The following is a 57,671-nucleotide window of genomic DNA, read 5'->3' as shown; positions in this document are numbered from 1 at the left end:
ATTCATTGATTCTGATTAAATCAAGTGGATTTTTTAGACAAAATCAAACATTTTTCACACGTGAATTTCATTTGATAGTTTAAATTTATAATGTGTTTATTTTCTCGTTAAAAACAAATTCCGTATAACTTATTACGGAATTTGTTTTTTTAATAACGTTTAAATTCAGTTTTAGATTAAAATAAATCAAATATCATTTCAAAACTTAGAACATAAAAAGTATGTGTGTAATTCTCGAAAAATCTATACGACAAATGACCATTTTCTACATAGATTACCTTACAACTCAATTTTGCTTCAGAATATACTTTTTCTATAAACCTCTTTTTCTATCATATATGTGCAAAATGGGAATTCCCGGGACAAATGTTTTTCCACACAACCGAGAAATAATACCCGCCACATTTTCACGCCAATAATCGAAAAAGAGAAAGATGCTGCCTAAAAAGCAAACATCTTCCTCTTTTTCGACTACAGTCCCTATCTTATGTTTTGCAAACAGATAATCTAAATGTACATATCAATCAAATAATCTGCTTCATATGCATTTCTTTCATCGTAAATAAGCCCAATGGTACAAACGTCGTATTCCTGACCGCCTCGCATATAGTAAACCTTAAAACCAAATGCTTCTCCACCATTGCGTTCACAATCTAATTTTTCGCACCTCTCGCATTCGACTAAAAGTCCGTCAAATTCGCGCCATGGAATATACGCGTGTGTATAGGACTTATCACATGAAGAATTCATTTTTATAATCTCTTCATGCAATCTTTCTTTCATTTCGTTCTTAAGTAAATCGTTTGTAAAACTACTACTTATACTTCTCTCAGACAGATAATCGTTTCTAAAATTCTTTTTCATAAGCATTACTCCTTTCGTTCTTTCCGGTTTTCTAGTTGTTACTTTATTAAATAGTTTTTTACTGCTTTTCATGCATTTCACCTCCTTTCTTTCATATACAATAACATTTTTAGAATCTCCTATTTTTTCTCCAAAGGAAAAATAGCAGTGACGTCAATTTATATATAAGTTACATCTCATGAAACCAAAACTCTTCGTTATTCGTGTATACTTATAATACAAATTCAAAAACAAGAAGAATTCCCTTCTCTTCTTCATCAAATCAAAAATTCCATATTCATTAATGGAACCACTAAGACATGCACACATAGTGCTATCGTTTCATACATTTAGAAAAAATAGGGGAAAACAGATTATGAGTAAACCAACCTATTACCTCTGGCGGAATGATTTTTCGTCACAGGAAGAATTTGATGAGGCAAGGGTACAGTTTTTGAATTTGGGATTTCGAGTGGTTGTATTCCTTGATGGAAGCAGCAAGAAAAATATCCATGACGGATTGAAAGCACTAATTAAAAATCATATCTGAGCATCAGAGAAAGGAAGTGTACGAATGAACGCAGGCTATGTTCGACTCTCCAGAGACGATGACAAAAGAAACTACGTCTCGATAGAAAACCAGAAACTAATAATCAATCAATATGCTGCCGATCATGATACTGTCATTGATCGTTGGTATGAAGACGACGGAGTTTCTGGCTACATCTTTGACAGACCGGGCTTTCAGCAAATGATGGCGGATCTGGATAAAGAAATTGATACTGTATACGTCAAGGATTTTTCACGTTTAGGACGACATAATGCAAAGGTTCTTTTGCTTCTGGACGAATTCCAGGAACGGGGAAAGCATCTGATCGTCATCGACGATAATTACGATTCCATGGACTCCAGTGACGATACCATCGGTATAAAGACATGGTTCAATGAGCGTTATGTAAAGGATACCAGTAAAAAGATTAAACGTGCCATCGGTGCCCGGCAGAAAGAAGGCACTTTAATGACTCGACCACCCTTCGGCTACAAACGTAATCCAAAGGACAAAACAATACTGGAAATTGTTCCAAAAGAAGCAGAAGAAATCAAACGGATTTACGATCTTTATATTTCCGGATCCGGATACCGCAAAATTGCGAACTATTTGACCGATCAGGGAATACCCACGCCATCCATGGTGCAGCGGGAACGTGAGCTTGAAGAAGGACGGTTATCGAAACGTAAAGTTGTTTCAACTTGGACAGATGGAATGGTAAAAGAAATTCTGGATAATGATTTTTACATGGGCACATTTCGTCTAAGGAAGCGTGCAAGAAATACCGTGCACGGGAAAGATAAACGAGTTCCCAAAGAGGAGCAATGCATCTTTAAAAATCATCATCCGGCAATCATTGATCGGGCAACATTTTCACTCGTACAGGAATTAAAAGAAAAACGTAACAGAACAAATTACCGCGGCAGCCGTGGTGAGTGGATTGGATCTGAGATTCCAAATCCATTTGGAAGTTGTCTTTTTTGCAAAGACTGCGGGTGCCGCCTGACTCCGATCAAACGCCAGACTTCTGCCAGAGAGCGAAAATATTATATCTGCACTACCTACAACACAAAGGGAAGACGCTATTGTTCGAAAGCTCATTTGATTGAAGAAGCGGATCTGATGGAGGATGTTTTAGCCTATATCAAGCTGTGTCGGAATGCCTTATGTGAAGTAATCGCCAGCTATGACTTGAAGGATTTTGAATCAGAGAAGAAAACAATAGAAGAAAAGAAACTGGATCTTCAAGCAGACATCAACGAACGAAAAGATCAGCTCAAAGTGCTTCTTACTCAAAAAGTAAAAGATATGGCAATCTCTGCCGGAAATGAAGATCTGATTAAAGAAACTTACGATTCCTTGCAGAATGATTTATTATCACAAATCCGTGGATTGGAAAAAAAGTTAAGCGATCTGGATGCAACAGTTTTAGAAACTCCGGATGTGAAGGATAAACTTAGAAATGCTCTGGATGTTGTAGATAAGATCATCGCAGGAGGAAATCTTGACCGAAGAGATATTGAACTGCTCATTGAGCGTATTGAGGTAGATGAAAATGGCCTTCCGGAGATTACATTAAAATACGGCTTATCCAATCTGATTGATTACAGTCCTGCTATCGAGCTGAACCGCCGTGAGAATACGATCATTGCTGTTGTCATGAAACTGATTGCTGAGGAAGAACGGCATTTTACATCTGCGAAATATCTTGCGGAACACATAACAGCGCTTGGAATCAAGAAGACAAAGAAAAATATCATGCCCTATATCGAGCTGATGAAAGAGCAAGGAATCCTGGAAGCTACGGATAATTCATTGAAGCCATACAACATCGTAAAGACAAAGGAAGAAATCACAGCACTTGCCTGCAATTTTGTGTCTGATTTGCCTGCTGAAATGACCGCAAAGCAGTTATCAGACGATTATTTACATTGCTATGGAGGCAGCAGGTGGCATGCCGGAAATGGTATTCGAGTATATCCTCAAACAAAATGGAATTGATCCTTCCAAAGACCTGACCATCAATCAAAGCATCGATTTCGGTTCCACCGCCGCCGCATTTTCCGGCGGTCAGGGAGACTTCACGATCGAGTTCGAACCTGCAGCAACCACACTGGAACAGCAGAATGCCGGTTATGTCGTAGCATCACTCGGTGTAGATTCCGGTTACGTTCCCTACACAGCCTACAGTGCAAAAAGCAGCTATATGAAAGGAAACCCGGATGTGATCCAAAGTTTCACCAATGCGCTTCAAAAAGGTATGGATTACGTCCAGACACATACCCCGGAAGAAATCGCCGAAGTCATTGCTCCACAATTCAAGGAGAACGATCTTGAAACCATCACCGCCATCGTCAGACGTTATTATGAACAGGATACCTGGAAAGAGAATCTGATTTTTGAAAAAGAAAGCTTCGAACTTCTGCAGGATATCCTGCAAAGTGCCGGAGAGCTGGAAGAAAGAACACCATATGAAAAACTTGTTACAACAAAATATGCCAAGAATGCTGCAAAATAAAAAGTAAAAGGTGGCTGATGGGGACGTATCCCCCACCAGCCACCCTACCAGTCACTTATCGGATAAATCCCTGCTGATATGCTCTCATTTTATTAAATGAATACATCTCAGCAATCGTTGCCTGATAATACGGTTCTACATAAAGCACGGACAGAATTCCGCATGTAAATACAGATAAAATATTCCATCCGATGAAGGAAAGATCAAGCACAAATGCCTCCCATTTCTGGCCTTCCATCATCTGTTTGCTGATCAGGAATGCTTCTTTTCTGTCCATTCCCGGATTCTCGGCAAGGATGTACGGGACCATTTTATATTCGTAAGATTTCACGATTCCCGGTACCACGAGAAGAAGTGACCACAGGAACACATACAAGTCTCTAAGAAACATAGTCAGTACAACGTTGCCATAATGTCCTGATCTGAACGGATCGAGCATCGTCCCTACTCCCGGTCTTTCGGTCTGGTTCAATACGAAGAAACGTGATCCACCGACGATCAGTACGTTTTCCACCAGATACTGAAGCAACATTCCGACCAGTGCCATCACAAGCACGATCGATGTAGCAATTCCTGCAAACAACATTCCTTTCGGTGAACTCAGGAAGTCCTCAATCACATTTTGAGATGCTGAACCGGAATACTCGACTGTATCCGAATACTGAAGTCTTTCTGTGACATTTCCGCCTCCGAAGATCAGGGAAATAATTCCCATCAGAAGTGCAACCGCAACTGCTGCACCATAGTTGCGTTTAAACGCCATTTTCCCTCTCATTTTTAGTTCCTGTCTGTTCCACATAGCTGTTACCTCCTAAACTAAATCATTCTTTCGCTTCCTGTATGCGCTCATTCAGATCATTTAAATAGACCCAGCGCTCCATCTTCTCTTCTAATTCTGCTTCCACCCCTTCTTTCTCAGCTACAAGTTCACCAAGGCGAAGAGAGTTTGTTGCATTTTTCAGAATCTCTTCGTCCAGATTTTCAATTTTTGCTTCCAATCTGGCAATATCGTCATCAATCGTTTCGAATTCTTTCTGTTCTTTATAGGTAAATCTAAGTTTCTTCTCACGCTGTTTCCATGTGTCTTTGGCGGGTTGTTTCTGATTTTCCGTCGTTCCGGTGCCGTCTCTATTATTCTTGTTCGGAATGGCACCACGCCTGCCGTCTTCATCTTCCGAAATGGTCTCCAGCTCTTTCCGGATCAGATAATCCGAATATCCGCCTTCGGACTGCCGGATCACTCCGTCTCCTTCAAACGCAAAAATACGGTTCACCGTCCGATCCAGAAAATACCGGTCATGTGAGACGATAATGATAATTCCCGCAAAATGATCCAGATAATCCTCCAGAATCGTGAGCGTCTGAATATCCAGATCGTTAGTCGGCTCATCCAGAATCAGCACATTCGGTGCTCCCATCAGAATACGCAGCAAATACAACCTCCGCCTTTCTCCTCCTGAAAGCTTCTCGATCGGAGACCACTGCATCGCTCCGTCAAATAAAAAACGTTCCAGCATCTGTGAAGCTGTGATCTTACCGTCCGATGTGGTGATGTATTCTCCCACTTCTTTGATATAATCGATCACTTTAAGTGATGTATCCATATATTCATTTTCCTGGGAAAAATAACCCATGCGGATGGTCTGTCCCACTTCCACTGTTCCTCTGTCCGGCTTCGCGATCCCGTTAATGATCTTAAGCAATGTGGATTTACCACATCCGTTCGGTCCGATGATCCCAATCCGGTCATTGCGCAGAAAAATATAGGAATAATCCCGAATCAGGCATCTTTCCCCATATGACTTTGAAATTCCGGACAATTCAATTGTCTTATTTCCCATGCGGGATGCCGCCGAATCAAACTGAACCCGGCGTTCTGCCTGAATGTCCTTCATCTCCTGCATCGCTTTGATCCGGTCAATATGTGCTTTCTGCTTTGTACTGCGCGCTCTCGCGCCTCTATGCAGCCATTCCAGCTCCGTCCTGAGCAGACTTTTCCGCTTTCTCTCTGTCGCTAGTTCCATGCTTTCTCGTTCTTCTTTCAGGCGCACAAATTCCGAATAATTTCCCGGATAACTGTACAATTTCCCTTTATCCACCTCTACGATCCGGTTCACCACCCGGTCCAGAAAATAGCGGTCATGTGTCACCATCAAAATGGCGCCCCGAAAGCGTATCAGATACTCTTCCAACCATTCTGACATTGCATGATCCAGGTGGTTGGTCGGCTCATCCAGAATCAGGATGTCTGCCGGCGTCAGCAGTGCCTGAACCAGCGCAACCCGCTTCTTCTGTCCCCCCGACATATGCTCGATCTTTTCATTATAATCCGTGAATCCAAGCTGATTCAGCATCGATTTTGCTTCGGCCTCAATCGTCCATCGATTCATCTCATCAGTATTTTCCTCGACCGCTGCCCGAAGAATCGTCGTTCCTTCCGCAAAAACCGGTGTCTGGGGAAGGTAACAAATCTTCACATGATTCCCCATGCTGATTTTTCCCGAATCATATGGTTCTATCTGTGCCGCCACCTTCAAAAGTGTCGATTTCCCCATCCCGTTGATTCCAATCACACCGATTTTCTCATTTTCATTGATTCCAAATCCGACATCATTCAGCAGGATTCGATCTGTGTAGGATTTGGTTACATGTTCCATAGTCAGCAAATTCATAATCTATATTCCTTATGGCAATACCGGAAAAGGCACCGCCATTCTTCTCTTTGTCTCTTTCTCATTGCTAACTCATTATACTCACATTTCCCTGTTCGCGTCAACACCGGATTCCGTTTTCAATTTTTTCTCAGATTCACTTGCTTTATCCGCAATTTCGGCAAGTGTCATATCCTGAAGCAAGGCAATCACATCCTCATCAATCTGATCCCAAACCAGTTTTCTAATCGCTCTCTGGAGCGCGTCCAGTTCTTTCTCCTCTTTTTTTTCGACAATGCAGAATTTTCCCTCTACTGCAGCCAATATTTCTTCTACCGTGATTTCTTTCGGTTCTTTATCTAACGAATAACCTCCTTTTGGCCCTTTCATACTCTTCACGATCCCGGCTTTTCTCAATGCACCCAATACCTGTTCCAGATAATTCAGAGACATCTCCTGCCGCTTGGCAATCTCCACCAGAGGCACCGGGCATTCCTGAATGTGAACCGCCAGATCCACTAACGCTCTTAACCCATATCTTGCTTTTTTAGAGACTTTCATAACATACCTCTCTACGTTTCATTGTTCATTTTTTCCACTTCGTCAACAATATCCTGAAGTGTGACCTTCTCTGTAGTCTTCTGTATTCTCTCCCAGAGCTGCTGCCACACTTCCTGCACAGCACATGTGCCATTATTCCTGTCGCATTCCCCTTTCTCTCCGAGACAGGATACGGGAATCATTTCATCTTCCACTGCTGCCAACACATCATATGCTGTAATTTCTTCCGCATTTTTTGCAAGACAGTATCCGCCATACGCCCCGCGTACGCTGACAACGACCCCATTGTCTTTCAGTCCTTTCATAATACGTTCCAAATATTTTTCTGAAAGGTTTCGACGATTCGCAATATTTTTAAGGCTTTCCCAGGAATCCTCTGTCGAATGCATGGCAAGGTCTGCTACTATTTCTAATGCATATATTCCTTTCGTAGATATTCTCATACAAGATTCCCTCCAAATTTTCTTTCTTTTCTATCATTGTAAAGGATAATGCATTTTCACACAATGAAAAATCGCTAATTTTTTTTGCTTTTTGTTATAATCACATAGTTTTTTGCGCATTTATCATGCAACTATTGACGAATTTACAAATGCATGATAAAGTAGTATAGAATATATACACTTTGGTAACGGTTGATGATCGTTATCCACAAATCTATAATGGAGGTAGTACCGATGAACAAGGGCACCGTAAAATGGTTTAACAACCAAAAAGGCTATGGATTCATCTCTGACGAAGCCGGTAATGATATTTTCGTTCATTACAGCGGACTGAACATGGAAGGATACAAGAGCCTTGAAGAAGGTCAGGAAGTCGAATTTGAGATTTTCCAGGGCGAAAAGGGACCTCAGGCAGTGAACGTAACAAAGCTGTAATCAAAATTTGGTGTACCTTTTATATATGTAAATCGCAATTTTATTTAAATATTTAAAAGACATACATGAATTTAGATGAGGGAAAAAAGGAATCGTAAAATATACGATTCCTTTTTTATTTCGGGACAAGACAAGTACTCCAATATAGCTTATGTAAAGTCAAAAAGTGAAAGCTGATTGGTTTCCGGAAGATCTCCGAGAAGCCCCATCTCATCCATCAGATCAATGACTGTTTTGCTGACTTTCGTGCGCTGTCTGAAATCGTCTTTTGATAGATATGGGCCATTCTTGGAAGCAATCTCCACAGCTTCTGCAGCTTTATCCCCCATTCCTTCAATGGTGTTTAAAGGAGGCAGGAGCTTTCCGTCCACGATCTTGAATTTTGTTGCTGCTGATTCATAGATATCGATTGGCAAAAATTCGAAACCTCTCGCGTACATTTCCAATACATTTTTCATATCCTTCAGTGTATCCTGATCTTTTTTACTGAGCTGATTTAATTCCGCCCGGCGCTTATACTCTTTCATGTGATATAAAAGCTTATCTTTTCCCTGCCCCATCAGTTCATAAGAGAACGCAGACGCACGGATACCAAAATAAGCCGCATAATAGGCAAGCGGGTAATTCAATTTACAGTAGGCGATTCGGTACGCCATCATGACGTATGCCGCCGCATGTGCCTTCGGGAACATGTATTTGATTTTCTCACAGGACCAGATATACCATTCCGGCACATCATGCTCCAGCATATCTTTTTTAAACTCCGGCCATTCTTTACATTTTCCTTTCGCCACAGTCCCCTTACGCACACGTTCCATGATCGTAAAGGATTCCTCACTGTCCAATCCTTTATTGATCAGGTAGGTCATAATGTCGTCTCGGGTACAGATTGCCGTAGAAATCGTTGCTTTTCCTTCTTCGATCAGAGTCTGCGCGTTATTCAGCCACACGTCGGTTCCGTGTGAAAGTCCGGAAATACGGATCAGATCGGATAAGGTCTTGGGTTTGGTGTCCACGACCATCTGAATAACGAAATCCGTTCCGAACTCCGGAATCCCAAGGCATCCCACCGGACACCCGTCGATATCCTCCGGTTTGATTCCCAGTGCCTCAGTTCCCGCAAAAAGGGACATAACTCCCGGATCATCAAGCGGGATATCCGTCGCCTTAAAAATACGGTTCACTCCATCATAACCGGTGTCCATGGAATCGGAATTGATCAGCTCCTCCAGGGTCTTGATCATCGTCGGATCATCGTGTCCGAGAATATCCAATTTCAGCAGGTTGTGGTCAATGGAATGGTAATCAAAATGCGTCGTAATAATGTCCGTCGTCATATCATTTGCCGGATGCTGAATCGGGGTAAAAGAGTTGATATCCTCGCCGTGCGGAAGGACAACAATTCCTCCCGGATGCTGCCCGGTACTTCGCCGGATCCCCGTGCATCCCTGTACAATTCGGTCAATCTCACAATTCCGTTTGCGGTCGCCCCGCTCTTCATAATAATTTTTTACATACCCGTACGCCGTCTTATCAGCCAGGGCCGCGATCGTTCCTGCACGGAAGGTCTGACCCTGACCAAAAATAACTTCCGTGTATTTATGCGCTTTACTCTGATAATCCCCGGAGAAGTTCAAGTCGATATCCGGCTCTTTGTTTCCCTTAAATCCGAGGAAAGTCTCAAATGGAATGTCAAATCCGTCTTTGATCAGCTTTTCCCCACAGACCGGGCACAGCTTGTCCGGCATATCGTGCCCGCATCCTCCGGCATATTTTCGCACCTCATCCGAAGTGAAATCACTGTAATGACATTTCTGGCAATAGTAATGCGGGGACAGCGGATTCACCTCCGTAATTCCGGACATGGTCGCCACAAAAGAGGACCCTACGGAACCACGGGAACCAACCAGATATCCGTCTTCGTTTGATTTCCATACCAGTTTCTGTGCAATGATATACATAACGGCAAATCCATTGGAAATAATGGAATGCAGCTCCCTTTTCAATCGTTCTTCTACGATTTCCGGGAGCGGATTGCCATACATGGAGTACGCCTTAGTATAACAGATGTCCGTCAGAAGCTGATCGGAATTCTCAATGACCGGCGGGCATTTGTCCGGCCTCACCGGTGAGATCTTCTCAATCATATTGGCAATTTTATTCGTATTTGCAATTACCACTTCATATGCCTTCTCGGAGCCCAGATAGGCAAATTCTTCCAGCATTTCTTCCGTCGTCCGAAGATAGAGAGGTGCCTGCTGGTCCGCGTCTGAGAAACCTTTTCCCGCCATAATGATACGGCGGTAAACTTCATCGTCCGGATCCATGAAATGCACATCACAGGTTGCCACGACCGGCTTATGGAACTGTTCTCCCAGCCGAACGATCTTCCGGTTCATGTCCTTGACATCCTCCATGGAATTGATCGCACTGACCTTATCGCTATCGATCATAAATGCATTATTTCCCAACGGCTGAATCTCCAAATAATCATAGAAATCCACGATCTTCGCAATGGTCTCATCGGATTTTCCATTCAGGAGTGCCTGATAAAGCTCCCCGGCCTCGCAGGCACTGCCCACGATCAATCCTTCCCGGTATTGGTTTAGTACACTTTTGGGAATTCTCGGCCGTCTTCCGTAATAAGTCAGGTGGGACAGCGAAACAAGCGTGTATAAATTCACTCTTCCAAGATCGTTTTTGGCAAGAATGATGACATGATACGTCGGAAGCTTCCGGATCGCATCCGGATTCAGATTTCCAAAACGGTTCACACCTTTCAGTGTTGTGATGTCACGTTCTTTTAACATTTCAATAAATTTTACAAAGATCTCCGCCGTCGCACCTGCATCATCCACCGCACGATGATGATTTTCCAGAGAAATATCCAGCGCTTTTGCCACCACGTCCAGCTTATATTTGGACAGGGACGGCAAAAGGACACGCGCCAGTGCTACGGTATCGACCGACACAAAATGCGGTTCAATATCCTGATAACGACAGTTCTGTTCGATAAATCCCACATCGAATCCGGCATTATGCGCCACCAGAGGCGCGTCGCCCACGAATTCCAGGAACTGCGGAAGGATCACCTCAATGCCCGGATAATCCATGACCATCTCGTCCGTGATGCTGGTCAGCTCGGTAATCTTAAACGGAATCGGCCTTCCGGGATTGACAAAGGTACTGAATTTGTCCGTGATGACTCCGTGTTCCACCTTCACCGCACCGATTTCGATAATCCGGTCCAAGATTGCGGAGAAACCGGTCGTCTCAATATCAAACACGACATAGGTATCATCCAGGCTCTGACTTCCGGCTCCTTTGGCAATCTCGGTCAGATCATCCACCAGATATCCCTCCACACCGTAGATGACTTTGAAGGGATCGTCTTTATCCAGCCCCTCGATGAAATGGTTCGCATCCGGAAATGCCTGTACGACTCCGTGATCGGTGATTGCAATGGCCGGGTGTCCCCAGAAATGTGCTCTTTTCACCAGCGCTGTTGCCTCGGATACTCCATCCATATCACTCATTTTGGTATGGCAGTGCAGCTCCACCCGCTTCTCCGGGTATTTATCCTTTCTTCCAACACGGATGTCTGTTGCCTTACGGATTCCTGTTACAGAGCCAATCGTCAGTTCCCCGTCAAATTTATCGATCGTAGTAACCCCTTTTACCTTCAGGAACACACCCGTTTTGATCTCTGCAAGAAGCTCCGGAAGCTGATCGTTCCGGGTGAACATTTTGACCATGATCGTATCGGTAAAATCCGTCACCGCAAACATGATGATCGTCTTTTCATTCCGGATCTCGCGGGTATCAAAACTGATGACCTGTCCCCGGATCGTAATCTCTCCCATTTCCGATACGACCTGTTTTAATTCAATCGGCGTATCATCAAAATCACGCCCGTAGATCACATTCGGATCGTCTGAACGTTTCAGCGGATAATCCCGCTTCTGGAATGTTCCGACGCCTTTGCTGCCTTTGAATCCACCGGTCTTTCCGGCAAAATCCTGTTTTGGCTCCGGAGATTTTGCCTCGGTCTTTTCCTGCTTCTTCGTATCCTGCTTGCCTGCCTCGTTCTCTTTCTTCTTCCCGGTCTGCTGCTTCTTTTCAGACGAGCCGCCTCCGGATGCGTCTCCTGCATGTTCCTCCTTGCCGGCTGCGTGCTGTGCCTGAAGGGTGTGGTTCCGTTCCAGGATCGCATCCACTTCCTGCTGAAGCTGCATCTCATTGAACTTGCGGTATTTGCTCTCTTTGACTTTCTCATAATCCACCCGGATTTCCACCGGAACGTGAAATCTTTCTTCAAAAAGAGCTTTTAGATAAGCGGAGAGTGCATCTGTCCTTCCCTCGGCCACGATCGTATCCGCCAGCGTAAGGAGAATCACATTCTCACCTTCATATCCTATTTTCGCTTTCTGAAACATGTTTTTTTCCAGAACACTCCGCTGTTCCAGTTCAAAGAGAATGCTGTCCCGATACGCTTCCATCAGATTCTCCGGCGTATAAAGTCCCGACAGGCGATACTCTTCCAGAATCGTCACCGGAATCCCCATTCCCGAGAAGAGCTGCATCTCAATCTGACGCTCGATGTCATACACCGTTTTCTTCGGAATCAGATGCGTACTGAAAATATGTACCTTAATATGGTCTTTCGCAGAAGTAGAGGTGATTTTCGTCACCTCTACCTCCCGAAACAGCGCCTGGCTGTCACTATCCAGTTTTAATGTTGGAAATACATCAAAAAATAATTTCGTCATTCTTTATTCGCCCCAATGTACCAATTCGTCTCTAAGTGCGTCCAGAAGCTCTTCTTCTTTCACCTTTCTGATGATCTCGCCTTTTTTGATCAGAAGACCTTCTCCGATCCCCCCTGCAATTCCGATATCTGCTTCTTTTGCCTCACCCGGGCCATTTACTACACAGCCCATAACCGCAACCTTGATATCCAGCGGAAATTCCGCCACCATCGTCTCTACCTGATTCGCCAGAGAGATCAGATCAATCCGGGTCCTTCCGCAGGTCGGGCAAGACACCACTTCGATCCCGCCAGTACGAAGACCGAGTGTCTTAAGGATCAGCTTCGCACTCTTGATCTCTTCCAGCGGATCTCCGGTCAGAGATACCCGGATCGTGTCCCCGATTCCCTCATGGAGAATAATTCCAAGTCCGACAGAGGATTTGATATTGCCGGACATCAGCGTTCCGGATTCGGTAATCCCCACATGCAGCGGGTACGGACATTCCTTCGCAATCAGTTCATGTGCTTTCACACACATCATGACATCAGAAGATTTGATGCTGACCACCAGATTCTCATATCCCATCCGCTCAATCATATGAACTTTGTCCAATGCGCTTTCCACGATTCCTTCCGCAGTCACGCCTCCGTATTTTTCAACCAGCTCTTTTTCCAGAGAGCCGCTGTTTACGCCCACACGAATCGGCACATTGTATTCTTTGGCCTTTTCAACTACGGCTCTTACCCGGTCCTCGCTTCCAATATTTCCCGGATTGATCCGGATCTTATCTGCACCGTTCTCGATCGCCGCGATTGCAAGTCTGTAATCAAAATGAATATCCGCAACCAGCGGGATATGGATCTGTTTCTTGATCTCTTTTAAAGCCTCTGCCGCCTCCATTGTCGGAACCGCACAGCGTATAATATCACATCCTGCCCGTTCCAGTGCCAGAATCTGGCTCACTGTGGCATCCACATCCTCCGTCTTTGTATTCGTCATAGACTGAATCGCAACCGGATTCCCGCCTCCGATCCGGCAGTTGCCGATCCGGATTACTTTTGTATCGTTTCTCGTCATCTTCCGTCTTCCTTTCTCAAATCTATATACTCAAATCTTACGTTCAAACGTTCCAGATGCCGGTTATTTTCCTTTTGTAAAGAACATCTGATCCCCATAATCCCATTCTGTCAATGTCAGTTCCCTTCCGTCCACACTGTAATGGAATTTGGTCTGCATGGAACTGACGGCAGATTCAATGTCCTCGGCCGAGGCACCGCCATCCAGCTTCTTCGCAGCCGCTTCCAGAGCGTCCTGATGGATCTGGAAGGTGATCTCTTTGTTAGATTTATCCAGTGAATACTCCATATCCACAGTCAGTGTCTGATTCTCGATCAGATTATCCCATACAAGATTTGCCTGATTCTTTCCCCTGATTTCCAGAATCATATCACTGTCCTCCTGATTCCAGGTTCCTTCCAGCGGATTGCCAAAGAATCCTTTATATAAGAAAAACACTGCCACGATGAGTATCAGTATCGTCGCTCCCCTCATGGCATAATTCCATAATCTATTTCTCTTTTCTTCGTCATTTCCTGCAATAAGCATAGAATTATCATCCTCCTGTATATGACTTTCTTTGTTATCAATTATACGGGGTTTCAACTTTCATGTCAACGGTGCCGAAAACTCAAAAAAAGGTCCAGTGGACCTTTTTATAAATTATTCCGAAATATCACGGAAAAGTTCTTTGACTGCCGGATAAATTTTGCGGAATTTCTGATATTGTACTTCATATTTTCTGACCAGTTCTCTTTCCGGTTCAATGATCTTTTTCACTTTCACCAGTTTTTTTGCGGCCGTCTCTACATCCGGATATTCGCCGCAGCCGACCGCGGCAAGAATCGCTCCTCCAAGTGCAGGACCTTCTTCGCTTTCGATCACTTCCACCGTCAGGTTCATAATATTGGCAATCATCGCTCTCCACAGCGGACTTTTGGCTCCACCACCGCAGATTCTGGTGCATTCCGGGCGGATCCCGATACTTCTCGCCACTTCGAGGGAATCTCTGAGTGCAAATGCCACGCCCTCCAGAACGGCCTGTGTCATATCCGATCTGGAAGTATCCATCGTCATTCCGATGAAGGTCGCTCTTGCAAATGGGTCGTTATGCGGAGAGCGCTCTCCCATCAGATACGGCAGATAGTACACATGATTCTCTCCCAGCTTCGTGATCTGCTCCTGCTCCGCCACATAATCTGTCGTCCCCAGGATCTCTTCGGACCACCATTTATTGCAGGACGCAGCGCTGAGCATACATCCCATCAGGTGATACTTTCCGTCCGCATGAGCAAAGGAATGCAACGCATTCTGTTTATCTACACCGAATTTTCCGCTGGAAATGAAGATCGTTCCGGAAGTTCCGAGGGAAATATTACATTTTCCATCGCCTACGGTTCCCGTTCCGACTGCTGCCGCCGCATTGTCTCCGGCTCCTGCGATCACCTTCACCTGCTCGTGCAGCCCCAGTTCCCGGGCTGCTTCTGGTGTCAGATTTCCAACCACTTCATAACTCTCATAAAGCTTCGGGAGCTGTTCTTCTGTAATACCACAGATCTTCAACATTTCCTTAGACCAGCACTTGTTCTTCACATCCATGAGAAGCATTCCGGACGCATCGGAATAATCCGTGCAGAAGCTTCCGGAAAGCCGGTAAGCGAGATAGTCCTTCGGAAGCATGATTTTCCTGATTCTGGTAAAATTCTCCGGTTCCTTTTCTTTCACCCAGAGGATCTTCGGGGCAGTGAATCCGGTAAATGCAATATTGGCCGTGTATTCCGATAACTTGTCTTTTCCGATTACCTGGTTCAGATAATCTGTCTCTTTTGTCGTTCTTCCGTCATTCCACAAAATGGCAGGGCGGATGACCTCATCGTTCTCGTCCAGAATGACGAGACCATGCATCTGACCTCCAAAGCTGATGCCTGCAACCTGCTCTTTATCGAACCCGTCCACAAGTTCCCGGATTCCTTCCGCAGATCTCTCATACCAGTCCTCAGGATGCTGCTCAGACCATCCCGGATGCGGAAATTCCAGAGGATATTCCTTCGATACAATTCTTTTTATCTTACCTTTTTCGTCCATGAGCAGCAGCTTCACCGCTGACGTTCCCAAATCTACTCCAATATACAGCATGTTTATTCCTCCATTTACCTGCGGTTCCGAACGTTTCTTACGTCCATGGATTCTCGGTCGGATATCTTACCCCCTTCGGCTGGTTATATCCGATTTCCTCGACCGGCACACCGATGTATTTGAACACTTCGAACAGTGCTTTTCCGTAATGACCGAACGCAACGGCTCCGTGATGCGGGAAATTCTTCTCGATCAGTACATGACGGTAGAAACGTCCCATCTCCGGGATCGCGAAGATGCCGATGGAACCAAAGGAACGGGTCGCTACTGGAAGTACTTCGCCCTGTGCAATGTATGCGCGAAGAATGTTGTCGGCAGTGCTCTGCAGTCTGAAAAATGTAATGTCCCCCGGCACGATGTCGCCTTCCAGCGTTCCCTGTGTCACTTCTTCCGGAAGTGCTCTTGCCATGATCATCTGGTATTTCATTTCGCAGAAAGAAAGCTTGGAAGATGCGGTGTTGCCGCAGTGGAATCCCATAAATGTATCTTTCTGTGTATAGTCATATTTTCCTTTGATATCTTCTTCATAAAGATCAGCCGGTACGGAATTGTTGATATCAAGCAGGGTAACCGCATCCTGACTGATGACCGTTCCGATAAATTCGCTGAGCGCTCCGTAAATATCCACTTCACAGGATACCGGAATTCCCTGCGCCGTCAGACGGCTGTTCACATAGCATGGAACAAATCCGAACTGCGTCTGGAAAGCAGGCCAGCATTTTCCTGCGATCGCAACGTATTTTCTGTATCCTCTGTGTGCTTCCACCCAGTCCTTCAATGTCAGTTCATACTGTGCAAGTTTCTGCAGGATTTCCGGTTTTTTATTGCCGGTGCCGAGTTCTTCTTCCATCTCTTTCACAACAGCAGGGATCCTCTCATCACCTGCATGCTTGTTATATGCTTCAAATAAATCCAGTTCGGAGTTCTCTTCAATCTCAACTCCGATATTATAAAGCTGCTTGATCGGCGCATTGCATGCCAGGAAATTGAGCGGTCTCGGTCCGAAGCTGATGATCTTCAGGTCGTTCAGGCCGATGATTGCGCGTGCGATCGGTACAAACTCATGGATCATATCCGCACATTCCCCGGCAGTTCCCACCGGATATTCCGGGATATATGCCTTGATGTTACGGAGCTTCAGGTTGTAGCTTGCATTCAGCATACCGCAGTATGCATCCCCGCGTCCCTGAATCAGATTATTTCCAGTCTCTTCTGCCGCTGCCACGAACATCTTCGGTCCGTCAAAATGTTTTGCAAGGAGCGTCTCTGCAATCTCCGGTCCAAAGTTTCCAAGATAAACGACCAGCGCATTACATCCGGCCTTTTTGATGTCTTCCAGCGCCTGTACCATGTGGATCTCACTCTCCACGATACAGACCGGACATTCGTAAATATCGTTATCCCCGTACTTTGCTTTGTATGCATTTACAAGGGCTTCTCTTCTTGTTACGGAAAGGCTCTCCGGAAAACAGTCACGGCTGACTGCAACGATTCCGATTTTCACTTCTGGCATGTTGTTCATGATTCATTCCTCCTGTTCATTTCAACTATGTTGTTCCATTTTTTATCCCCATCGTATTTCTGGCTTCTCACTGTCCAGAATTCGTATCGTCAGCTATAGTATAGCATTTTCAGTGATTTTTCAACTACCGAAAACTTGTCTATTTAACTGCAATTTTTTGTCTTTTTATATTCACTTGGCAGCATTCCGTATTTCGTTTTAAAGGCTCTTGTAAATGCCCTTGCGTCCGTAAATCCATGATGCTCTGCTATTTCTCCTATGCTGTTTTCGCTATTTTCCAGTTCTCTGTATGCGTACTCCAGCCGGATGCTCTGCAGATAGGATTTATAATTCATATGTGCATATTTCCGGAACATCCGGGACAGATACGTCGGTGAATATCCAAACACCTCCGAAAGCTTTTCCAGTGAAATCTCAGAGGTATAATTCTCCTTAATATAACTGATGATCTCTGACAGACGCCCCAGATTTCTGCGGGATCTGACGATCTCCTCACTCACCTCAAGTTTACGGTAACGGGTGACCATAAGATAGATCAGCATATAATATAAGCTCTGCACTTTCAGTTCATAGCCCGTCTTTTTTTCCTGATATGTAACGAACATATCGCGGACAAGCTGCATGACAAATGCATCCTGGCCCCGGTCACTATGTGTAAAACAGATAAACTGCTCATCCGTATAATAGGCTTCGAATGTGCCAAGCGGCATCTGCAGTACCACAGTCTGATTCGGCTCTCTGGCCACGATAGAATGAATCTCATTGGAATTCACGATCACAAATTCTCCGGCGGCAAGAACCGTCTTTTTTTCATCAATATAGAATTCCAGATTTCCGTCAAACACCGCAAAGATCTCAACCGACCGGTGCCAGTGTTTATCCCGGAAATAATTCCCGTTTTTGCCCTCAAATAAAAACATTTTAAAGGGCAGGTCCTCATTCGGCACGATCAGTTCATGTGTCACTTCCATTTCTTCACCCCACACATTCTTCCAGCAGCTTCATCGCCGCATGGTATTTATCCACCGGCACACCTGCACAATTCATCATGATCGTACATTTTGACTCCCTGTTATCAGCAGGCACCGGTGAAAGAAGCAGCCCTTTCTCCTTCGCCTTTTCCGCAATTTCCCCGGCGGGTAATTTCGTATCAAGCTCCACATAGACATGGAAACCCGAGTCGCCGATCCTGACTTTTGCCTTCCTTCCGAGAACCTGTTCCACCGTAGCTGCCAGTTGTCCTGCCTTTGCCATATGTATTTTCCGGGATTTCCGGATCTGCCCGGCAAGATGCCCGTCGCGGATAAACTGTGTCAGTGCGATCTGTTCTGCCTTGGATGCCGTCTGGTTATAACGGTCCTTTCGTGCATCATAGCTTTCCAGAAGTTCCGGCGGAAGCACCATGAAACTCATTCGAATGGACGGAAGCAGCATTTTGGAAAAGGTCCCCAGATACACCACACCTCTTCCGCCTGCCAGTCCCTGAAGGGACGGAGTCGGCCTCTGGAAATAGCGGAACTCACTGTTATAATCATCTTCTATGATCAGCAGATCCCTCTCCTCAGCTTCCCCGATCAGCGCAAGCCGTTCGGAAACCGTCATCATACCTCCCCACTTCGTCATCTGTGACGGCGAAAGATAATATACTTTGCAGCCCTCTTCCTTGTAGTTTTCTGCAAATGTAAATCCGTAATCTTCAAAGATCGCGCGTCCCTGCACAAACTCCGGATTATAAAATGCAGCCGTCTTCCGCTCCCAGATCATCGGACAGAGAATATGCAAAAGGCTCTGCACACCTGCCCCGATCACAATCTGTTCCGGCGAACAGATCACTCCCCGCACCTTGTGAAGGTAAGAACTGAGCACTTCCCGGAATTCCTGCTCTCCCTGCGGTTCGCCATAAGTCAGAAGTTTTGTATCCTGACGCAGCGCGCTCTTCATATAACGTCTCCAGAGTTCAAACCGGAAACTCTCCCGATCCACGTTCGAGGTCACGAAATCGTACTGTATTTCCTGTTTCTTCCTGCTTTTTCGCACCTCTCCGATGTCCGACGGCTTTTTCTTCTGCACCGCAATGTCTGTGACATAATACCCACTCTGCGGTTTGGAGAGAATGTATCCCTCGGCGGCAAGGAGCAGATAAGCGTTCTCCAGCGTCGTGCGGCTGATCTGAAGCTGGATCGCCCCCTTCCGGATCGACGGAAGCTTCGTATCCGGTGCCAGCTTTCCGCTCAGGATCAGTTCTTTATAATAATGATACACGCGCAGATACCGCGGAATATCCTGGTTTTCCAGTGCTGTAGACATCTCTTCCACCTCCCGTGCTTTTATCAGAAATATATATAGCTGAAACAAAGAGGACTGCACCTGCAATCCTCTTTTTATCATACCATATCCTGACCAGGCGCTCAACGCCCGATTTAATACCGTTTAATTTTCTTAGAAGGCGTTTTCTCAAACTCCCGCTCTCTGACCTTCAGTTTGTACACTCTTTTATACGCCGGTGCTTCCTGATTATAAGCATCGATCACTTTCTGAAGTTCTTCTTCCACATTTTTGATCCGTTTCTTTTTCACATAATCCAGATCCGGGAATATCTCCGCCTCGATCACGCCTTCTTTTTCACGAACCAGATTTTCCTGTACAAGGCGGGCCTCACCAATCTTGTTCTCCAGTTCTTCCGGAGACACATTCTCTCCGTTTTTCGTAATGATCAGATTCTTCTTCCGACCGGTCAGATAGACAAAGCCGTCTTCATCTACATATCCCAGATCTCCGGTTCTGAGCCAGCCGTCCACCAGCGTCTCCTTTGTTTCTTCCGGCATATGATAGTATCCCTGCATCACACTGCTGCCGCGGACCCAGAGTTCTTTGTCTACCACCTTCGCCTCACAGTTCGGCAGAAGCTTTCCAACCGAATTTTTCCGGATATCCCAGCTCACATTCGTGCTGATGACCGGTGCACACTCCGTCATACCATATCCCTGCAGAATCGTGATCCCATAGGATTCAAACAGATCGATCATATCCGGCTGGAACAGACGGATATTCTTTGCCACACGAAGCAGCGAGTCATTGATACAAATGATACTGCCCAGTGAAATACCTTTGAGAATGTCCATACTGAGGCAATACGCATGATGAATCGGCAGAACAGAAAGGATCGTTGTACGGGGCGGGATCTTCATATCCAGGCAAGTCGCATTCTCCGCCAGATTCCGGTGGGTCAGCATGACACCTTTACTTTTTCCGGTCGTACCGGAGGTAAACATAATCGTACAAAGCTGATCCGGTTCCGGTTCATACGAATATCCAGCCTCCTGCTTTTCAAGAAGCTGCCAGAACGAATATGCCTGTTCATCCTGTTCCGTTTTCTGCATGGAAATCAGGGTTTTCAACTTCGGACATCTATCTTTTACAATTGCCGCCACATCTGCGCGGATCTCATCCAGCACCAGGACAGTCACATCTGCCCGATCGATCAGCTCACACATCGAACACGGAACAAAAGTATCCGCATCCCCGTGGATCAGCAACACAGGGATCTTCGCCTTTCCGACCTCACGCGCCGCATTGCAGTCATCCAGACCATATCCCGCCCGCTTCTGATTCACAAGACTGGCGATCTGAATCATCGGAAATGCCGGAAGATGGTACATGGTATGTAGCACATGGGTAAACACATATTTCGGTGAAGTAAATCCGCAGTCAGACACCAGCGCCTTTACCTGGGCCGGAAGTTCCAGTCCCGCAGTCATCAGGACGGTCGCTCCGCCCATGGAAATACCGTGGAGCAGAATTTCCACATCTTCGCCGCAGATTTCGATCACCTTTCTGATCCAGCCCATCGCATCGTGCCGGTCCAGACACCCAAATCCGATCTGTTCCCCTTCACTCATACCATGTGCTCTCTCATCAACCAGAAGCATTGCGAAACCATTTCTCAGATAATAATCCGACAGCCCGACGAAATCGTTCATCCCCTGACTGGTATATCCGTGGAAACAGATGACAATTTTCTTCGCATCCTGATTGGGAAACCAGGTGCCATGAAGTTTCAATCCGTCGTCAGATGTCAAATACAGATCCTGATGCGGATTCGCAACAAGTTTCTCTTTCCTGTCCTGAATGATATCCATGTACTGATTCCAGTCCGTGCCTGCCATCTTCATGGTTCTCTTCATGTCTGCATTATTTCTTATCATTGTTCTTCTGTAGAAATAGGCCGTTCCTCCTGCTTCTGCCAAAGTAAGTGTTCCTGTCAGAAGCGCAGCTGCTTTCCAAAATCTCATACTGTTCTTCTCCTTATTCAAATCCCAGAGCTTCCTTCTATTTTCTGCTGTCAATCAGCTGTTTGAAACAAAGCGCCTTGTCAATATTTCCTTCTACCTTCATTTTCTGAAGCGTCACGGCCATGATCGGATCCATCTTTCCGTCTGCAATCTTCATCAAAGTCTCTCCGCTGCAGGTAAACATGGCATCTCTGTCATAATATTCATATGGTTCTACAGACAGTTTCCCCTCTTTCACTTCCACATAAAATATACCGGATCCTTCACCAATGATATTAAACTGATAAGCCAGATGTTCCTGAATATCACTCACATCCGCTTCCATAAATCTTCTTTTTAATTCCGAAAAAATATCTGCATAAGTCATTTCCATATTCTCCCTCTGGGTTGATTTTCGACCATGAGTCGATTTATTTTTCATTCATCATACTATGCTTTTCGACCACGGGTCAATTCATGAATTGTCACAAAAAATCTGTCCTTCTTCCCGATTTCTGTGTGTTTTTTCGGTTGTAACCGGGACTTTATAATGTTATACTGAATAAAATTACTGTTCGCTATCGACAAAAAATCACAATTTTCGGAGGGAAACATGCGTAATTCCACAAAATATGACAAAATATTAGATGCTCTGCAGTCCCTTCTAGAGCACAAAACACTTCAGAACATATCTGTTAGTGAAATTGCACAGACGGCCGGAATCGGAAAAGGAAGCATCTACTATTATTTTCCATCCAAAGATGCCATACTGGACGCCCTCGTAAAACGCAATTACGAATCACCGATCCAGACTGCAAAGACACTCTCGCGCCAGACCGATATTTCTTCATTCACGCGTATGGCCATGATCTTCCAAGCATGCAGGAATTCTTCCTCAGCATTTCGCTACCATCCGTCCGGCACATTGGAGACGAATGCGAAGGGAGAATCCTTTCTCCATCATAAATATATAAAACACCTGATTTCCGAACTCAAACCGGAACTGACCGAGATCATCCGGCAGGGAATCGAAAACGGTGATATTCACTTTGACCAGCCGGCAGCTCTTGCAGAGATCGCCCTCATTGTCCTCACCGTCAAGTTGGATAATACCCTGGTTCCGTCCAGTGAGGAGGAAATTGAAGATACCATCCGCGGGCTCATCTCGCTTTTGGGAAAAGGGATGGAGACGCCGCCCGGCTCTTTGAATTTTCTTACTGTTTTCTAGAGATGCAGTTTCAGAAAGGAATGTTTGAGATATGGTTAAAAAAGTGGCAGTCATCCAGGATCTGTCCGGTCTTGGTAAATGTTCTCTGACCGCAGCGATTCCGGTCATCTCGGTGATGGGCATACAGGCATGCCCGGTGCCCACCGCTGTTCTGACGAATCAGACCGGATACGAAAGCTATTATTATGATGACTTTACGGACAAAATTGATTTTTTCACAGAAGAATGGCAGAAACGGGGCCTCACACTGGACGGAATTTATACCGGTTTTCTCGGAAGTGAAGCTCAGGTTGAGAAGATCCTGCATTTCAACGAAGTATTCCGCAAAGAGAATACCTTGCTTTTTGTGGACCCCGTCATGGGAGATATGGGAAAGGTTTTTGATATGTACACACCTGCACTCCGTGAACAGATGCGCAGGCTGGCACTCCATGCTGATGTCATTACTCCGAATCTGACTGAATGCTGTCTTCTTGCCGATGCCGATTATGATGCAATTTTCTCTCATACAGGAGAACCTGATTACCTGAGACGCATCGAAATGATGGCAAAACCGCTTTTAAAATCCCGGATAAGCACTGTAATCATCACTGGGATCATTCACAAAGCAGCAGAAGATTCTGCTCCGAAATACTACAACTTGATTGTCTCCTCCGACGGCTGCCAAAGTGTCTCCTCTGAGATTCACGGCGGAAGCTACTCTGGAACCGGCGATCTCCTCGCCTCCGTCGTCTGCGCCGATATGGTGCGCGGAAACAGCGCATACTGCGGGGTATCACGGGCCGTTCGTTTTCTGGAGGAAGCACTGACCGAGACGGCTGCGGAAGGCGTTCCGCGAAATGACGGAATCAATTTCGAACCATTTCTTCCGCTTTTGCTGGATCAATAGAACTTAAAAAGATGGCAGAGTCCCATTAACTTCAGGCTCTGCCATCTTATTTAATTATATTATATTCTATTCCATTTCTGTCAGAAATTCCGCGATCAGTTCGATGCATCCTTCTACATCTTTTTCATCCGCCACTTCCGCCGGTGTATGCATGTAACGCAGCGGAATCGATACAAGGACCATCGGCACGCCCTCATTTGAGAAATGAATCTTGTCCCCGTCTGTACAGGTAAGACGGCTCGCTGCTTCTCTTTGAACTGGAATCCCCGCCTTTTGGGCACACGCTTCCATTTTCTGATTCAGTTTTTTTACGACGATCGGACTGTTGCAGAGTACCGGTCCTTTTCCAAGTTCCACCGTACCCGTTTCGGCCGGATTCATTCCACTGTAATCACTACAGTAAGTCACATCCACCACAATGGCCAAATGCGGCTTGATACGTGCGCTGGTCCAATATGCACCGCTTTTCGTCGTCTCCTCCCCGACCGTAGATGCGGCATAGACCCCCGCTTTGCACCCTTTTTCTTTCGCTCTTTTCAGCGCTTCCATAATAATGAACACTCCAAGGCGGTCATCCAGTGCACGTGCCGTGAATCTTCCATTCATCATGGCGCGGATATGGGTATCCGGCACGACCGGTGCGCCGAGCGCAACCTTCTCAAGTGCTTCTTCTCTGGAATTTGCACCAATATCGATCAGAAAATCCGTCGCTTTCAGCTCACTGTTTTTGAAGAGCTCTCTTCTGCCCTCCACAACTCCGTATACATCTTGGTCCGGCATATGCACCTTGATCTGCTGCCCCGGATAGGTTCCGGCGATGATTCCTCCGCGGTCGACCACCTGAAGCCGTCCATTCTCTGTGATATTGGAAACCATCACGCCGATTTCGTCCGCATGGGCAGAAAGCATGATCCGTCTCTCACTTTCCGGATTCAGAATACAGATCAGATTCCCCATTTCATCCTCACGGATCTCGTCTGCCGTATGTTCCATATATGTTTTCACAACCTCCTGCACCGGTTCCTCATAGCCGGATACAGAAACCTGGTTCAGTATCTCATTTAAAAATTGCTCATTCATTTTCCTTTGCTCCTAAATGTTTTTTACACTATCCCTGATATATAATTTCGTCGGTGCAATAACTTTCAAACAAATATCCCTTCCGTTGATCCGTTCCTCCAGCATATGAACCGCATATTCCCCCATGAATTCCATATATAAACGGACTGTCGTAAGCGGCGGTACCATATATTTTGCCGTTGGCAGATCATTAAACCCTATAATACTGATATCATCCGGAATCGACATTCCCAATTCATAAGCTGCCCGATAACTGCCCGCTGCCATGGAATCATTTGCCACGAAAAGAGCCGTAGGAAGATTTCCCTCCTCATGCATTTCCTTGAATAGACTGTGTCCATATCTTGCATGATAACGTCCCATTTTTACACACTCCGGATGATACATTCCCTTTTCCGTCAAATACTGTCTGAAGGTTTCTGTCCGTTCATCCGGAACCAGTTCTCCTTCTTCATTCGTTTCTACCCCTCCTATGAACCCGATCTTACTGTGCCCGTTCTCAATCAAATAATCCAGCACAGACTTCACAGCCTGCTTATAATCGATAACAATCGCATCAAACCGATCCAAATCAGGACATGTATCAATAAACACAGCTGGTTTTCCCCAAGAACCAATATGTTCTACCATTTTTTTGCTAAAAGTTCCTACACATATGACACCGTCAATTCCCGCCAGAGAATCCTGTGTATCCGAAATATTCACCACTTGCTTACGGTACCCTTCCTCCTCAAGCCGTTTTTCAATTGCCAGCCGAATACAAAGATAATATGGATCTTCAAGTTCCTCTTTCGGTGAATAAGAATAAAATACACCAACTTTAAGCTTCTTTTTTCTCTTTTTTACCCGGACTTCATACTCAAGTTCCTCAGCAATTTCAAAAATCCGCTGTTTTGTCTCTTCTTGAGCATTCAATGTCTCATCATGATTCAATACTCTGGATACTGTTGCTATTGATACTCCGGCTTTAGCCGCAATGTCTTTAATTGTTGCCATATATGTTCCACCTTTTTTATTTTATTCTGCTGTTTCAGTTTTTCCGGACAACTGAACCTCAGATACCAGGACTGCTGAGAGAATCAGAACTGACCCGATAATCATGCGCACAGTCACTTGTTCATGCAGCAAAATGACAGAAAAAACTGTACCAAACACCGCCTCCATCGACAATATAATCGCTGATTTTGTCTCATCCACATATTTCTGCGATACAGTCTGCAGCAAATATGTGATGGTTGTGCTCACCACCCCCAGATACAGCACAGCGAGCAAACTTTTCTCAGAAGGTCTAAATACAAAATCTCTCGAAATTACAAGTCCTGCAGCCGACAAGACGAAAGCGGTCGTCATTTGAAGAAAATTCAGTACGGTCGGACGAATTCTTCCCACATATTCCCCCGTCAGGAATATCTGAAGCGCAAAACACACCGCACACAGTAAAGTCAGTGTATCTCCCAGTCCCAAAGAGAAATCACTTTGAAGTGACAGTATACCTGCGCCTATGATTGCCATCACAGCACCGATCAGGCTTCGTAATTCGATCTTCTTCCGATAGATTACAAGTGCAATAAACGGAACAATCACTACATTTGTTGCCGTCAGAAATGCATTTTTAGAAGGAGTCGTATATTGAAGTCCTATGATTTGAAGAGCAAATCCGCCAAACAGGGCCGCTCCCAGCCTGAAACCGCATTTTACTTCATCCTTTGTAATGGTCGGTATCTGTTTTCTTCCCAAAAATGTCATAATCACAGCCGCGATCAGAAAACGAACTGTCATGATCTGAAAGGGTGTCAGAGTTTCCAAAGCCATATCACTGGCCACAAACCCTCCGCCCCATATGATAGTCACAGTGAGGAGCCCGATTATTCCTAAATATTTCTTCATGAACCAATTCTCCATTCTTAATAGTATATCATAGTTTACATAAAAAAGGGACATTTTACTGCCCCTTTTTAATCACGTTTTTACCAGTATCTTTATCTTGTTTTACTCTCTTATCTACTGGAATTTTGTTTCCAATTCTTTCTGAAGATCTTTCATTGTTTTTTCAACATCTTCTCCATTCAGTAGAATCTTGGAAACAGCTACACCGATTGCATCAGAAGCTTCCTGGGCATTTGGAGAAATCGGGGTGTCAGCAACCTTCTGTCCATTTTCAATAAAGATCTCATAAACATTACCTTCTCCGAAGAAAGCATCACCTTTCTGGAACACTTCTTCTTCGTAGCTTGGAATATATGAAGGATACAAACCGTATTTTTCAAATCCACTTGCCTGGAGTGTAGTATCAGTCATAGCAAATTTCACGAAATCTTTCGCTTCTTCCGGGTAATCTGTCTTTGCGTTAATTGCAAGATCAGAACCTCCGTTGCTGCAGCTGTATTCTCCACCTTCAATCTTCGGGATATCCATAACAGACCATTTACCTTCTGTCTGCGGTCCTTTGTCTTTAATGGTACCGATCATCCACACTGCTTCCGGAATACATGCAACTGATTCATTTACAACCGTCTGCTCATACTCATCCCATCCGTTATAGTTGAGAGCCACACCGGAATCATAAATCTTATCCGCCATCTTCATTGCAGAAATTGAACGTTCGTCATCGACGATCGGATTACCATCTTCATCAAAAACACCAATACCGAATTCACCACGGATCAGAGAATAAAGGCTGCTCTTTTTCGGATCAACCGGAATCATTTTAACCGGGTCACCTGATGGAGTCTTGCACGCAGCTTCGATCTTCTTTCCTGCTTCGATCAGATCATCCCATGTCTGGATGTCTTCTGGGTTCACGCCTGCCTGTTCAAAATAATCTGTACGATAGAACATACCCACCGGGCCTGCATCCCACGGGAATGCGTGCACTTTATCTTTATATGTTACTTCAGCAAGTTTTGAAGCAAGGAATTCATCTGTATTCACTGCATCAGATACATCCAGAAATCCTTCCGGGAATTTATCGGCATATCCAACCAGCACATCCCCTTCAATTGCGATAATGTCTGCAATACCATTACCTGTTGCAAGAGATGTCGATAATTTCTTGTAAATCTGATCTGTTCCCATTTCCTCAAATTCAAATTTTACATCCGGATGATCCTTCTGGTAAACTTCTGCTGCTTCCTGGAGCTGCATCAATGCAACATCCCATGCCCATACTGTTAACACTTTCTCTCCATCTTCTGCTTTCTTCTTTGAACCGCCACATCCGGTAAGCACTGCTGATGCTGTCATCGCAAGTGCAAGTGCCATTGCCATAACTCGTTTCATTCTTCTCTTCATAATCTTTTTCTCCTCCTTACTATTCTTTTACTGCTCCACCCATAACTCCCGCAACAAACTGCTTCTGGAATACCAGGAAAATAATCAGGATCGGCAGGGTAGCTACAGCTGTAGCAAGCATGATAACCGCATAGTTCTTATTTGTCGGATTTCCATCCAGCATGGCCAATGCAATCGGAAGTGTGTATTTTTCTTCACTTCCCAAAATAATGAGTGGCCACATAAAGTTGTTCCACATACTTGTGAACATATAAATCACCAGAGCTCCCAAAGCCGGTTTAATATTCGGCAAAACGATGCGGAAGAATATTCCGATTTCACCGACTCCGTCGATCCGCCCTGCTTCCATAAGTGCTGTTGGGAAATTCAGCATATTCTGACGCATCAGGAAAATACCGAAAGCATTTGCCAGAAGCGGAAGTATAACTGCCCAATGGCTATCCGTCATATTGATCTTAATCATCATCTCGAATAACGGTACATACATAACCAGCGAAGGAATCATCATAGATCCCATTACGAATCCAAAAATAATACCTTTTCCTTTAAAATCAAATTTTGCCAGTGCATAACCTGCCATTGAGAAAAGGAGCAGCGCCAGAACCGTATACACAACTGATACAAAAAGTGTATTCCAGATACTGGTCAAAAGATCGATCTTCCCGCTCAGAATCGCAAAGTTTTCTGCAAGCTCAGTTCCCGGTGTCAGTTTAGGCGGTACAGACAGAATCTGATTGTTTGTGTTTGTTCCCGATACAAACATGAAATAAAACGGGAACAGGGAAAGGAATGCACCAATTGCCAAAACGATATATCCGATTGCTCTACCTACCGATTTCATTAGCCTTCCTCCTTTGTAGCTTTAAACTGGAATACTGACAGCAATCCGATGATGATCGTCATCACATAACCAATCGCTGACGCATATCCGAATTTTAAGTATCGGAAACCATTGTTGTACAAATACATTCCCATCGTGATCGTTGCATTATTCGGGCCGCCCTCTGTCAGAATAAAAGGTTCATCAAACAACTGCAATGTACCGATCGTAGATGTAATCGTGCAAAATAAAATAATCTGTTTGATCATCGGAATTGTAATATAGAACAATTTATCCCAAAACGTCGCTCCGTCAATATCCGCCGCTTCCATTAATTCGTTCGGAATAGACTGAATACCTGCAAGAAGAATAATCATATTGTATCCCAGCCATCTCCATGTAATGGAAATGATGATTGCAAATCTTGCCGGCCATTCTCCATAAAACCAGTCAATTCCCTTTCCGCCAAACAGTTCAATCACATAGTTGATCAGACCATGATCTCCGTTCAGAAGCACTTTGAATACCAACGCATAGGCAACCAACGCTGTAACGGACGGAAGAAAAATCGTTGTTCTGAAAAATGCTTTTCCCCGAATAAACTTCTGTTCAATTGCCACCGCAATCAACAGTGCCCCACCGATCATAACCGGAACCTGAACGATAAGGAAAATCACAGTGTTAAATAAACTCTTATAAAATGTTTCATCTTTAAAGAGTGCTATGTAATTTTTTACCCCTACAAAAACGTAGGATCCCGATACCAACTCGAAAAAACTAAGATATAATGATCGAAGGATTGGATATACCATGAAAATGGCAAATATCACCACGATCGGTGCAATCATTATATATGGTACGGTTTTTCGGTTAACCAACGGTTTTTTATTCATGGATCATCACCTTAACTTTCTTGCTCTCTTCAATAATCGATTCATTATCAACACCTACAAAGATCAGTTTCATAGAGTAATCATTCAACCTTGTCTTATTTGCATACGTCTGTTCTTCACCACATGCATTGCTTCCCACTCCGGAATGCTTTGCGTCAATATGAACGATCACGGCATCACAACGTTTGATTTCTCCTACATGTTTTGCTTCCTCCAGCGCATCAATCGTATAGTCATGGACGTCCATTCCCACCTCATTTTTCGCACATACCAGAAGACTCTTTTTGTCATCTCCCACTGCAAACCACTTCACATTTTCACGATGTCCGTTTTCCTGCGGCATTGCGTATTCCACATGCATATCATCCACATTTTTGTGATATACCCCCATGAAAGAGGCTGACTTCATATCACTGTAATTCTCATCCGGTCCTAGACCGTACCATGTAACTTGTCTCATTTCACAAGGTATTTTCATTTCAACGCCGATGCGAGGAATGAATTCCGGTACGAAAGGACTGTATTTAAATCCTTTCATCTTCAGAGCAAGTTCCATTTTTCCATCTGGATAGATCCGGTAACGGTAATGTCCTTTAAAGCCAAAAGCCATACTAAGCGGCGAAAAATGTGTATGTATCTTTACTTCCACATATGATCCGCAATTACAAATTTCAAACTCTTCCATCTGCTCTTGTTGTTTGTTCAGGAAATACTTTTTATACCAGTCTTCAACTTTATACATGTCATTGTCAATTGTTGCACGTCGGAGATTCATAGACGGTCCTTCCATGATCCAGGTTCTTCCATCCATCTTATAGGTAAGAAGACGGCCATTTACCTTATCAAACACAACATTCACATGTCTTCCTGTAACCTCAGCCCGAACCTGCGTCTCTTCTATCAGGAGCCTTTCTTCAGTACATGCATCAATGATTCTTTCTCCGCTTTGATATACCGGAAGATGGAACTGGGCTTTCGCCACTTCATCCCCTTCTTCTCCATAAAGCGTTTCCTGATTATAGACAAATGAAAGATTCAGATAATAATCTGTTTCGGGATAAACCTTTTCCAGTTTCCACGGAATTTCAAACTCATCCGCTTCCTGAGCTGCCACTTTCAGGCTTTCAATAACTCCTGTCTGAAGTATTTCGTCATCATATACAATCTCGTACTTCATAGACAAATGCTCCAACGATCTAAAATAATACAGATTCGATATCCGGATTCTCCCTTTTTCAAGATCAACTGCTTCTGCCTTGACCGGTGCGATCACCTGCTTGTAGTGAATCAATCCAGTAGAAGGTACTCTGTCCGGTCTTAGCAGACCATCCATACAGAAATTTGAATTATTCGGCTCATCTCCAAAATCACCACCATAATAATAAGTTGTATTTCCTTCCGAGTCCTTTTGTTCAATTCCGTGATCATACCATTCCCAGATAAAACCGCCCTGCAGTCTCTTGTATTTGTGGAACAATTCCTGATACTCCTCCAGATTTCCCGGCCCATTGCCCATCGCATGACCATACTCGCACAAAATATGCGGTTTACCGTGACAATCATTATTCTCACCGATTCTCTTCATACCATCCAACCTGGTATACATTGTAGAGTACACATCTGTGATATCCGCATCATAATCGCTCTCATAATGGATCAGACGAGAACTGTCCAGCGCACGGATCGCTTCTGCAGAAGCATTGAAATTCGAACCAACTGATGATTCATTTCCCAGCGACCACATAATGATACATGGATGATTCCGATGCTCCTTCACCATTCGAGTGCTGCGGTCACAGTATGCCTCTTTCCAACTCGGCGTATCGTTCAGCCACTGGTATTTCTGAATCCATTCAAATCCATGTGTTTCGAGATCTGCTTCATCGATCACGTAGAACCCATAACGGTCACAAAGCTCATAGAAATAAGGCATTTTCGGATAATGGGAGCATCGAATCGCATTGATGTTATACTGCTTCATCATCCGTAAATCCTGCTCCACAACTGCCGGTTCTACCGTCGCGCCCCCTATTGGACTAAAATCATGCAGATTGACTCCATTCAGAAGAATCGGCTGACCGTTTACCGTGAAATTTTCACCCTTCACTTCTACACGCCGGAAACCTGTCATTAAAGTTACCTCATCGACCGTTTCCCCCTGTCTCATCAGTGTTAATGATAAGGTATAGAGCTCCGGCAATTCTGCACTCCATGGTTTTACCTCTCCGATAAAATCATTTTCCATGGCAATGCCATTCTCAACTGCGATCTCTCCTGAAGCCACTTGATTTCCTTCTGCATCCCAAAGCCCCCATGAAGCCTTATCGGCAGACGCAGACGCTTGAATCTTCTGACGCAGAATTCCGACATGATATGAGTCATCCAACGTCGCTTCCACCTGATAATCCAGCACCGAACACTCCGGCTCATTTCTCAGGGACACGCTGCGGAATATTCCGCTGTACCACCACATATCCTGACATTCCAAGTAAGTTCCGTCAGACCACTGGTATACTCGCACCGTGATCTGATTTTCCCCCGGATGAATCAGGTCTGTGATGTCAAACTCAGACGCAAGACGGCTGACCTTGCTGTATCCGGCATGCTTGCCATTGATCCAGACATCAAATGCACTGCTGACGCCTTCAAAACGAAGAATGTCTCTGCCCTCATGCCATGTTTCCGGAATAAAAACCGTTTTCCGGTAAATTCCTGTCGGATTTTCCGAGGGAACAAACGGCGGATTTATCGGGAACAAATACCACACATCTGTATAATGCAGATATCCGTATCCCTTTAACTGCCAGCAGGATGGAACTTCTATATTATCCCATGCCGCATCCGGAAACCCGAACTCAAAGAAGCCTTCGGGAGAGTATTCCGGTGCTTTCAAATACAGGAATTTCCAGTCTCCGTCCAGAGAGATTCGCGGGGAAATCTGTTCACTTCTATGAAAATCAGTATGGCTTTCCCGCCTTCCGATTTGCAGAAGTTCTTCATCTTCCCAACGTTTCTTTTTCCTTGACACTTCACTTTCCTCCTATCTTAATGATGGTTTAAGATTATCATTTTACTAGTTAAATGTCAATATTTTACTAGTATACTTTTTACTTCAATTGTGCAAAACGTGAATTTGCACTACTAATATAAATGATTTTTGTACATTTATTACATGTTTTGTTCCTTGTTAATACTATAACAATAATATTTCAACAATCTTTCTCTTAGTAAAATTAATTCTATTTTTTACTATACTATATTGATATTTTTACTATTTTGTTCTATAATAATTTTAGGAATCAGCCACTGCCCTGCATTTGCGGCATTCGTACAAGATCTGCTTCCTAAACAAAAGAAAAAGCAGGTGTTCATATGAATCAGGAAAATAAAATTTTAGAGTTGCTTTCAAGAATTGTCGATTTATTATTACTTAATTTTCTATTTATCGTAACCTCCATCCCAATATTTACTATAGGAGCCTCTCTCTGTGCACTATATTCTGTAAATCTGAAGATGACCCGCAAGGAAGAATCCTATGTGATAAAAGATTTCTTTCGCTCTTTCCGGCAAAACTTCCGGCAGGCAACCCCATCATTCTTTGCCTTTGCAGCAGCGTTTTCTCTTCTCGGCATGAACTTATGGATATCAACTCAGACTGGTGGAACATTTTCAGCTGTCCTCCGAACAGTAGCGGGGATTTTTCTTCTGGCTGTATATATCTGCTTTCTATATTATTTCCCGATACTGGCACGATTCCAGTTTACGTGTAGACAGGTAATGATGCATATTCCACACATGATACTCACCTGGCCAGGATACTTTTTCACTTTGATCCTCCTGAATATTCCTATTTTTTTCTTTGCATTCTATTCCTTATATACTGCTGCAGCATTATTCATAATAACTTGCATTATCGGTGCTTCAGCATTTACGTATGTTGAATCACTCTTATTCCGCAAAATATTTGAAAAATACGAACGCAAAAGCTAAAAACGGCGTGACAAAAGTCACGCCGTTCTCTCTTCCGAATTCCATTATTCTATTCTTCCTTACCCAAATATTCCGCCAATCACCACATAGGACAGAAAATACATGATCACAGTCGCCATGCACACTCCGATCACCACAGCCAGAAATGCTTTCTTCCAGTCGATTCCCAAAAGCGAAGCAATCAGAGATCCCGTCCACGCTCCGGTTCCCGGAAGCGGAATTCCCACAAAGAGCACAAGCCCCCAGAATTCATACTTTTCAATCTGCCCGCTTTTGCTCATCGCCTTTGTTTCCAGCTTCTCTACCAACGGCCGAAACAGTTTTGTCCGGCGCAGCCACGCAAAGATTGGCCTGATGAGCAGCAGAATGAACGGTATCGGAATCAGGTTTCCGATAATACAGATTGGAATCGCCCTCCAGGTCGGGATATCCAGGAATGCCGGTCCTGCTGCCAGAAGCCCACCCCTGAGTTCCAGAATCGGCACCATAGAAATAATAAAAACAATCAGTTCCTTTGCCGCCTTGCCCCCCAGCTTCGTCACAAACCACTGTACTAAAGATTCTACCATATATTCTCTCCTAACACTTCTTCATATATTTTTTCAGGAAAGCGAATAATGCCTCCATCTCTTCCCTTGTTCCTATCGTTACACGCAGATACTGTTCAATCCTTTCGCTTCCCCAGTAACGCACATAAATATCATTTGCCTTGAGCGCCTCAAAAAGTTCCTTTGCATCATAATCCGGATGAGAAACAAAAATAAAGTTTGCAGCCGGCTCCGGGAACACGAATCCCAATTTACGAAACTCCTCTGCCGCCCATGTTCTTGTCGCCACGATTTTCTGTATCGTCTCTTCAAAATACACTTTGTCTTTGACAGCCTCCACGCCATATACAAGCGATGTTTTATTCATCGTATAGGAATTGAAGGAGTACTTCGCATCGTTCAGATATTTGATCAAAAGCGGACTTCCGATGGCATATCCGATTCGCATACCCGCCATGGAGCGCGCCTTGGAAAATGTCTGTACAATGAGCAGATTCTCATATTTATCAAGCAGCTTCAGCGCGGACTCTCCTGCAAAATCAATATATGCTTCATCCACGATCACAATGACATCCTGATTGTGTTTGAGGATATCTTCCACAAAATCCAGATTCTCGTAGAGCGAGGTCGGCGCATTCGGATTCGGGAAGATCACACCGCCGTTCTCTTCGTAATAATCTTCTTTCACAATCCGGAACTCTTCATCGAGCGGCTTGCATTCATATGGAATGCGGTACAGATCCGCCCACACTTTATAGAAAGAATATGTAATATCCGGGAAAAAGATCGGTTTCTCCGAATTAAAAAATGTCAGAAAACACATGGCGAGTACATCATCCGATCCGACTCCCACAAAAACCTGATCTTTTCCCACATGATAATGATCAGCCAGCGCGCTCACCAGCAGATCCGCTGTCGGATCCGGGTAAAGACGAAGCGTGTCCATATTCTGTTCCAGTTCCTTCATCGCCGCAAGCACTCCCGGCGAAGGCGGATATGGATTCTCATTGGTATTTAATTTGATCACCTTTCTCTGCGGCTGCTCACCGGGCACATAAGGTTCTACTTTTCTGATATTTTTTTCAAATGCTTTCATCATTCATGCCTTTCTGTATTTTGTTCGTTCGCAAGTGTCACATATCCTTTTTCTACCAGAAAGACCGGCTTATAAGAAAGCTTTGCCTTTCTGAGTCCCTCAAGACCGACATCATCTTCCCTGTTGACATATCGATATTTCCCCAACAGCTCGTGCTCCACAAACTGCTGATTGATCATCGTGTACGAACCTTCCACTTCTGCATATGCCTTCTCGATGTGAACAACAAAGGTATCATCATTCACTGCTTCTCCGATCGTAAAAGCAACGATCTCACCGTCCACTCTTAATACTCCGCCTGTCAGGCCAAGTTCTTCAAACAACCTGAGGGAGTTGAGCGTCACGCACATCTCTGCATTCTTCTCTTCATCTTCTTCACAGCCATTCTCATTTCGCCATCTGAGAGCCATCTGGAAACACTCCTCCAGATTTTTTCCGGACAGTGTCTCATAACTCCAGTTGCCCGCATGGACTTGACGGAATTTATTGATATGATTCCTCTTACTGTGAAGCTTCTTTCCGGAAAGAGTCGCCAGTTTTTCCGTCTCATAGACGTAATCCGCTTCGTCCCGGTTGTATTCACATACAAATTCTTTCGGGAACCACATTTCCAGCTTTTCCATATGTTCTTTTGTAATACCGTAAAGACAGAATCTTTCTCCATCCTCTTTTGCCTGGTTTACCAGCTCCGGTATCACATTTCTCACATCTTCATCCACGCCTGCCGGAAAAGCGAATCCATACCCCGCACTGTTGTCCCTGAACAAAAGGGTGCGCTTATACTCTGCAAACTCCACATTATAATGTTTTGCCCACAAAAACACATTTGCAAACGTCCGGTCACAACTTCTGCTCGGATACTGACGAAAATACCAGGAAATCAACTCCTGATCCCTTAATTCCGGTCTTCTGAATTCTGCTTCTATCATAAAATCACTTCAAATACTCCTTTTTTTTCAATAACTCCGTACCAGTATAACACAAAATCTGTCTTTTTTTGACATGAAATTGCAATTTAAAATAAATAAAACCGTTACTGTATCGTTTATCTATTTTAACCGGATCACAAATACCGGCAGAGGCGGATCATTTTTCCGGTTATAATAACTGTTCACAAGTACGAGCCACTTTTTCGAATCCAGTTCTTTCAAATACGAAAGCAGCGCTTCCTTTTCCTCATACCCGGTGTCTCCCCCGCTGTAAATACAGAGGCTCATCACACCGCCTTTTTTCAAAAGCCCAAGTCCCTGCTCCACTGCGATCAGACTGGTCTCCGGTCTCGTTGCCACCTTGTGATCTCCTCCTGGAAGATACCCGAAATTAAACACCACCGCAGAGGCCTCTTCCTGAACATACTTCGCCATATTCTCGTGACCATCCAGTATCAGACTCGCACGCGCGGTCAATCCGGCGTTCTCAAGACGCAGCCGGGTCTGGCGGATAGCCTCTTCCTGCACGTCGAATGCATAGACCTTTCCGCCTTCCCCGACCATCCGGCATAAAAACTCGGTATCATTCCCATTTCCCGCTGTCGCATCGATACAACAGTCATTTTCCCTCACATATTCTTCCAGAAAATGATGGCAATATTCTGTAATCTGAAATCTGCCCGGCATCGTTTCACCTTCTCTTATCCTGTCAGCCTTGTTCTGACATATTTTCTGTCATAGTTTTCCCATGTTAACTCTGAAAATGCATATGATACAAGGATTCATATACACCCTTCTTTGCCAGAAGTTCCTCATGCGTTCCCTGTTCTGCGATTCCGTTCTCCGTAAGCACCAGAATCCTCTGGGCATTGCGGATCGTCGTAAGTCTGTGCGCGATCACAAACGTGGTCCGGTTCTTCGCAAGCTCTTCGAGGGATTGCTGAACCACTTTCTCACTCTCATTATCCAGTGCCGATGTCGCCTCATCGAAGATCAGAATCGGCGGGTTCTTTAAGAAAACTCTGGCGATGGATAATCTCTGCTTCTGCCCTCCGGAAAGCTTCACTCCCCGCTGTCCGATATCCGTATCATATCCGTCCGGGAATGCCATGATAAATTCATGCGCATTTGCACGCTTCGCCGCAAGTATGACCTCTGCGTCCGTCGCCCCCGGTTTTCCATAACGGATATTGTCCATGATCGTACCCGCAAACAGGTAGACATCCTGCTGAACAATACCGATATTATTTCTCAGATTGGCAAGCTTCATATCTCGAACGTCCATACCATCAATCTGAATAGCTCCCTCCGACACTTCATAGAATCGTGGAATCAGACTGCAAAGTGTTGTCTTACCCACACCGGAAGGGCCGACAAGCGCCATATACTCTCCGGCATGCACCTTCAGATTAATATGGTTCAGCACCTTCTCCTTATTATCCTCATAATGGAACGAAACATTCTTGAATTCGATGTCGCCCTGCAAATTCCCCACCTCGACTGCGTCCGGCTTATCTGTAATATCCGGCGCGATTGAAAGGATCTCCAGAAAACGCTCAAACCCGGTATATCCATTCTGGAACTGTTCCGCTGAATTCACCAGCTTCTTCACCGGCTCCGTAAAATTACTGATATAGAGAAGAAACGTAATCAGATCCGTCACCTCTACCGTACCGGTCGTCAGGAAGCTTCCTCCTGCCACCAGAACACCGACCGTCACCAGTGTCGTCATCGCATTCAGACCGGAATGGTAAATCCCCATATACTTGTAGCTTGTCCGCTTTGATTCCACAAATCGGTCATTTCCCACATTGAATTTTTTCAACTCTTCGCCTTCATTTGCGAACGATTTTACCACACGGATTCCCGACAGACTGTCCTCGATCTGACTGTTGATATCCGCAATCCTCGCCCTGTTCTGAGAAAATGCCCGCTTCATTTTCTTATTATAATGTACAGCAAACACCACCATAAACGGAAGAAACGTAAACGCAACCAGTGTCAGCTTCGCATTGATTTGCAGCAGGATTACAAAAGAACCTACGATCTTGATCACCGAAATCAGCACATCCTCAGGCCCATGATGCAAAAGCTCACTGATATCGAACAAGTCACTTGTAATTCTCGAAAGCAGATGTCCCACCTTCTGATTATCATAAAACGCAAACGTCAGCTTCTGATAATGACCAAAAATATCACTTCTCATATCCGCTTCCATCCGGGCCCCCATCATATGTCCCAGGAATGCTATATAATAATTGCAGCCATACTCGATCAGCACCAGAATCACCAGGAAAATCCCCAGCCGCAGAATCGCACTATTTGCTTCATTCGGGCTGAAATATACAACCTCACTTGTAATGTATCGCACGATGAGCGGAATTGCGAGCGTTACCATGGCCCCTACTACCGCAAAAAACAAATCACTGAACAGCAAAAATTTGTACGGTCCATAGTAGGCTAATAACTTTTTTATTTTTTCCCACATAGTTCAAAACCCCCATTTCACAGACTCTTTCCAAATTATACTACACCTTCGGAAGGCTTTCAATCGTTTATGATCATGTTTGTTTTTATTAATCCTGATGGGGAACCCTTTTCCCCCGGCTTCCATACTATAATATTGTAAATACTATGGAAGGAGCTTACTACTCATGCAGAATTATCGGAATGATACAAACGATTATATGAGGCGTGGGAACTGCGGTCACGGCTATCGAATGAACAATGGCATGGCTCCGGGATCTGCACCTTCTCCGTATTCCGGAAACAGAAATATGAATTCCTGCTGCGACCGGGATGACGCACTGGAAGGGATGCCACTCGCGATGGCTTATGTTCCTTGGCAGAACTGGAGAAAAATCTATGAACCTGAGAAAGCATTCTGCCGTGGTACGATTTTCGAAGAACTGGATAAACCATTTCATGGAACAGGAGGATGCCAGTCATGAATGAAATGAATCAGGGAAAACCTTGCCGCCGGGAACTGCTTTGCACGATCAACCAGGCGAGCTTTATGGTGGATGATGTCAAATTATATCTGGACACCCACCCATGTGACAACGCCGCACTACAGTTATTTCACGAATACAGTAAAATGCGGAATCAGGCATTGAAAGAATACGCGAAATATTATGGTCCGCTTACCATCGATACAACGGTTGCTTCGTGCACCGACAGATGGAACTGGATCCATGAGCCATGGCCATGGCAGGAAGGATGGTGTTAGAGTATGTGGAATTATGAAAAACGTTTACAGTATCCGGTCAAAATCAGCCAGACCAATCCGAAAATAGCTCAGGTTATCATTAGTCAATTTGGCGGCCCGGACGGGGAGCTTGCTGCTTCAATGCGATATCTCTCCCAACGATATACCATGCCTTACAAAGAAGTGACCGGTATATTGACAGATATCGGTACAGAGGAACTTGCTCATATGGAGATCGTCTGCGCAATCGTCTACCAGCTCACCAGAGACCTTTCCCTTGATGAAATAAAGTCCTCCGGCTTCGACAAATATTTTGTAGACCACACCCTCGCTCTCTGGCCCCAGTCAGCCGGAGGTACACCATGGACTGCAACATATTTTCAATCGAAAGGGGATCCGATCACAGATCTTCATGAAGATATGGCAGCAGAGCAAAAAGCCCGCACAACATACGACAACATTCTCCGCCTTGTGAAAGATCCGGAAGTATGCGATCCGATCCGTTTTCTCCGGAAAAGAGAAATTGTTCATTACCAAAGATTCGGCGAAAGTCTGCGAATCGTTCAGGAGAATCTGGATAGCCGAAACTTCTATGCCATCAACCCGGAATTCGACAAGAAAGAAATGTGCGGGTGCAAGCAGAAATGAACCAGGTCCTGAATGATACAATCCGTATCCTTCTGTCCCAGAAACCGGATGCACAGGCAGAAGTTCGCGGCAGCAAAGAATTCTCCGATATTATGGGCGAAGTGATGTTTTATCCTCTCTGGCGCGGAACCCTTGTCGTTGCAAGTATCTCCGGTCTTTCCCAAAGTGCTGAGCATTGCAGGGGCGGCTTTTATGGATTCCACATTCATTCCGGAAACCGCTGTACAGGAAATCAGGAAGATCCTTTTGCTGATACAGGCATGCACTGGAACACAACGCATTGTGATCATCCGGGGCATTCGGGTGATTTTCCTGTGCTGATGGGGAATGACGGTTATGCAATGGAAGCCTTCTATACCGATCGCTTCTATCCGGAAGAAGTCATTGGGAAAACGGTGATCATTCATGAAATGCCGGATGATTACAGGGCACAGCCATCCGGGAACAGTGGACGCAAAATCGCATGTGGGCAGATTATAAGCGGAAAATGAAGAAGAATGAGTATGAAAAAAGCGGACTACAATAATCCGCTTTTTTCATGTACAACTCTAAATCAATATAGGAGGTCTTACGATGCTTTACCCAGTTTTACAGTAACTTCCTGCTCCGTGTATTCACCATTTTTTTCCGGAACCTGAACCTTCACTGAAACTTCCTCACCTACTTTATAATATTCCAGCAAGCCTTTCAGAATTTCCATATCGTCAACAGAACTTCCGTCAAACTCTGTGATGATCATGCCTTTTGTCAGACCTGCGTCTTTTGCACCGCCGCCATCAATGACTTCCGCAATGAAAACGCCGGTCGGCATATTATACATCTGTGCGCCTTCTTCTGTTACATCATATCCCTTAATACCCAGATATCCACGTTCTGCTTCGCTGACTTTGCTTCTCGTTTCTTTATTCATCAAATTCTCGATAATATCGGTTGTATCGGAAATCGGAATCGCAAATCCCATTCCTTCGACTTCAGATGCATTGATCTTTGCAGAGTTAATACCAATCACTTCTCCATTGATGTTCAACAGTGCTCCGCCGCTGTTTCCGGGGTTGATTGCTGCATCTGTCTGAATATAGGTTCCGTCATAACCGGAAATCGTACGTTCCGTTGCACTGACAATTCCCATTGTAACAGACTGTCCATAGCCAAGTGCATTTCCGATTGCAATGGCAGGTTCTCCGACCTTGATGCCATCCGAATCACAAAGCGTTGCAAGCTTGATCGCATCCATCGTCTCATCCGGAATCTTCTCCAGTGGAACTGCAACAACTGCCAAATCTCTTGCAGAATCTGTTCCTTTGATCAGCGCCTCCACACTCGTCTCATCAACAAATGTAACTGTAAGTGTCTCGCTTCCCTCTACTACATGATTGTTCGTCACGATCAGCAGCTCTGTATCATTCTGACTGATGATGATGCCGGAACCCGCGCTCTTGCTTTCCTGTTGCCGGATGCCTCCGAAGAAATCCTGTACCTGCTGAACACTCATATTGGTAATCGAAACGATCGATGGGAGCGTTGCATCCACAATATCGGATACATCGGAAGAAACCGCGGTCTTCGAGGTCGTAAGCTGGGTATTGGCAACCGTCTTCGTACTTTTTGTCTCTTCTTTCGTGCTCGTCGTTCCCAAAAGTTTACCCGTTATATAGTTCGTTCCCTGGAAGGTCAGTCCCCCGATCACACCAAACATAACCGCAAATCCCGCAACCGCTATTGCCTTTTTCGGAAATTTCTTCTTCGGCTTCGGTGCCTTTCTGCTTTCCTGAAATGATCTGTCTGTATTATTATCGTCATCTGGTCTATAATAATTGTACTGGTTTTCCATAACCAAAATCCCCTTTCCTTATCTTTATGACTTAGAGTTTAATCGATAATTGTGATAAAAGTGTGATAAAACGATAAAAAAATGTTGAAAAGGCGGGAAGAATCCCGCCCTTTTTCCGAAGCATCACAAACCTGTATTCTGCAGGTTCTATTCTGCCGGTTGTTCATAATCAATGTCGTTGATCAGCATATCATAAAAATTAGATTTTTGACGAAGGTGATCGCTCACTTCATCGTATCCGTATTTTTCTTCCAAAGTTTCCTCTGAAGAGAATAAATTCGTACCAAGTGCCAGTCTGTCGCCTTCTATCTGCGCTCCCAGAGCTGCCAGCGTAGTCGGGAACATGTCCAAAGTACAGCTTTTTCTCAAATGCGTCTGCTCATAAGAAGTATTTAGTCCTTCCGGAAGGTTAATAAATGCATTATAAACAGTCCTTTGATAATCCTCATCCAGACCTTCGCAGAAATTCTTATCCATCGTTGGATGATCCCCACAAAGTATGATCGTCGTATTCTCATAGAAATCCTGCTGCTGTATCCATTCAATAAATGATGCAACCTGTCTGCTTGAGCATGCCATAACATTCGCATACTGGTCATCTCCGAATTCGTCCTGGCACAGATCACAGACATATCCGTCTTCAAAATGCGTGTCCACCGTAAGAAGTGTAAGATTAAAAGGTTCTGAGCCCGAACCCAGCTCTGTCAGTTTTTCCCTCGCATATGTAAAGAGCTTCTCGTCCTCATATCCCCACCATCTGTAATAGTCTTCCGGAATTCTTCCTTCTTCGACAGCGGTGTAATAATCCCAGATCTCACAATTGCCGTGACTGTTAAAATATGCTTTCCGTCCGCCGAATGTAACGTCCGATCCGATCATAAAGCACTGCCTGTACCCCTGATCTTCAAGAATATCCTCCAGATTGCACACTCTTGATGAAAAAAACATCTGCTCTCCCAAGGTCTGGTTCATGTCATCCGTTCCCACACTGTTTTTGATCGGCAGTCCGGATGTCTGTCCGAAGATTCCTCCCATTGTCCATCCGGTCCCCGGGACTGCAACTGGTCCTCCCAGTTTATCTGTATTGGAAAATGAAACATAATTCGTTGCAATCTCTGTCAATTCGGGGATACAGTTAAAATCAAGCCCTCCCCCGACATCCTTGGAAGCATAAGTAGCTTCCATCGATTCAAGGAAAATATAGACCAGATTTCTTTTCTCTTCCGGGAACGTGATCTCCACATTTCTGGGGTCAACATAATGTTCCTCAATGAATTTGTCATCTTCTTTCTGACTGAGAAGATAATTTCCCACCTCAAGCTCTGAATACAGATTGTACGCAGCCTTAACACCGCTTCCGGCAGAGAGGCAGGTAATACACAAAAACCCGAGCCCCAGTTTCCATTTACTGTGCTTCATACCGGCCGCATATACGATCATAAAGAGCACGACCAGTATAACAAGCGGAAGACAGGTATTGATTCCATCCCAGACAATATCCGTATTTGTTCCTTCAATCGGTACCGTCAGATGAAATATGATCTCGTCGATCGTTAACAGCCCCCAGGTATCCAGAACCCATCCCGCAAGATTATATATTGCCACACATACCGCAGAAACCACAATCATTGCCAAACAGCATAACGAAAAAAATGCATTGCCAATCTTTTTTCTCATTTTCATACTTTTCCTTCATTTCTTAATTTTTCTTTAATATTTAAGCATGAATTGTCGAAAAAAGCAAGTGGATTATTCTATATTTTATTCATCCAGTTTTATTCAACCGTAACCGATTTTGCCAGATTTCTCGGTTTATCCACATCGCATCCTCTTCCGATTGAAACATAATATCCAAATAACTGGAGCGGGATGATCGCCAACGAATTGGTAAAATACTTATTTGTCTTCGGAATATAGATCACATAATCAGCAGCTTTTTCCACTTCCGTATTACCGGTATTGGTCACTGCCATGACAAATGCGCCCCTTGTCTTTACTTCAACCATATTGCTGATCATTTTCTTATACAGTTCCGGCTGAGTCAGGACTGCAGATACCAGTGTTCCCTCTTCGATCAGTGAAATGGTTCCGTGTTTCAGTTCACCGGCAGCATATGCTTCCGAATGAATGTACGAAATCTCTTTCAGTTTCAAAGAACCTTCCAATGAGATTGCATAATCGATACCGCGGCCGATAAAGAAAATGTCCCTTGCAGCGAGATATCGATTCGCAAATTTCTGAATCTTCTGCTTATTATTCAAAAGCATCTCGACCTGTTCCGGGAGACGCCGCAGATCCTCCAACATTTCAGCCAGCTCGGAATCGCTCAGTTTCCCGCGTACATAGGCAAATTTCATAGCGAGCAGATAATGTGCTACCAACTGTGCTGAGTACGCTTTCGTCGTCGCAACCGCAATTTCCGGACCTGCCCATGTGTACATGACGTTATCCGCTTCTCTGGCGATGGAACTTCCCACCACATTTACAATACCAAGTACGCGCGCCCCTCTTTTCTTTGCCTCACGAAGTGCCGCAAGTGAATCTGCCGTTTCGCCGGACTGGCTGATTACGATGACCATTGTGCCTTCTTCAATAATCGGATCACGGTACCGGAATTCCGAAGCCAGATCTACTTCAACCGGAATTCTTGCAAGCCCCTCATAAATGTATTTACTGGTCACACCGGTATGATAAGCAGAGCCGCATGCCACAATCATGATCTTCTTGATTTCCCGAATCTCTTCGTCCGTCATTCCAAGCTCATCAATCACAATCTTTCCGTCTTTTAATCTCGGTGAAAATGTATCGGTGATCGCTTTCGGCTGCTCATACATTTCTTTCAGCATAAAATGCTCATAACCGCCTTTTTCTGCGGCGTTGACATCCCAGTCAATATGTGTGGATTCCTTCTCGAGAGGTTCCTCATCCACGGTAAAAAACTCCATAGAATCTTTCGTCATCCGCACGATTTCTTCATTTTCAATAAAGAATACGTCTCTGGTGTATTTCAATACTGCCGGTACATCCGAAGCAATGATATTTCCACCTTCCGTGTGTCCAACGATCAGCGGACTGTCTTTTCTTACCGCGTATAATTCATCCGGATGATCTCTGAAAATGATACCCAGTGCATAAGATCCTTCCATTCGATGCATGATCTTTGTAACGGCCTGAAGCGGATTACCTGTATAATAATAATCCAGCAGATGAGCGATCACTTCCGTATCTGTATCCGAGATAAACTGATATCCTTTTGCCTCCAGCTTCTTTTTCAGCTTCAGATAGTTCTCAATGATGCCATTATGAACCACTACAATACTCTCATCTTTATTAAAATGCGGATGTGCATTGATGTCAGACGGTTCCCCGTGTGTAGCCCACCGAGTATGTCCGATTCCAAGTGTTCCCGGCATCATACTTCCATCATGAGTCATCTCACTTAAAACCTTAAGTCGCCCCTTGGACTTCACCACTTCAATTTCTGTTCCATTATATACAGCAATACCGGCCGAGTCATATCCTCTGTACTCCAGTTTTGACAATCCGTCAAGCAAAATAGGTGCCGCCTGGCTCTCTCCGATATATCCCACTATTCCACACATAATTAAGTCCTCCCTTTTATTTGCACAAAAGTGTATTTTTTTTGCACTTTTCCATGTATTGTAACAAACTTGTAACATTTTGTAAATAGAAAAAGGGATATTGTTTCCAATATCCCTTTTCCCAAGTTATTCTAAATCAATAAAATCCATCTCAAATGTGTCATCTCTTGTTGACTTGGCGGAAGTGGCCTCATACGAATCTTCATCATAATCATCGTAATCATAATCATCGTCCGCGTAATCATCATCATCATAATATTCGTCCAGATTACTGTTTGGCTGCGGAGCCGCTGACATGAAGTCTTCTCTCAGCTCTGCAAGATCGTCGTCTGCCTCTTCATCATCGTAATAATAGGCATCATCGTCTTCATCGTAAAAGTCATCGAAATCATCTTCGTCTTCTTCTGCCGGCTTTTTGAACTGATTCTTCTTTGGCTGAACTTTCGGATTATCCTCTTCCACATCGATACCATACTCATCGTACAGTTCATCAAGTTCCACATTTCTGTTGCGAAGCTTTACAGCCGTTACAATCAAAAGGATGAACATAATAAAGATCAGGCATCCGACACCAACCAGCACCCAGATCAAATAATCCGATATCACACCAAGTACCTTATCCAGTTTGCTTTCTTCCTTCGGCGCAACCGTTGTACCGGTCTTCGGGGTTTCCATTCTCTGATAGGTGTGTTCTAAGGTATCATAAAGATAAAGTGACTTATCCCCGTCGTTATTAACTGCATAAAGAATCAGAAATCCATCTCTGTCAGGTTCCACCCATGCAGGGAAGCTGACACCGTTGATATCGAGTGAAGCCTCCACATATTTCTCAGGCATTTTCACTTCATTCGTTCCGTCCAGGATCACGATAGAATATGTATCTGAAATCATGATTTCTTCGAACGGATAGAAGGAACTGTCTTCTGTATTATACAGCCAGAATTTACCGGACTGATCACCGTCGATCAGGTAAGCTGCCGTCAGACCACTGTTTGCCTGAACAGCTCCTTTAAATGTCTCACCTTCGTAATCGAATTCACCTGCAGCAAATCCTGTAGGAATCTCGCTTTCATTAAACGCTTCTGACAGCGTATATTCTGCGCCATTGACTGTAACGCTTTTCGTGTTTCCGACCGGAAGGATCTTACCTGGATCCCCTTCACCGATTACTACGTCTGCAAATCCGGTCTCGCAATCCACCGTTTCACCATTCTGGTTCGTTACGGAAGTACTTCCCTGCTCCACTCTCGTATTTCCTTCCAGAAGTGCCTGAAACTGCATATTATATTCCAGACGGTCACTGCTGCCGTCTCCCGATCCGCTGAAAACCAGTTTTCCACTTTCGCTCTCACTGACCCCATCTCCTTCTATAAAACGAAGGTAAGTCGTGTCATACGTCATCTCCACTCTTGCATCACCGATCGTATCATTCCTTGCTACCACGGTACCTGTAATGGTAAGCGTATCCCCTACCTTCGTTTCCAGATCCGTGAAAAATACAATTCCGTCTGCCGCCATCGATATTGTTGCAAAACATGGCACCAGCAGACTTACTGTTAATAACATTGTCGCAATTCGCTTTAGTATCTTCATGTGCATTCCTCTTTCTAATTTTCTGTTTGCATACTTACTAAATATTATACATTTTTTACTGTTCAATGTCTAGATGATTATTTCTATTCTATAATAACTGCATTTTTGCCCATGTTTTTATATGCTTTTTCAAAATCTGACATAGAGTATTCCACGGTTCCCCGTATTGGATCATTGACTTTAACAGTTCCCCGGTTCAGATCATATCCGGTCAACACCATGCAATGTGCTCTTCTCGGCCAGTACACTGCTTTTCCGTTAACAGTCCCGGCCTGAAACCATTCTCCGGTACTCCCCATATCCAGCGTAACCCATACGATCACCGGCTTTCCCAGCGCAACATATTTGTACAGATCCTCAGGCGTGCTGTCACTGATATTTTTTGCTCTTTTTGGTGAAATTCCTTTGCTTTCAAAGTATTTATCCGCTGCCTTGACAATCACAGGTGCCCAACAGCCATAACCTGCATTTTTTCCGGCCGGATTACCCATATATGCCACATACGGATTGGTCGAATGCAGGGGGCCTTTGGGCAGATATATATTACACATTTCCGAATTGGATATCTCGTATCCCAGATAACGCATGACCATATTCAGCGAAATTGCTTCACATCCGTTCGGAAAATCGGGATACTGCTTGAATAGCGGGACACCACTGATATTCTTGCTTCTTGGACAAACAACATAGTACCCGGAATTTGCCCCCGGAGCTGCATTTCCTTTAACAACCAGAACAACCTGTAATGCTTCCATCCGAAGGCTACTGTCTGTTGTACCTGCAATCTGCCCATTTTTAGCCCATCCCAGCCATCCTAGCGACTGAACATGTGCCCGGTAATATATATCATAATACTTTGAATTTTCACCCTTCAATCGTATTTTGACTGCTTCCATTCTCTTTGATTCTCCGGTCGTTCCGGCAAGCTGACCGTTTTCCTTCCACGACTGCCATCCGATATTCTGGACATGCGCCTGATATTCTACAACTCCCGCCAGACTATTTGATGTATCCAATATGATTTTTAATGCTTCCAATCTTTTTGAACACCCTGTAGTTCCCAGAGTTCCACCACCATAAACCTCACTGGTATTTCCACTATCTTGTACATGGCCAGAATACTTTAAATTCTCCTTCGAATATCCTTTGATATAGCCTCTTTCTGATAAGTTCTGTTCATTCTCTGATTTTTCCAAACCTATCATAAGAGCTTCGACTCGTTTTGACATTCCCTCTGTACCAGAAAGTTCTTCGCCTTTTACCAGACCGAGCCACCCAAAATCTGCAACATGAGATTTATAATACACTTCATATTCCTTGGTGATTTCACCAATAAGTCGAATCTGAATCGCCTCAATCTGAAGTTCTTCTCCTGTCGTACCTGCCAGTTCTCCATCTTTTTTCCATGACTGCCATCCTTTGTTGCGTATATGAACACGGTATTCGACATGAGATTCTTCTGCCAATTCCTTTGTTTGTTCATCAGATACTTCATCTTCAGATATCTCTTCAGGCTGACCCGAATTTTCATTCGTTTTTTCAAGTTTTATCTTAACAGCTTCAACCCTCAAGGATTCCCCTGTTGTTCCTGCTATTTCATTATCTGTCACCCAATTCATCCACCCTTTATTCTGGACGTGAACCTGATACATGATTTTCGGGGGTTCCTCATCTATGATTTCTTCTGGTATCTCTTCTTCGTTCTCCGTTTGTAGTTCCTCTTCAGATGTTTCTATTTCATCCTGAGTTTCCACCCCATCATCAGTAAACTCATTTTTCGCAGAACTGATATCATTATCCGAATTTTCACTTTCGACTGACTCAATCGTATCATCTAAATTATTGGATTCATCTGTGTTTTCGTTTTCATCTTCTGGAGTTAAATCCTCAATTCCGTTCTCACCGACAGATGTATCAGAACCTTCTTCCTCATTTATTATTTTTTCATCACTAGAACCATCCTGTACTGTTTCACTTTCCCAAATTAAATCTGTATCACCCGAAGATGCAATAACATAACTCCCCGTATTTCCCATCATCATGCAAAAACAAACAATACCCACGACAGTCTTATGTATCTTTTTCATTATTCTGGCCCGTTTTGCACTTTAAGCAAACGGACGCACAACCCCCTTTATTATTGAACGATGCGAATTCTTTATCGGCCATACTACCACTTTATCGGGCCAGGATTCAATCACTTTATCATTACCCAGATAAATAGCAACATGAATAATAGTTCCAGACGAATTTGCGTAGAAAATCAAATCGCCGCGTTGCCTTTCGCTATATGAAACATGTTTCATAGGTAAGTTCCAAAGATTTCTCGACTCATATTCATACCCAGGCTTCGAATGCCTAATGGGACTGACAGGATCCGGATCAATTCCCGCAGAGTACAATGCCTGCATCACCAGTCCGCTACAATCTACTCCTGTTCCTGGTTTACCTGAAGCTCCTATAATATATTCAGTATTCAAGTAAGAATATGCTGTATCAATCATCGCTTCAATACACTGAGATCTCGTACTGGCAGGATTGGTTTTTAAAAGACTTGCATATGCTCCCAGATTATACCAGTCATTTTCGGATAATCCCATCTTCTTCCAAGTTGTAAGATCCACAATCCCATTTACAGTAAGCCCATTCTTCTTTTGAAAGCTTTTTACTGCATTAATTGTTGTAGAATCCATAATGGCACGCCTTACACCAAGTCCAAGTTTTCTCTGAACATATGCAACCTTTAACCCCATATAATTTTTAGACAGATTATAACCACCACCAGTTAATGCTTTCTGCTTATGCTTTATCTGTAAGTATTTTGATGGATTCTGATAAACATAAGTATTACGATAAGCTGCCACAGAGCTATTGAAAGAGCTCTGATCTTTAATTTTTGGTACAAGCACGATTTGAAAAGCTTCCATTCTTTGTGAAATTGACTCACTTCCTGCCTTTTCTCCGTTTTTAGCCCATCCCATCCATCCGAAATTCTGAATATGAGTTCTGTAATATACATTGTAAAACGCTACTGCTTCACCTGTTAGCTGAATCTGAATTGCCTCAATTCTTAATGATTTTCCCGTTGTTCCAGCAAATTCTCCATTTCTTTTCCACTCCTGCCATCCAATATCCTGAATATGAGCTCTGTATGTAATATCACCCTTTAATGAATGAAGTGCACTGGTATCCAGATTCACAGCAAATCCCTCAAGTCTCAAGCCTTCACCAGTTGTTCCCTGTATCTCTCCGCTTATGACCCCATCCAAATCTCCTATATTTTGTACATGCGCCGTATAAGTTAAATCATTTGAAGAATAATCTTTCACAAAACCTCTTCCATCAGGAATACTGTCTTCGTCCTGCTTTTTATCCGCCAACATAATTGTCAGTGCTTCCATTCTAGCTCCAAGTCCTTGTGACCCTGCGCTTGCACCGTTTGAAACATATTCCAGATCACCGATATTAGATACATGAGTCATATAACTAACATCATATTGTTCCGCAAGTTCTCCCGTAAGTTTAATCTCCAATGCTTCTGCCCGAAGAGATTTACCAACAGTACCAGCTATTTCTCCTCCGTTCACCCAATCCTGCCATCCAATATCCTGAACATGCGCTCTATACATAATCTGACTATTTAATTCTTCACTTCCCAAATCGATTTGAAATGCCTCCATCCGAAGAGATTCTCCCGTAGTTCCGGCAAGTTCTCCTGCTTTTTTCCAGCCTTGCCATCCAATGTTCTGAACATGAACCTGATACTGAAGTGTAATCACCCTTTCCACTTCATCATCTACGGGCTGTTCTTCTATTTCTTCATTCATAGACTCTTCTGGACTCTCTTCTTCCTCAGAGTATGAACTGTCCGGCATTTCTTCTGCTTCATCCAAACTTTTTTTATCTCCACCCAAATCTATTACATTATCAATACTTCCTTCCTCATTTGCAAAGGTTGTAACAGGATAAAGCGATAAATAAATTGCTAAAGATAATGCTAATATTCTCTTATACATGTGCTCCTCCCTTATACTCTCTATTAAAACAGGGGCCAGACTCTCACGCAGCCTAGCCCTAAACAAAAATTATTATTTGTAAAATGCTGTTTCTGAAGTAGATGGCGCTTCCTCACCCTTTGTTACTATTTTAATTTGAATTGCTTCCATCTGCCTGCTAAGGCCTTCACTACCTGCCGGTTCTCCATTCTTTGTCCAGCCAAGCCAGCCATAACCAACAACATTTACTCTGTAATATACATCGCAATAATCTGCAATTTCTCCCGTTAACTCAATTTTTATTGCTTCAACCCTTTTACTTTTTCCTACAGTTCCACTTATGGAATTGTTTGTTGTAAAAGGTTGCCAACCAATATCTTGTACATGAGAACTATAGCGTATTCCACCTCCGCATTTCATATCTGTCAACTTAATCTTAAGTGCTTCTAATCTCAATGATTTACCCGTTGTTCCTGCTGTACTTCCATCACTAACATAAGATTTCCATCCGATATCTTGAATATGAGCAGAATACTGAACCGATGTATATTTTCTTTTAAATGCAGCATTCGTATTTCCTGGTGCTTCGGCTCCTTTATCCAATAATCTAATTTCAATTGCTTCAACTCTGTAACTATACGCCTCAGTACCTGCCGCTTCACCATTTTTTGCCCAACCAAGCCAACCAAACTCCTGTACATGAACACGATAATAAATATCGTATTGCTTTTCCATTTCATCAGTAAGCTTAATTTTAATAGCTTCCAATCGCTTCAGTCCATCTGCAGTACCACTTACATCTCCATTTTGTTTCCAATCATCCCAGCCTTTATCCTGTATATGTGATGCATATTGAACATTTCCAGATAAAATCTTATTGCTTAAATTAATTTTTATACCACCAAGCGCTTTAGCAACTCCAGTTGTTCCGCTAAGTGCTCCATTTTTCACTTCATTTTGCCATCCATTTCCATTGATAAAAGAAGCATATACTATATCTGCAGGTTTCAATTTAAAAGCATTTTCTATACTTCCTGGTGCTTTACTTCCTTTCTCTACAACAACAATCTGAAGTGCTTCAATCTGACAAGAGTATCCTTGAGTGCCAGCCTTTTCGTCATTTTTCGCCCAACCTAACCAACCATAATCAGCACAATGCATCCGATAATATACATCATAATTATCAGCATTAGGTCCTGTTAGTCGTATTTTAATTGCTTCTATCCTCTTTGGTGAATCATTGACTTTTGATTCCTCACCGTCCGCTACGTAAGACTGCCAGCCCACATTTGGAATATGTGTTGAATATTCTACTCCTACTCCTTCTATTCCACTTTGAATTTTAATACTCTCAATCGGTACTGACATTCCCACCGTACCACTTTGTTCTCCATTTTGGGATGCAGCTCCCCCCCAACCGAAAGTACTGGTATAAGTACTATAAGAAATATCCGCTTTATTATTTACACTAATATCCTTTTCTTTTTTTAACAATACAATTTGAATTGCTTCAACCGGCGTACTTTCTCCTGTTGTCCCTGCAATCTCATCTTCTGAGACAAAGGACTGCCATCCATCTTCCGCGACATGAGCTCGATAAAAGATATCATATTCGTCACTCTTACTTCCCGTCAAACGAATTTTAATTGCCTCAATAGCTGCATCCTGTTCTGTCGTTCCTGCCATGTCTCCGTTCGATACATAATCTTGCCACCCCACGTCTGCAACATGTGCAGAATATTCAATATTAAGATCCGAAATACCATTGATTTCAATTTTGACCGCTTCAAGCTGATGGCTAATTCCGGTCGTACCAACCTGCTCTCCATTTTTCACTTCTGATAACCATCCGAGTTTTCCTACATAAGGAGTAATAGTCAACGCACTTGCAACATCAGCCGGTACCTTTACAGGATCTACGGTATTCCAAGAAACACCTCCATTTCCACCTGAACCATTATGTACAATCGTTACATGATTCCTATGCGCATATGCATACATATTTGAAAAATTATAATTTCCAGTGGAAGTGTCAATTGCTGTCCTATCACTATTTAATACCGGATCACTTTGCACCCTATAAAAATCATTCTCTAATGCACCATCATTTAAGATTAAGAAAGCATATTGTGATTGTGAAACTGTCTTATATAAAACTTCAGAAGAGGAATCTTTAGTACTCTTATTGCGAACATTTAATGTGGTATGATCACTGCTGAGAAGATCCTTAATTCCAATTGTATACTTTCCATAATCCTTCTTCCCATTATTGTTATCAAGATTCCACGCCACATTTGCTGCTTTCTCTCCCCAATAAGGGTCGGACGCATAATGAACATTAATTCCGCTGGCCTTGTTTCCAAGAAATCCACCTTTATAATATGTATACCCCGCTCTCAGATATCGTTTTGACATATAAGTCTCAGCAAACTCTTTAATACATGTTGTTACATCTGAATAATAATTGGCAGATTCTCCTGGGCTGGAATCAATTGCGTTAAGGCCAAATAAATTATTCTTTGACTGCGAAATATTACTCTTTCCCCATGCACTTTCGTTTGCAGCAATTCCTGTCATAATCAATGCGTTAACACCATAAGTATTCTGATTGTTGACCAAACTTATTCCAATATCTCTCATCTTAGAGTCACTGTCAGTTTTAGCATTAATCATGGAATTAAGTTCAGAACTGCTATATTCTATTTGGCTCCTAAGAGGAAGATACTGATAATAATTAAAATAAGGGATACTTGGGTTTACTGAATTTTTCCTATCCCCATTATTATAATCAGATAACATTGCAGCAAATTTTCCAGATGTATAAAAATAATGTCCATCATAACTATAATATTTGGTTCCTTCACTTAAATACGATGGTGCCGGTCCGTTATCCAATTTTGATGAATATGATTCCTTTGATACATTCGTTGTAATATAATGCATCAGACGACCTGAAGAAACTATGTAATAACTGATGGAACTCGCATCTGAAATATTGACAATCTGAACTTCAGATTCATCAACTTCTCCAATAACTCCAGAAAGCATGAACTTTACTTTTCCTGAGCTTGTACCAAGATAAGCAGCATCTGCTCCATAGGTACCGCAAGTATATCCCGAAGCACCTGTCTCTACTTCTTTATAATCTGTTGTACTCGATCCTTTGGTATTGAAGTTTACTATCTGTGCATCTGCTGCTCTGGTTTTAGTTTCGCTTTCCTTTACAATTCCAGCCTCATCATCTATCTCCTGTAGATTACCTTCTTCATCCATTCCAGTAACAGTTTCAAGCCTATCCCCATTTTCAGGAAATGGTTCTATCTCCTCTTCTTCAATCGGATTTTCCGTCACTTCATCTGAAGAATCCTGATTAATAACCGAATCGTTATTCTGAACACTAATATCGTTGTGCTCAGTTTCTACTATTTCCCGTGTATCGTTTTGCTTTTCCTCTTCTGTCTGAATCTGTATTTCTTCTCCAGAATTGACATTATCTTCTGCCTTGCTTGTATACCCTATTACACTTGTTGCCAATAATGTACTAACAAGCATAGCCGATAACAATCTTGCCACTTTTTTTTGAACCATTTGCCTTCCTCCTATTGTATAATCTGTTACCATTGTATAATAGTTAATATAGATTGTCAAACCAGCAAAAAAAGATTATACTGATTAAAAATTGCAAAATTTAATTCCACCGTCCGCTCGGGCATGTGGACAAAAAGTTGGACTGTATAGTGTCTGATTTGTGTAAACGTTCAATAGCGAGTACCTCCAAAAATTAAGAGCCACCTTACGGTAGCCTTGGTTATCAGTTCTTTCGAATACCGTCCGGTAGCTTTGGTGACCATGGTAACAGATCATCTAGAAAGCTTCCTGTATACTTTAAATAAGTCAAGAGATTGACACAAAAGAATACCTCAAGTAAATTTAGATTATTACTGACCTGCCAGTTGGTAAAAATCTAAAGAGTACAAGAGGTATCTAAAATGAATGTTAACGGCAAGAAAAAGAAAAATCAAGTAGTAACAGCGTAAGCGCCAAATATTAATGCGGTCAGATACAAAATTACCCCAGCCCTTTGCGAGTTGGAGTAATTCACTATAATTCACATGCGATTTTTGATAGATTGGAGTTTTTCACTCCAAGGTGCCAGTTCTTCCAGTTGTTCATCGGTCATATCTTTACTTGGCCGGTGCTCCAGCAGAAATTTAAGATATCCATAAATATTCAGCCCATGTGCTTTTGCCATCTCAACCATTGTGTAGACCACTGCACTGGCATTCGCTCCGTCAACGGAATTGCTGAACAGCCAGTTCTTGCGCCCTACTGCAAGTGGACGAATTGCATTCTCGCTGAGGTTATTAGTAAAGCTGCACCGCCCGTCTTCCAGATAGGTCTCCGCTGTATCACGCCGGTTGAGAACATAATTAACCGCTTTATCCATCCGGGTGTTCCGGACTGGCTTCTGCTGATCGAGCCACGACCAGAAAGCCTCCAGAACAGGTTTTTCCTTCTCGAGACGCAGCTGCTTTCGCTTTTCATAATCACCGGGATACTTTTTGTTAATGGAGTCCTCAATGGCGAATAACCGATTGCAGTACTGGACTCCCTGCACTGCCGGCTGACTGTAGTCATACTGTTTTCCTTTGGGAACGGCATCGATAAAGTATCGACGGATATGCGCCCAACAAGAGCAGCGTCTGATCCCTGGAAGATTGTTGTATCCCTGATATCCATCCGTTTCCAGGTATCCGCTGTAGCCTTCCAGGAACTCCCTTGCGTGACTGCCGCTCCTGGTCGGGGAATAGCCATACAGGATGATCGCCGGAAGTCCATCCTCGCCGCTTCGGAACAGCCACATGAATGATTGGGTCTGGGCTCGGCGCCCTTCCTCGTTCAATACCTGAACTCGGGTTTCATCTGCCATTGCAAAGCTGCGTTTCAGCAGCTCACGGTGGAAGTAATCATACATTGGCTGGAAGTAGTTCTGTGAACAGTAGATGATCCAGTTGGCAAGAGTGGTGCGGCTGATCTGAGCCCCATACTGTTTCCAGTCTTTCTCCTGCCGGTAAAGGGGAAGCCCATTGGCATACTTCTGATACATGGTCCATGCAACAGTGGATGCTGAGGCAGGACCTTTCCCAACCAGAGCCGCCGGAACCTGAGACTTTATGATCACAGGTTTTTCTGTATCGCCAAACCCTTCCTTGCAGGACGGACATCCGTAACTCTGGCTGTAGTATTCGATCACTTTACAAGTAGCAGGAATGAATTCCAGTTCCCGGCGGACATACTCCTCGCCGATCAGGACCATCTGCGTACCGCATACCGGACAGATCTGGTCTTCTTCCGGAAGAGGGATCACTACTTTTTCAACCTTCAGGCCTTTGAAGAGATCCTCATGGGTTGCCTTCTTTTTACGGGTATGTTCCTTGATCACAGTTTCTTCTTCCAGCAGGGACGGATCCTGTTCCATTTCTGCTTCATCAAAGAGATTCTGTTGTCCCGGAATATCATCAGATCTTCTTTCGCTGGAAGAGCCGAAAAGCTTTTTGGTCAGATAGTCCACCTGTTCCAGGAGTGCTTTCTCGTGACTGGATTTTTCGTCAATAATAAGACGGAGAGATTTGATCAGCTCAGTCTGTTCAGATACCATTGTTTTCAGTTGTGATACTGTATCTTTCAGCTCTCGAAGCTGGATATCTTTCGCATTGGAAGCCATCGGTTCTCTCCTCGGATTTGATATCTTTATTATACCAGAAACGGGGCTTTTACTAAAGGAAAATGACTCCTGAAAAATGCCGAATTTACAAGGGATTTCCGGGTTTTTCTGTGCAGGATTTCTGCTGAAATCCAGATACTTTTTACTCTGCTTTGAGGGCTTTTGGCTGGTCAATATCGATCCCCGACATCAGCCAGTCAAACTCCCGCCAGGAAAGATTCCGGACCTCCGACTGCTTCCTGGGCCATTGATAGCCGCCGCGGACAGACAAGCGCTTATAGATTAGAACGAAGCCGTCCGGTTCCCGGAACAAGGCTTTGATCCTGTCCCGTCTTCTTCCGCAGAAAAGGAAGAGAGCACTGGACGACGGATCCATCTTAAGCTGGTCTTCGATAACGGCGCAGAGTCCGTCAATGGATTTTCGCATATCGGTATTATTCGAGTTCTAAAATAATACCGATTATCCGAGAATTATTATTATTCGAGAAGTTTCACATTGACTCACTCTTGTGGGGTGATTACCCAAATCTTCTCGAATAACGATATATAGCTTATCCTTATTATGAAA

The 57,671-nt window shown here is 43.9% G+C and carries 44 protein-coding genes and 3 pseudogenes; 11 read left to right on the top strand and 36 right to left on the bottom strand.

Translation table 11 applies throughout. The annotated features are described in order from the left end of the window. Positions 1 to 507: 507 nt before the first annotated feature. Positions 508 to 936, bottom strand: coding sequence for a hypothetical protein (locus ACTNBF_RS10890; RefSeq protein ID WP_441026516.1), 429 nt, complete (start codon positions 934 to 936; stop codon positions 508 to 510). Positions 937 to 1,219: 283 nt separating this feature from the next. Between ACTNBF_RS10890 and ACTNBF_RS10885 the strand changes: the two genes are divergently transcribed. The 3 genes and pseudogenes from ACTNBF_RS10885 to ACTNBF_RS10875 all read left to right on the top strand — a co-directional run. After that, on the top strand, positions 1,220 to 1,393 hold the full coding sequence (locus ACTNBF_RS10885; protein WP_441050241.1) for a hypothetical protein: 174 nt from the start codon (positions 1,220 to 1,222) through the stop codon (positions 1,391 to 1,393). A gap of 24 nt (positions 1,394 to 1,417) precedes the next feature. Then, positions 1,418 to 3,394 carry a recombinase family protein gene (locus ACTNBF_RS10880; RefSeq protein WP_441089263.1) on the top strand — a complete coding sequence of 659 codons (1,977 nt, stop codon included), beginning with the start codon at positions 1,418 to 1,420 and terminating at the stop codon, positions 3,392 to 3,394. Then, positions 3,342 to 3,911: pseudogene (locus ACTNBF_RS10875) on the top strand (ABC transporter substrate-binding protein); the annotation flags it as partial. The gene ACTNBF_RS10880 and the pseudogene ACTNBF_RS10875, both read left to right, overlap by 53 nt. Before the next feature lie 55 nt (positions 3,912 to 3,966). On the opposite strand, the gene ACTNBF_RS10870 reads toward ACTNBF_RS10875, so the two are convergent. From ACTNBF_RS10870 to ACTNBF_RS10855, 4 genes are all read right to left on the bottom strand, one after another. After that, positions 3,967 to 4,710, bottom strand: a complete 744-nt coding sequence (locus ACTNBF_RS10870; RefSeq protein WP_441026261.1) for a DUF975 family protein — start codon at positions 4,708 to 4,710, stop codon at positions 3,967 to 3,969. Positions 4,711 to 4,732: 22 nt separating this feature from the next. Further along, complete coding sequence (locus ACTNBF_RS10865) at positions 4,733 to 6,583, bottom strand: ABC-F family ATP-binding cassette domain-containing protein (RefSeq protein WP_441089262.1); 1,851 nt, start codon at positions 6,581 to 6,583, stop codon at positions 4,733 to 4,735. An 81-nt stretch (positions 6,584 to 6,664) separates the two neighbouring features. Beyond that, positions 6,665 to 7,123 (bottom strand): RrF2 family transcriptional regulator, encoded by a 459-nt coding sequence (locus ACTNBF_RS10860; RefSeq protein WP_427805651.1) that lies wholly within the window; start codon positions 7,121 to 7,123, stop codon positions 6,665 to 6,667. Between the two features lie 11 nt (positions 7,124 to 7,134). After that, positions 7,135 to 7,566 carry an RrF2 family transcriptional regulator gene (locus ACTNBF_RS10855; protein WP_427805650.1) on the bottom strand — a complete coding sequence of 144 codons (432 nt, stop codon included), beginning with the start codon at positions 7,564 to 7,566 and terminating at the stop codon, positions 7,135 to 7,137. A 234-nt stretch (positions 7,567 to 7,800) separates the two neighbouring features. Between ACTNBF_RS10855 and ACTNBF_RS10850 the strand changes: the two genes are divergently transcribed. Continuing rightward, positions 7,801 to 8,001, top strand: a complete 201-nt coding sequence (locus tag ACTNBF_RS10850) for a cold-shock protein (protein WP_427805649.1) — start codon at positions 7,801 to 7,803, stop codon at positions 7,999 to 8,001. A gap of 149 nt (positions 8,002 to 8,150) precedes the next feature. Here ACTNBF_RS10850 and ACTNBF_RS10845 read toward each other — a convergent pair whose 3' ends face one another. The 10 genes and pseudogenes from ACTNBF_RS10845 to ACTNBF_RS10800 all read right to left on the bottom strand — a co-directional run bounded on the left by ACTNBF_RS10845 (position 8,151) and on the right by ACTNBF_RS10800 (position 22,125). Beyond that, on the bottom strand, positions 8,151 to 12,770 hold the full coding sequence (locus ACTNBF_RS10845; RefSeq protein ID WP_441089261.1) for a PolC-type DNA polymerase III: 4,620 nt from the start codon (positions 12,768 to 12,770) through the stop codon (positions 8,151 to 8,153). 3 nt (positions 12,771 to 12,773) lie between these two features. After that, positions 12,774 to 13,829 carry a flavodoxin-dependent (E)-4-hydroxy-3-methylbut-2-enyl-diphosphate synthase gene (ispG, locus tag ACTNBF_RS10840; protein ID WP_441028880.1) on the bottom strand — a complete coding sequence of 352 codons (1,056 nt, stop codon included), beginning with the start codon at positions 13,827 to 13,829 and terminating at the stop codon, positions 12,774 to 12,776. 63 nt (positions 13,830 to 13,892) lie between these two features. Continuing rightward, on the bottom strand, positions 13,893 to 14,357 hold the full coding sequence (locus tag ACTNBF_RS10835; protein WP_427819696.1) for a hypothetical protein: 465 nt from the start codon (positions 14,355 to 14,357) through the stop codon (positions 13,893 to 13,895). Between the two features lie 114 nt (positions 14,358 to 14,471). Further along, entirely contained in the window at positions 14,472 to 15,944 is a 1,473-nt protein-coding gene (gene xylB / locus ACTNBF_RS10830; RefSeq protein WP_441089260.1) for a xylulokinase, read from the bottom strand. Positions 15,945 to 15,981: 37 nt separating this feature from the next. Next, complete coding sequence (locus ACTNBF_RS10825; protein WP_441089259.1) at positions 15,982 to 17,466, bottom strand: L-fucose/L-arabinose isomerase family protein; 1,485 nt, start codon at positions 17,464 to 17,466, stop codon at positions 15,982 to 15,984. A 143-nt stretch (positions 17,467 to 17,609) separates the two neighbouring features. Next, complete coding sequence (locus ACTNBF_RS10820; protein WP_441026271.1) at positions 17,610 to 18,437, bottom strand: AraC family transcriptional regulator; 828 nt, start codon at positions 18,435 to 18,437, stop codon at positions 17,610 to 17,612. Positions 18,438 to 18,441: 4 nt separating this feature from the next. After that, the gene (pdxR, locus tag ACTNBF_RS10815) at positions 18,442 to 19,773 is read right to left on the bottom strand and encodes a MocR-like pyridoxine biosynthesis transcription factor PdxR (RefSeq protein ID WP_441016054.1); all 1,332 of its coding nucleotides are present in this window, start codon (positions 19,771 to 19,773) and stop codon (positions 18,442 to 18,444) included. A gap of 113 nt (positions 19,774 to 19,886) precedes the next feature. Further along, a pseudogene (locus tag ACTNBF_RS10810) lies at positions 19,887 to 20,963 on the bottom strand (AMP-binding protein); the annotation flags it as partial. 192 nt (positions 20,964 to 21,155) lie between these two features. Then, positions 21,156 to 21,605: pseudogene (locus ACTNBF_RS10805) on the bottom strand (alpha/beta hydrolase); the annotation flags it as partial. A 190-nt stretch (positions 21,606 to 21,795) separates the two neighbouring features. Further along, positions 21,796 to 22,125, bottom strand: coding sequence for an SCP2 sterol-binding domain-containing protein (locus ACTNBF_RS10800; protein WP_441026247.1), 330 nt, complete (start codon positions 22,123 to 22,125; stop codon positions 21,796 to 21,798). A gap of 225 nt (positions 22,126 to 22,350) precedes the next feature. Between ACTNBF_RS10800 and ACTNBF_RS10795 the strand changes: the two genes are divergently transcribed. Further along, positions 22,351 to 22,965, top strand: coding sequence for a TetR/AcrR family transcriptional regulator (locus ACTNBF_RS10795; protein ID WP_441089258.1), 615 nt, complete (start codon positions 22,351 to 22,353; stop codon positions 22,963 to 22,965). Positions 22,966 to 22,996: 31 nt separating this feature from the next. Continuing rightward, the gene (locus ACTNBF_RS10790) at positions 22,997 to 23,854 is read left to right on the top strand and encodes a pyridoxamine kinase (RefSeq protein ID WP_441089257.1); all 858 of its coding nucleotides are present in this window, start codon (positions 22,997 to 22,999) and stop codon (positions 23,852 to 23,854) included. A gap of 66 nt (positions 23,855 to 23,920) precedes the next feature. On the opposite strand, the gene ACTNBF_RS10785 is transcribed toward ACTNBF_RS10790, so the two are convergent. The 7 genes from ACTNBF_RS10785 to ACTNBF_RS10755 form a co-directional block, all read right to left on the bottom strand. After that, positions 23,921 to 24,934: a M20/M25/M40 family metallo-hydrolase gene (locus ACTNBF_RS10785; protein WP_441089256.1), complete on the bottom strand. Its 1,014-nt coding sequence runs from the start codon at positions 24,932 to 24,934 to the stop codon at positions 23,921 to 23,923. 12 nt (positions 24,935 to 24,946) lie between these two features. After that, positions 24,947 to 25,930 (bottom strand): LacI family DNA-binding transcriptional regulator, encoded by a 984-nt coding sequence (locus ACTNBF_RS10780; RefSeq protein WP_441016068.1) that lies wholly within the window; start codon positions 25,928 to 25,930, stop codon positions 24,947 to 24,949. Between the two features lie 21 nt (positions 25,931 to 25,951). Further along, entirely contained in the window at positions 25,952 to 26,821 is an 870-nt protein-coding gene (locus tag ACTNBF_RS10775) for a DMT family transporter (protein ID WP_441016071.1), read from the bottom strand. Between the two features lie 114 nt (positions 26,822 to 26,935). Then, positions 26,936 to 28,225 carry an ABC transporter substrate-binding protein gene (locus ACTNBF_RS10770; RefSeq protein WP_441089255.1) on the bottom strand — a complete coding sequence of 430 codons (1,290 nt, stop codon included), beginning with the start codon at positions 28,223 to 28,225 and terminating at the stop codon, positions 26,936 to 26,938. A 19-nt stretch (positions 28,226 to 28,244) separates the two neighbouring features. Next, entirely contained in the window at positions 28,245 to 29,066 is an 822-nt protein-coding gene (locus ACTNBF_RS10765; RefSeq protein ID WP_441016077.1) for a carbohydrate ABC transporter permease, read from the bottom strand. Next, positions 29,066 to 29,938 (bottom strand): carbohydrate ABC transporter permease, encoded by an 873-nt coding sequence (locus ACTNBF_RS10760; protein ID WP_441089254.1) that lies wholly within the window; start codon positions 29,936 to 29,938, stop codon positions 29,066 to 29,068. The genes ACTNBF_RS10765 and ACTNBF_RS10760 overlap by 1 nt, the downstream gene beginning before the upstream one ends. Then, positions 29,931 to 32,966 carry a glycoside hydrolase family 2 TIM barrel-domain containing protein gene (locus tag ACTNBF_RS10755; RefSeq protein ID WP_441089253.1) on the bottom strand — a complete coding sequence of 1,012 codons (3,036 nt, stop codon included), beginning with the start codon at positions 32,964 to 32,966 and terminating at the stop codon, positions 29,931 to 29,933. Before ACTNBF_RS10755 ends, ACTNBF_RS10760 begins: the two co-directional genes overlap by 8 nt. Positions 32,967 to 33,310: 344 nt before the next feature. Here ACTNBF_RS10755 and ACTNBF_RS10750 point away from each other — a divergent pair, with 344 nt between their 5' ends. Further along, positions 33,311 to 33,928: a YesL family protein gene (locus ACTNBF_RS10750; RefSeq protein ID WP_441089252.1), complete on the top strand. Its 618-nt coding sequence runs from the start codon at positions 33,311 to 33,313 to the stop codon at positions 33,926 to 33,928. A 59-nt stretch (positions 33,929 to 33,987) separates the two neighbouring features. Here the strand turns inward: ACTNBF_RS10750 and ACTNBF_RS10745 are convergent, their stop codons facing one another. From ACTNBF_RS10745 to ACTNBF_RS10725, 5 genes are all read right to left on the bottom strand, one after another. Next, a complete protein-coding gene (locus tag ACTNBF_RS10745; protein ID WP_427805635.1) occupies positions 33,988 to 34,497 on the bottom strand; it encodes a COG2426 family protein in 510 nt (169 codons plus the stop codon). Positions 34,498 to 34,507: 10 nt separating this feature from the next. Next, on the bottom strand, positions 34,508 to 35,572 hold the full coding sequence (gene hisC, locus ACTNBF_RS10740; protein ID WP_441089264.1) for a histidinol-phosphate transaminase: 1,065 nt from the start codon (positions 35,570 to 35,572) through the stop codon (positions 34,508 to 34,510). Further along, entirely contained in the window at positions 35,572 to 36,501 is a 930-nt protein-coding gene (locus ACTNBF_RS10735; RefSeq protein WP_427805634.1) for a DUF2156 domain-containing protein, read from the bottom strand. The genes hisC and ACTNBF_RS10735 overlap by 1 nt, the downstream gene beginning before the upstream one ends. 120 nt (positions 36,502 to 36,621) lie before the next feature. Beyond that, positions 36,622 to 37,188 carry a tRNA (mnm(5)s(2)U34)-methyltransferase gene (locus tag ACTNBF_RS10730; protein WP_427805633.1) on the bottom strand — a complete coding sequence of 189 codons (567 nt, stop codon included), beginning with the start codon at positions 37,186 to 37,188 and terminating at the stop codon, positions 36,622 to 36,624. A 64-nt stretch (positions 37,189 to 37,252) separates the two neighbouring features. Beyond that, complete coding sequence (locus tag ACTNBF_RS10725) at positions 37,253 to 38,989, bottom strand: ABC transporter ATP-binding protein (RefSeq protein WP_441089251.1); 1,737 nt, start codon at positions 38,987 to 38,989, stop codon at positions 37,253 to 37,255. A gap of 244 nt (positions 38,990 to 39,233) precedes the next feature. Here ACTNBF_RS10725 and ACTNBF_RS10720 point away from each other — a divergent pair, with 244 nt between their 5' ends. Genes ACTNBF_RS10720 through ACTNBF_RS10705 form a run of 4 tightly spaced genes read left to right on the top strand, consistent with a single transcriptional unit; the run spans position 39,234 to position 40,848 of the window. After that, entirely contained in the window at positions 39,234 to 39,452 is a 219-nt protein-coding gene (locus ACTNBF_RS10720) for a spore coat associated protein CotJA (protein ID WP_427805681.1), read from the top strand. A gap of 5 nt (positions 39,453 to 39,457) precedes the next feature. Next, positions 39,458 to 39,730 carry a spore coat protein CotJB gene (locus tag ACTNBF_RS10715; RefSeq protein WP_427805680.1) on the top strand — a complete coding sequence of 91 codons (273 nt, stop codon included), beginning with the start codon at positions 39,458 to 39,460 and terminating at the stop codon, positions 39,728 to 39,730. 3 nt (positions 39,731 to 39,733) lie between these two features. Further along, entirely contained in the window at positions 39,734 to 40,357 is a 624-nt protein-coding gene (locus ACTNBF_RS10710; protein WP_441089250.1) for a manganese catalase family protein, read from the top strand. Further along, entirely contained in the window at positions 40,354 to 40,848 is a 495-nt protein-coding gene (locus ACTNBF_RS10705; protein WP_441049633.1) for a superoxide dismutase family protein, read from the top strand. Before ACTNBF_RS10710 ends, ACTNBF_RS10705 begins: the two co-directional genes overlap by 4 nt. 77 nt (positions 40,849 to 40,925) lie before the next feature. On the opposite strand, the gene ACTNBF_RS10700 is transcribed toward ACTNBF_RS10705, so the two are convergent. The 9 genes from ACTNBF_RS10700 to tnpB form a co-directional block, all read right to left on the bottom strand. Next, positions 40,926 to 42,188, bottom strand: a complete 1,263-nt coding sequence (locus ACTNBF_RS10700) for a S1C family serine protease (protein WP_441089249.1) — start codon at positions 42,186 to 42,188, stop codon at positions 40,926 to 40,928. Between the two features lie 147 nt (positions 42,189 to 42,335). Further along, the gene (locus ACTNBF_RS10695) at positions 42,336 to 43,865 is read right to left on the bottom strand and encodes an LTA synthase family protein (RefSeq protein ID WP_427819717.1); all 1,530 of its coding nucleotides are present in this window, start codon (positions 43,863 to 43,865) and stop codon (positions 42,336 to 42,338) included. Positions 43,866 to 43,963: 98 nt separating this feature from the next. Continuing rightward, the gene (gene glmS, locus ACTNBF_RS10690; protein WP_427819718.1) at positions 43,964 to 45,790 is read right to left on the bottom strand and encodes a glutamine--fructose-6-phosphate transaminase (isomerizing); all 1,827 of its coding nucleotides are present in this window, start codon (positions 45,788 to 45,790) and stop codon (positions 43,964 to 43,966) included. 126 nt (positions 45,791 to 45,916) lie between these two features. Further along, a complete protein-coding gene (locus ACTNBF_RS10685; RefSeq protein WP_441089248.1) occupies positions 45,917 to 47,383 on the bottom strand; it encodes a hypothetical protein in 1,467 nt (488 codons plus the stop codon). Between the two features lie 83 nt (positions 47,384 to 47,466). Beyond that, positions 47,467 to 49,470, bottom strand: coding sequence for a C39 family peptidase (locus ACTNBF_RS10680; protein ID WP_441049631.1), 2,004 nt, complete (start codon positions 49,468 to 49,470; stop codon positions 47,467 to 47,469). Positions 49,471 to 49,491: 21 nt separating this feature from the next. Further along, positions 49,492 to 51,399 carry an NlpC/P60 family protein gene (locus ACTNBF_RS10675; RefSeq protein ID WP_441089247.1) on the bottom strand — a complete coding sequence of 636 codons (1,908 nt, stop codon included), beginning with the start codon at positions 51,397 to 51,399 and terminating at the stop codon, positions 49,492 to 49,494. Positions 51,400 to 51,471: 72 nt separating this feature from the next. Continuing rightward, positions 51,472 to 54,966, bottom strand: coding sequence for a glucosaminidase domain-containing protein (locus ACTNBF_RS10670; RefSeq protein WP_321111265.1), 3,495 nt, complete (start codon positions 54,964 to 54,966; stop codon positions 51,472 to 51,474). A 520-nt stretch (positions 54,967 to 55,486) separates the two neighbouring features. Next, positions 55,487 to 57,103: an IS66 family transposase gene (gene tnpC, locus ACTNBF_RS10665; RefSeq protein WP_441089246.1), complete on the bottom strand. Its 1,617-nt coding sequence runs from the start codon at positions 57,101 to 57,103 to the stop codon at positions 55,487 to 55,489. Positions 57,104 to 57,245: 142 nt separating this feature from the next. Continuing rightward, on the bottom strand, positions 57,246 to 57,530 hold the full coding sequence (gene tnpB / locus ACTNBF_RS10660) for an IS66 family insertion sequence element accessory protein TnpB (protein WP_177296314.1): 285 nt from the start codon (positions 57,528 to 57,530) through the stop codon (positions 57,246 to 57,248). Positions 57,531 to 57,671: the final 141 nt, after the last annotated feature.

The sequence above is a fragment of the Bariatricus sp. HCP28S3_A4 genome (assembly GCF_052066395.1).
Taxonomy (GTDB): domain Bacteria; phylum Bacillota; class Clostridia; order Lachnospirales; family Lachnospiraceae; genus Allocoprococcus.
The sequence above is the reverse complement of the archived record's forward strand: the minus strand, read 5'-3'. Positions and strand labels throughout refer to the sequence as shown.

What these genes read in the sequence shown, in the direction of transcription:
- ACTNBF_RS10685 (WP_441089248.1), bottom strand. Translation starts at nt 47,383, where the DNA reads ATGAAGATACTAAAGCGAATTGCGACAATGTTATTAACAGTAAGTCTG.
- ACTNBF_RS10675 (WP_441089247.1), bottom strand. Translation starts at nt 51,399, where the DNA reads ATGTATAAGAGAATATTAGCATTATCTTTAGCAATTTATTTATCGCTT.
- ACTNBF_RS10775 (WP_441016071.1), bottom strand. Translation starts at nt 26,821, where the DNA reads ATGAAGAAATATTTAGGAATAATCGGGCTCCTCACTGTGACTATCATA.
- ACTNBF_RS10695 (WP_427819717.1), bottom strand. Translation starts at nt 43,865, where the DNA reads ATGAGAAAAAAGATTGGCAATGCATTTTTTTCGTTATGCTGTTTGGCA.
- ACTNBF_RS10785 (WP_441089256.1), bottom strand. Translation starts at nt 24,934, where the DNA reads ATGAATGAGCAATTTTTAAATGAGATACTGAACCAGGTTTCTGTATCC.
- ACTNBF_RS10720 (WP_427805681.1), top strand. Translation starts at nt 39,234, where the DNA reads ATGGCTCCGGGATCTGCACCTTCTCCGTATTCCGGAAACAGAAATATG.
- ACTNBF_RS10800 (WP_441026247.1), bottom strand. Translation starts at nt 22,125, where the DNA reads ATGACTTATGCAGATATTTTTTCGGAATTAAAAAGAAGATTTATGGAA.
- ACTNBF_RS10850 (WP_427805649.1), top strand. Translation starts at nt 7,801, where the DNA reads ATGAACAAGGGCACCGTAAAATGGTTTAACAACCAAAAAGGCTATGGA.
- ACTNBF_RS10730 (WP_427805633.1), bottom strand. Translation starts at nt 37,188, where the DNA reads ATGCCGGGCAGATTTCAGATTACAGAATATTGCCATCATTTTCTGGAA.
- ACTNBF_RS10715 (WP_427805680.1), top strand. Translation starts at nt 39,458, where the DNA reads ATGAATCAGGGAAAACCTTGCCGCCGGGAACTGCTTTGCACGATCAAC.
- ACTNBF_RS10825 (WP_441089259.1), bottom strand. Translation starts at nt 17,466, where the DNA reads ATGAACAACATGCCAGAAGTGAAAATCGGAATCGTTGCAGTCAGCCGT.
- ACTNBF_RS10885 (WP_441050241.1), top strand. Translation starts at nt 1,220, where the DNA reads ATGAGTAAACCAACCTATTACCTCTGGCGGAATGATTTTTCGTCACAG.
- ACTNBF_RS10760 (WP_441089254.1), bottom strand. Translation starts at nt 29,938, where the DNA reads ATGAATAAAAAACCGTTGGTTAACCGAAAAACCGTACCATATATAATG.
- ispG (WP_441028880.1), bottom strand. Translation starts at nt 13,829, where the DNA reads ATGACGAGAAACGATACAAAAGTAATCCGGATCGGCAACTGCCGGATC.
- hisC (WP_441089264.1), bottom strand. Translation starts at nt 35,572, where the DNA reads ATGAAAGCATTTGAAAAAAATATCAGAAAAGTAGAACCTTATGTGCCC.
- ACTNBF_RS10680 (WP_441049631.1), bottom strand. Translation starts at nt 49,470, where the DNA reads ATGAAAAAGATACATAAGACTGTCGTGGGTATTGTTTGTTTTTGCATG.
- ACTNBF_RS10865 (WP_441089262.1), bottom strand. Translation starts at nt 6,583, where the DNA reads ATGAATTTGCTGACTATGGAACATGTAACCAAATCCTACACAGATCGA.
- ACTNBF_RS10705 (WP_441049633.1), top strand. Translation starts at nt 40,354, where the DNA reads ATGAACCAGGTCCTGAATGATACAATCCGTATCCTTCTGTCCCAGAAA.
- ACTNBF_RS10890 (WP_441026516.1), bottom strand. Translation starts at nt 936, where the DNA reads ATGAAAAGCAGTAAAAAACTATTTAATAAAGTAACAACTAGAAAACCG.
- ACTNBF_RS10820 (WP_441026271.1), bottom strand. Translation starts at nt 18,437, where the DNA reads ATGGAAGTGACACATGAACTGATCGTGCCGAATGAGGACCTGCCCTTT.
- glmS (WP_427819718.1), bottom strand. Translation starts at nt 45,790, where the DNA reads ATGTGTGGAATAGTGGGATATATCGGAGAGAGCCAGGCGGCACCTATT.
- ACTNBF_RS10745 (WP_427805635.1), bottom strand. Translation starts at nt 34,497, where the DNA reads ATGGTAGAATCTTTAGTACAGTGGTTTGTGACGAAGCTGGGGGGCAAG.
- pdxR (WP_441016054.1), bottom strand. Translation starts at nt 19,773, where the DNA reads ATGTCTACAGCACTGGAAAACCAGGATATTCCGCGGTATCTGCGCGTG.
- ACTNBF_RS10670 (WP_321111265.1), bottom strand. Translation starts at nt 54,966, where the DNA reads ATGGTTCAAAAAAAAGTGGCAAGATTGTTATCGGCTATGCTTGTTAGT.
- ACTNBF_RS10700 (WP_441089249.1), bottom strand. Translation starts at nt 42,188, where the DNA reads ATGGAAAACCAGTACAATTATTATAGACCAGATGACGATAATAATACA.
- ACTNBF_RS10870 (WP_441026261.1), bottom strand. Translation starts at nt 4,710, where the DNA reads ATGTGGAACAGACAGGAACTAAAAATGAGAGGGAAAATGGCGTTTAAA.
- ACTNBF_RS10835 (WP_427819696.1), bottom strand. Translation starts at nt 14,357, where the DNA reads ATGCTTATTGCAGGAAATGACGAAGAAAAGAGAAATAGATTATGGAAT.
- xylB (WP_441089260.1), bottom strand. Translation starts at nt 15,944, where the DNA reads ATGCTGTATATTGGAGTAGATTTGGGAACGTCAGCGGTGAAGCTGCTG.
- ACTNBF_RS10765 (WP_441016077.1), bottom strand. Translation starts at nt 29,066, where the DNA reads ATGAAATCGGTAGGTAGAGCAATCGGATATATCGTTTTGGCAATTGGT.
- ACTNBF_RS10860 (WP_427805651.1), bottom strand. Translation starts at nt 7,123, where the DNA reads ATGAAAGTCTCTAAAAAAGCAAGATATGGGTTAAGAGCGTTAGTGGAT.
- tnpC (WP_441089246.1), bottom strand. Translation starts at nt 57,103, where the DNA reads ATGGCTTCCAATGCGAAAGATATCCAGCTTCGAGAGCTGAAAGATACA.
- ACTNBF_RS10880 (WP_441089263.1), top strand. Translation starts at nt 1,418, where the DNA reads ATGAACGCAGGCTATGTTCGACTCTCCAGAGACGATGACAAAAGAAAC.
- ACTNBF_RS10725 (WP_441089251.1), bottom strand. Translation starts at nt 38,989, where the DNA reads ATGTGGGAAAAAATAAAAAAGTTATTAGCCTACTATGGACCGTACAAA.
- tnpB (WP_177296314.1), bottom strand. Translation starts at nt 57,530, where the DNA reads ATGCGAAAATCCATTGACGGACTCTGCGCCGTTATCGAAGACCAGCTT.
- ACTNBF_RS10710 (WP_441089250.1), top strand. Translation starts at nt 39,734, where the DNA reads ATGTGGAATTATGAAAAACGTTTACAGTATCCGGTCAAAATCAGCCAG.
- ACTNBF_RS10795 (WP_441089258.1), top strand. Translation starts at nt 22,351, where the DNA reads ATGCGTAATTCCACAAAATATGACAAAATATTAGATGCTCTGCAGTCC.
- ACTNBF_RS10735 (WP_427805634.1), bottom strand. Translation starts at nt 36,501, where the DNA reads ATGATAGAAGCAGAATTCAGAAGACCGGAATTAAGGGATCAGGAGTTG.
- ACTNBF_RS10855 (WP_427805650.1), bottom strand. Translation starts at nt 7,566, where the DNA reads ATGAGAATATCTACGAAAGGAATATATGCATTAGAAATAGTAGCAGAC.
- ACTNBF_RS10790 (WP_441089257.1), top strand. Translation starts at nt 22,997, where the DNA reads ATGGTTAAAAAAGTGGCAGTCATCCAGGATCTGTCCGGTCTTGGTAAA.
- ACTNBF_RS10780 (WP_441016068.1), bottom strand. Translation starts at nt 25,930, where the DNA reads ATGGCAACAATTAAAGACATTGCGGCTAAAGCCGGAGTATCAATAGCA.
- ACTNBF_RS10750 (WP_441089252.1), top strand. Translation starts at nt 33,311, where the DNA reads ATGAATCAGGAAAATAAAATTTTAGAGTTGCTTTCAAGAATTGTCGAT.
- ACTNBF_RS10845 (WP_441089261.1), bottom strand. Translation starts at nt 12,770, where the DNA reads ATGACGAAATTATTTTTTGATGTATTTCCAACATTAAAACTGGATAGT.
- ACTNBF_RS10770 (WP_441089255.1), bottom strand. Translation starts at nt 28,225, where the DNA reads ATGAAGAGAAGAATGAAACGAGTTATGGCAATGGCACTTGCACTTGCG.